The following is a 57,671-nucleotide window of genomic DNA, read 5'->3' on the forward strand; positions in this document are numbered from 1 at the left end:
TGAGGGGGATAGCTTAATGAAAATTAATGGTATCCCTGTTGCGTTAGAAGGTCATAAAGTCGCTTGTGGATGTTCAGGTGGCTGTGTACTTGTTGCTGTGGGTTAAATGTAGATTTATTTTTAATGTGTCACTCTAGCCTCTCTTTTTAGGCCATTGCTGCCGTGATACTGAATTTTTGATACAATGAATAACCCTGCCGCAAGCTACAGGGTATCAGCGCCAAAAATGCAACTGCGGGATATATCGCCACAAGGGACTGTGAATACAACCCTCAGAGATTTAATTCTGGCTATAGTCGTTCCAATTTCGTGAATTTGGTAAGTATATTCTATTTGCCTATTATCACAGATTTCTGAATATGTAATATATTCTCCAATGCGGATTTGTTTATTAAAAATATTAACATTTATCGTTGAGATCTCAAGTATGCTTGAATCTGTATCTGTGCCCCAATATATGTAGCCTTTGTTTTCTTCATATTTCATATAAAAAGGCCATTTACCATTGTCGTTAGCCATATACCCAAAAATTTCCATTTTAGCTATGAAGTTATCTTGTTTTAAGAGTGCATCAAAAACAAGCATGTCATTGGTTTGAGCTGAGCTATCGATATAGACAGCTTTGATCCTAGAGAAACTCATATCATTTTCCTCATTAAATATAAAAAGTGGGGGATTTACACCTTATACAAGGTGGTGAATGATTGGTGCCTACGACATTATGTGGGTAATGGATGTTCAAATTGGCTTTTCCAATAAATCAAATACCGCAAATAATTCCCACCATCCTCTTGCAGCCCATGCACCAACGGTTTCATGCTTTTATGGGGTAAATCAGGCCACTCACCAATTCCTCTCGGTTGATGAATATTTTCCTCACTCAAGCTTTCCCATCCTGCTTCATTTGGTACCCATAAACCGTGCCATTCTTCCTGTGCTATACGGGGAAGCTTCCAGCAAGGTTGATAACTAATCCGTCCATGCTGCCGTAATATATCTAGTGGGGTTTCAGGGCGGAGTGTGGCAAGAAAACGGTAAGAGCTGGCGTTGTTGCGTTATGTATCTTGATAAATCTCGTTATTATGTAGTTCAACAAGGTACTCAAAGGGGGAGGCGGATTTCAATATATTAGCTGTTCCACCTTCAATTTCGATTTCTTCTACCCAAATGATGGTGATTGGCAGCACCCGTATTTGGACATAGTATTGAAGCATAGCTGTTAGTAAATAGCAGCTATGAAAATAATTTATTGGCATTAGCTTATATATTACTAGAGCATGGAACTATACTTAATTTTGAGGGCGGTTCGGTGCCAATAGCGGATGTTGTTTAAACATGGGCTAGTTATGTGCTACAAGGATACTTTTGTATCACTAAATCGATATGTTCTGACCTTCTGCTTTAATCAAACAGGACACTTTAATAATGGAATATAATCCAATTATGTGCAGATATTATTAGTTGGACGATTTACATTTTGTGTTAGTTGTTCCATGTTTGGCGTTAATGTATTCAATTTGGTCAAATCAGCTTATTGAATCTTACATCTAGGCAGTTTATTGCTTAAAACGGACGGTATATATCCTTATTCATTCAAGCACTCAGCCAGCCGGGTCACATACTGATGTATGTTCCCTGTCTATCTTCCCTTGCCGCCTTCCTGCATCTTGAATGACGTTGGGTATAAAGAGCAGGTAAACTCTGAATGCAGGCTTAATACAGTTTCATCCCGAGCTGTTAGCTGCAACTTGAAAGCTATAGGGTATATGGTATCGTACGCGTCAGAAATACCTTTAAGAGAGCCCTTCACGGTGGAAAAAAAGAAAACCTTCCTGCAGCAGAAAAGCGGCTTGCACCCGCGTAACCGTCATCGCTCACGCTATGATTTCCCGGCGCTGATCGCCAGTTGCCCTGCACTGGAGCCGTTCGTCAAGCCGAACGCTTGGGGCGACATCTCGGTAGATTTTGCCGATCCTGCGGCGGTTAAAATGCTCAACCGTGCGTTGCTGCAACATTTTTATGGCATCGAACACTGGGACATTCCCGCCGATTATCTGTGCCCGCCGATCCCCGGGCGTGCCGACTATTTACACCATCTGGCCGACCTGCTGGCGACCAGTAACGGCGGTGAGTTCCCTCGCGGTAAAGGCGTGGCGATCCTTGATGTGGGTGTTGGCGCCAACTGTATTTATCCGATTATTGGCCTGTGTGAATACGGCTGGCGTTTTACTGGTTCGGAGATTGATCCGGTATCGCTCAATACGGCCAAAATGATCGTGGAGATGAATCCGACACTGAGAAACGGCGTGCGCCTGCGTTTACAAAAACAACCCGAATTTATTTTGAACGGCATCATCGGCGTGGCGGAGAAATTTGATGCCACACTGTGTAATCCACCGTTTCACAGCTCTGAACAGGAAGCGCAAGCCAGCACCCGCCGCAAACTGCACAAGCTGGGTAAAGGCGAGGTAGCCGACAAGCCGGTACAGAACTTTGGCGGCAAAAATAAAGAGCTATGGTGTGAAGGCGGTGAAGAAGCCTTTGTGCGTAAAATGGTAGAGGAGAGCGTTAGCCTGGCGCAAAACTGCCTGTGGTTCACCTCGTTGATTTCTAAAAACACTACCTTGCCTTCGATTTATCACGCGTTGAAGCAGGTGGGTGCGGCCGAAGTCCGTACCATTGAAATGGCGCAGGGGCAAAAAATCAGTCGCTTCGTGGCCTGGACTTTCCACGACGCACAACAGCAGGTCGCCTGGGCGACAGAACGCTGGCGTTAATTCTCCCGGTGCCGGTTATTTAACTGGCACCAATAAAACTTCGCATCAACCTACCAACAGCAGGATAATGCTACCAACAGCAGGATAATGATGAAAAAAATAATTCTTGTCCCGTCTAATCTTGGCCTTAATCCTCTTTATAAAGGGCACACCCCAGGGACTTTCCGCGCGCCATCGGTTCTCATGCAGTATGGGCTCGATAAAATTTTCTCCCATTGTGAGTTCGTTACTGTTCCATGCCCAGAATACAGCCCTGAAGATGAGCCTGGGACAGATATTCTGAACGGTCACAAGCTCAGAAAGCTTAACCTGCAGCTGGCTGACGAAGTAGAGGCGGCCCATCGTCGTAATTTAAAGCCTGTTGTGATCGGAGGCGATTGCGCCATACTGCCCGGAGCCTTGCTCGGCAGTAGGCGTAATTTAGGGAAACTTGCACTTGTACATATTGACGGCCACAGCGATTTTCGTCATCCCGGAAACTGGACGCGGGAGCCTGGAGCCCAACCCGGCGCGGCAGCCGGAATGGATCTGGCGCTTGTCACCGGACGGGGAGAATCATTGCTGACTGTGTGGCCTGGAATAGAAGGACCTCTAGTTCAGGATAATGCGGTCATTCAACTGGGAGAGCGAGAGTCGCGCCTTGAAGATTATGAATGGCCGGATATAGCGGACACTGATATCCTGAGTATAACTGTTTTTGATGCGCTTGAACTATCGGATAACCAACTCATGGATACGATATATGGGCGGCTTAATCTCTTTCCTGAAATACCATACTGGATTCATCTCGATGTGGATGTACTGGATAGCGCTGAAATGTCGGCAGTTGATTGTCCCGGCACCCCCGGCTTTTCTTCCAAAAAACTTGTTAATCTCTGTCGTGAACTTTTTATGAATATGCGCTGCTGTGGGATCACTGTGACCATCTATGATCCTGATTTAGATCATGAAGGGGCCGCAGCAAAGCTCGTTTTGGGCATGCTCAGAAACATAACTCACGATATCTGATCCCCTTACAGTTATTACGGCAATGACTTCTGCTCCTCGCTCAAAGCAGACTAAAGTTATATTTTTTTGAAAAAGTTCCGAATTAGGTGCGCAATCTCTATTTGGTTGAGTGACAGAATCTTGTTTATTGGTATTCAGCTCGGTTAATTCAAATACTTAATTTCCTTAGAGCTTGGAGATATAAATATATTTAGCTTGTACGATGTGAGCTGTATTGCCATATAAATTAACGATAAAAAATGCACTATCGTCACTTTGAAGCGAGGTTACTATGAACAAGAGTGAATTAACTCAAGCAACAAAACCCACTCGTACTCAACTCATTCGTGCGGTGATAACCTCTACGGCGATTGAAACAGGGCAGGAATCTCGTCGTCTTGAAGAAGAGATGAAATCTAAGCGTGAGAAATTCGGGTACTTGAAACTGGCTATCTAGTTCGCTTTCGAGGCTTCATTAACCCAATATTTCATTGGTTCATAGTTAAGATTTAACCCTGTGTGGATTGCTGCAATATACTGCTCGGGGTGATGAGTTCAATTTTCGTAGTCTAACGGCTAGAAATCAGCTTGTACCGCTATCATATCAGCTAGTAAGCGTAGTAAACCAGATTGGAACCTTCTGACTCGAGTGCTTCGAGAGGTTGGGGATAAGAATGACATCTTTGTGTTTTATTCGTTATATTAGTCATCGCTAACCTTACTAATGGATAAATAAATGAAAATTGCGCTTATTGGTTCAGGAAAAATAATCATGTCAGCTCTTGATGCATTAATGCATGTACAAGGGATTGATGTTGTTGCGTTATGTGTGCGTGCATCGAGTATTGAAAAGGGCGAATCAATTTGCCAGCAGTTTGGAATTAATAAGCTCTATACCGATTACGACAAATTACTGCAAGATACACAAATAGATGTAGTGTATATCGGTTTGCCAAATCACTTGCATTATAGTTATACGCATAAAGCGTTAATGGCTGATAAACATGTTATTTGTGAAAAGCCTTTCACACCTGAATGGGAACAATTGCAAGAATTAGTTTTACTGTCTCATGAAAGAGGCTTGTATTTATTTGAAGCGATCACCGCTATTCATACTCCTGGATTTAATTTCATTAAGCAAAATATCAGTAAAATAGGGGATATAAAGATAATTCAGGGTAATTACTCGCAGTATTCAAGCCGGTATGATGATTATTTACTTGGTAACGTTCATGCGGCTTTTGACCCACAACAAGCGGGTGGAGCTTTGTATGATATTAATCTTTATAATATTTATGTGTTGCTTGCTCTTATGGGAGTGCCTGATGAAAGTCGTTATATTTGTAATAAAGGACATAACGGCATAGATACCTCGGGAATTTTAACATTACATTTTGATAAGACAATTGCAGTTTGTACAGGCGCAAAAGATTCAGGAAGTCCTGGTTATTTTATTATTCAGGGCACTAACGGTTATATTCGCATTGAGGGTGCTCCAAGTATTTGCCAATCAGTTGAAGCGAATATCGAAGGCAAAGTAACTTCGATGTCTCAAGATGCATCAACAAACCATATGATATTTGAGTTTGCATTCTTTCGTGATCAAATTGCATCTAAAGAATTTGCAATATGCCATGAACATCTTGATCTGGCGATAGCGGTATCAAAAGTACTCAATAAATCGAGAAACGATGTCGGTATATCTTTTGAATAATGATGTTAGTTTGAAATAATATAGTAATTTGAAAGACTTTGATGATTGCGACTTTTTAACCGTCGCAATCTATTTAAGGACTTTAGCTTATTAAGCCGCGTTACTTTTTTGAAGTGCTCTTGAGATAGAGTTTAGTAATTCAGGTATATCCATCTTTGGCAATATGACTTCGATAAAGGCAAGTTGATTGCAATTTTCGGCTTCTTTCAACACTTGTTGTAACTGTTCTGACTCAGTCACCTTTCTTATCAGTGCCGGATTTTCATTCGCTAAAGCTTGTAATAATAATGTCCAATTCCACAAGGTAATATCATTGTAACGTTGCTCAGGGCCATGAATTGCACGTTCAACGGTATACCCCTCATTATTTAATAAAAATATGATTGGTTTTAGTCCGTCACGTAGCATTGTTCCCAATTCTTGAACTGAAAATTGTGCCGCACCATCACCGACTAAAAGGATAACTCGGCGATCAGGCTCTGCTGTTTGAGCGCCAAATGTAGCGGCTAAGGAAAAACCAATTGAAGCCCACAAGGATTGAACGATAAATTTACAACCTTGCGGCAAAGTGAGTGTCGCGGCACCAAAACAAGACGTTCCTTGCTCGACAATCACAATATCATCTGGACGTAAGAAATCCTGAATTTGATGCCAGAAAAGGCGTTGAGTGAGCTTACTTCCATTAATATTTGCTTGTTTTGGGCGATTAATAGTGGGTAATTGCCACTGTTTTATTAGAGATAAGCTCAGCTGGTGGAGTGCTTTAATGGCTTCTTGCATTGGGATCTGAGTAAAGACCTGTTGCCCAATTCTTGCTTCATGGGGGTGGATATTGATGCATCCATTTTCGGGTAATTGATGGCTAAATCCCGCTGTAGCGGTATCAATGAACAGCACACCGACATTGATTATAACGTCGGTATCTTCTATCCATCGTTTCACTTGTGGTTCGCTAGCCGCACCGATGTATGTTCCGGTAAAACTGGCTCGAGTTTCATCGACTGCACCTTTACCAAATAGCAAAGTAGAATGGGGAATTGGAACTTCTTTCATCCACTGATCTAGTACTTCGTTAGCGTTAAAGCGTTCGACGAGAAAACCCGCAAGTAGTGAGACTTTATGTGCTGATTGTAATTTTTCACGCGCTGCATTGATAAAGTTTTCCAGTGATTTTTTTGATAAATTGATTTGAGGTAACTTCATTGGTGCAGGTTTGGAGATCAAAGGCATTTCGGCAACATCACAAGGAAGAACTAGGTGTACAGGGCGATGCTCCGTTAATGCAATCGTGAGGAGACGATCAATTTCTGTCGCGGCATTATCAAAAGTAAGACAAGCTTGGGCTACAGTGACCTCTTGTGCCATACGGGTAAAATGGCCGAAATCCCCATCTCCTAACGAATGATGTAATAAACAGCCTACCCGCTGAGCGCGTAGTGCAGGTGCGCCAACAATATGAATGATAGGGAGATATTCAGCATAGGAGCCGGCTATGCCATTTATAGCGCTTAATTCCCCGACACCAAAGGTGGTAAGTAGCGCTGCTGCTGGTTTGCAGCGTGCATAACCATCCGCAGCATAGGCTGCATTGAGTTCGTTAGCACAGCCAACCCAAGTTATTTTGGGGTGGTCAATAACATGATCGAGAAACTGTAGATTGTAATCTCCCGGTACGCCAAAGAAATGATGAATGCCAATTTCAGCCAAACGATCGAGAAGGTAATCTGCTACTGCATAATTTTTGCTCATGATCATAACCTGTCAATAAACGTGAATTGCTTAACATTGAACAAGAACGTGATTGATGTGATCTTTGCGGCGGCCAATATTTTTAAATACTCACAATTACTCGGATATTAAATTTAGAGAGATAGGCATGGCTAAAGATCCGAAAAGCATGGTGAGAATAAGAATGTGAGAAGAAATTTTGGCGCATCACAGAAAACGCTGGTCAAAAATCTTGTTGCGTAGGGCGTAAGACGATTTCATTGATATCGACATTGGGTGGTTGTTCAAGCGCATAAGCAATAGCGCGTGCAACTGAATCTGCAGGGATAGCTTGTTTATAAAATTCTTGTAAAAATGATGCGCTTTCGGGGTCTGAGCTGCCGAATTTTAATTCTGAGTCGACGACACCTGGGCAAATTGTTGTCGTTCTAATTTTTCCACCAACCTCATGGCGTAACCCTTCTGATATTGCCCGTACAGCATATTTTGTTCCGCTATAAACTGTACCGCCGGGACTGAAAACTTTGACGCCAGCTACCGAAGAAATATTAATAAAATGGCCTTCATTTTGCTTTTCAAATACCGGTAGTACTTCAGCGATACCGTATAGCAGTCCTTTTACATTGACATCAATCATTCGTTCCCACTCATCAACTTTTGCTTTGTGCATGGGAGCTATCGCCATCAATCCTGCATTGTTAATTAACACATCGATTCGACCAAACTGAGTGAGAGTTTGATTGACCATATTTTTCACATCAGTATGTTGAGTAACATCAGTTTGTACGACGAGGGCTTTGCCGCCAGCGGCGATACAGTCTTTCGCGAGTATATCAAGATGTTCTTTACGACGAGCCGCAAGTACTAGGGTTGCTCCGAGAGTGGCAAGATAGCGTGCTGTTGCAGCACCTAGCCCACTACTAGCGCCGGTAATAATGATGATTTTACCTGAAATCTGTCCCATTGTTTTTTCCTGTTAATTTAGCGAAATTGAATTATTTTTCAATTTAATCAACATGATAAATTTAGAGTGAATTTTTTCGCTTATTTTAAGTAAGAGGCTGGCGATGCCATTGATTGTCAACGCCAGAATTCACACTAGCCAGTTGATATATAGGCTGGTTAATATTTACTTAATCAATAACGGCTTCAACAATGGAGACGTAGCAGCCTGTATTAATGATGCGATTCAATTTCAATCCCGCACTCTTTAACAAAACTTTGAGCTCATCTTCACTGCGTGTTTGTCCGCCGTCAAAACTAGCTAATAGCAACAGATCGATTTCGTTACCGCCATGCCAAGTATTTCCTTTTGGTATAACGGGCTCCATGATGAGTAATTTGGAGTTTTCATGCATAGCGTTTCGGCAGCAGCGTAATATGGCTCTGGCTTGCTCTTCGGGCCAATCCATCGTGATGTATTTCAATAGATAAATATCTGCGGTAGGGCAAGACTCAAAGAAGCTACCGGGTTGTGTTTTCCAGCGCGAGTCATCACCTAATTCTTTAAGACGGTTTCGGGTTAATATCTCGGGTTGATCAAATAAAATACCCTGTAAAGTTGGGTTATTACGAAGTACATTTAATAGCAATCCTCCCATACCACCTGCAATATCGACTACTGTTGCATTTTTTGGGAAATCGTAGGCTTGGACTAAAAAATAATTTTCTACCGCAGACATGGAGGACATGCCAGTATGAAAGTCATATCCATCTCTTTGATTTTCTTTTTTCGACCAATATTCATAGAACGACATGCCGTATAAATTTTTAAAAGAAGATTCGCTACGTAGACTATCGACAAGATCCCCTAATGGGGACCAAAAGGTCTCATCGGTGAGCATTAATATTGCGGAGCGTAAAGATTGAGGTGCATCTGAACGAAGAAACTCAGCCTCTGGTGTTAATGCAAATTTGTTATCACTAGTTTCTTTAAAGATCCTTTTAGAGGCTAACATTCTCATGATACGAAATAATTTTTTACTATCCACATTCACTTCTTTTGCGAGGTAATCTACTGTTTTTTCTCCATCTTTAAGGTAATCGGCTATACCTAATACTGCTGCCGCGCGTAGCGAAGCTTGAAAAGTAAACCCCATCGCTTGCTCTAATACATAGACTGCCGCTGCATCATTTTTAGATATATCAATACTATTATTTACCATGATATTAGTTCCTCGTTGAATTATTTATGGAAAACACATTTAGTAGTAAAATAATTAGATTAATTTTTCGCTGTATTAATGGCCGTAATTTGGTTATCAATAATACGTAACTTATTGTTAAGTATATATTGTGTAGATGTACTCACTTATAGTTATATATTTTAAATATAAAATTATTTATGTGTGAATATGGTTAAATTTGAGGGTTTAATATCTCCATGAAATTAATGCATCAAAAATAATTGCAGTATTAATAAATGCTGATAAGTATAATATGATATAAAATTAAATAAGTATTATTATATTTCATATGAATTCAATTCTGGTGTTTTTTATTATAAAGTCAAGGTGGAGTTATCATGGAGTAAGTGTTTTTACTTGCTAACTATTTAAATAAAAAGGAAAAATGATATTAAATTATTTTTAATTATTTTTTAGTTAATAATTTTAAAATAAATAAAATCAATCGTAAATAATTGATTTTAATGTAATGATTGGGTTGGCTGATCGAGGTGGTTTAGGGGGGGGTGTCTACAATGATATTGTTTCCATAGAAATAATATTATTTAGTTATAAGTTTACAATGAAATTAGATTTAAACTTACTGGAATATAAAATATTAACACTGAATTTTTTGATCATTTTAAAATTAATTTATTGGGTGATGATAATCTTGGTTTATATTTACATGAATTATAATTTATTGAGGTTTTTATTAAGTGGGGTAAATTTAAAGATTAGAAAATAGAATTTAGAATTTAGAATAGTAGTGTTGATGGTTTAATTTGTATGGAATTGATATTTAGGAATGCTTCAATAAGTACGTTATTAGAGGAGGGAGCGTTGGCTAAATTAATTCTTATTGTGAGGTAATAGCTGTATAAGAATAGGCTGTTTTGTTATCAAAACGAATATGTAGAAGAATATTAGATTAAAAAACGATTTAATTTAGTATTCTTCTACAGCTTTCAAATTCAATGATATCAAAAATCTATATAGATAATGAGACCTCAGTATTATTTTTTTATTATTGGTAATAGCTATACAATAAATATTTAGTACTGAGATATATTGAGAATAACTGTTACTAATTTTGGCGCATTAAGGCATAGCGATTAAGAAGTTGCTTAAAGTGATTGTCAATACGTTGATATTCAGACTCTGCAACGGTCCCTTGTGCTTTTTGTGTTTCTAAACGTCGTAATTCCTCTTCTAATGGTAAACCTTGATTAAAATGTTGTCGTGCATTGAAAATGATTGTTTTTAATTCAGAGCCAGTAATGTAGCTGCGGGGTTTACCATCAAGGCTGTCTAATCGCACACTTAGTTTATTCAACTGCTCCATACCTTCTGACCATTGATTAAGCCGATTTTCAGCAAATGCATTAGTTTGTATATTTTGTTGCCATTTTTCAGTAAAAGTACTGACGTCAGCATGATCGCCATATTGTTGCTCTAGATAATTGACCATATTGTTTGCCAATGTTGATTAAGTAAAGCATGCAGTAATGATAGTCCTTCATTTAGCCCATCAATTCCCGCTTGGTGTTGGCGGATCAATATAAACCAAGCGGTTGTTTGAAGATCTGCACCGTTTTGATTAAATATCGAAAGTCATAATCCATGTGCTCTAGCCCAATCAATATCTGGGCGAGCGGGGTGAAAACGTTTATTCAGTTCTTCTTTTTTTAAGTATGAGTCGTTTTTGTGAAGAAAAAATAAGTTATTGTAAAATAAACGGCTCTGCGGCTGAGTTTGAATTAATTATGGGATTTTGTCAGCTATTACCATCGGGGCAAGCTTTTGTACGTGTGGCTGAAAATGGTATTAACTAAATATGGTGGCTATTAAAAATAAGCTCTCCCTAAGAGTCATTATCAAATTCTTTTAGGGAGAGAGAAAATAGTACTATTTTCATTTTTTGATGTATCAATTGGGTTGTGGTATTAAATATTTTTGGTGAAAAATTAAGCTATATACACATTGTTAAACACATTAACTTTAATCGTATTAATCGCTAATTCATCATCAATAAAATCATAAATAAGAACACCTTTTCCTGAACTTCTTTCCATTTTTTTGAGTTTATTGGCAATAATTGGATTGATAATTTCAGCATAAGCAATTGGATCTGCTAAGTTACCATTTGTCGCACTAATATGATTGAGTATTAACTTATTATCGTAATTTAGTAATGGGTTTAGTAATGTTTTAATATCTTTAAGTTTTTCATCTATATCAGGGCCGTTCCAATTATCTTGCAGCACAATATTTTCATTTTCATGCCAATTATATGCCCAGTTTTGGTTATTTAGTGAGGAAACTTTTAAAGAGGTAGGAGCACATTCGATCACGATAATTTTACCTCTTACTTCGCCAATAGTTGGCCAATCATAGCTAGGCATATTTTTATCAGGATTTAATTTTGGGGTATAAATATCGTCGAGATAGCCAGTAATAAATGTTTGGATGGCGAGTTTATATTGTTCAAAATCATCTTTTTTTTCATTCGCATTTTGTAGGCGAACAATAATAAATTCCGAGGGAAATTGAATTAAAAATTGACGTAATTGGTCAAAAATCGTCTTTGCTTCAATATCACTAATCCATTTTCGATGTGCTGCAACTAAGTTACGCGTTATTCGTAAATCAAAGAAACGAACGCCAATATTGAGTTGCTCATCAAGTGATAAATATTGTGTTTTGTAGTGAGGGTTGTCACACAACGCTGTCATTGCATCGTGACTACCAGGAATACTAAGCTCAGTGATTGAGGTGCTATTGCTAATATATTTTAGCCAACAAGATAATTTATTATTCACCATAAGATACGCTCTAAATCTAATTTTTATAATGAATTCCCCAAAAGTAATACTTTTAGGGAATTGATGATGTATCAAGTTGATTATATTTCTTTTTTCATTTTAATTAACTTCCAAGATAATAGTGCGGCAATCATAGTTAGTATTGATAATCCTATGAATACACTACCAATAATATCAGTTGGTGTTAATACTTCTCGAATAATTTTACCTTGTTCATTTAGTTGTGGGCTATAAATGATTTTACCTAGAATTAGCGGTGCTAAAAGCGCGGGAAGGTAGCCAATAGTGATAGCGAGTGACATTGCCGCAGAGGCATTTTTTTTGTCGATATTTGACTCGCCAATAGGTGCGTAATAAACACCGCGGATCATAAAGCAACATGCAGATGCACATAGCATGAGGATCATAATGGTATTACGAACTGTTGGTGTGACGACATCTTCAGGAACTTGTCCTGGCAGGAAGTCAGAAACAGCAGTTGGGTTCATATAGAACAGAATACTTATTGTTAATAATAAGATGGCGAGCAAAAAGGACATAAAACGCATGAAATGAGCAGTTGATTTAAATGCTAATGTCACGAGTAGTGTTGATAGCAATGGAAGCATGCGTAATGCGATAACTACAGAGGCGAACATGGCGGCAACGGTTGCTGAAGTACCGTAACCGGCTTGAAGGAATCGAGCAAAGTAGGTGCCAGCCGCCACGAATGTGCCATAGATACAAAAAACGTTTAAGCCAGTGATCCAGACAACGGGAAGTTTAATCACTTTAAAAATACCAGATACCGCTTCTTTTACAGAAGCCGCGCTTTCTGAGTCATCACCTACTTTGGCATCTTTAGAAACAGCAAGAAAAATTAAGATTGCTGTAGCCAATACAATAATGGAAGCTGTTACCATCATCGTTCGGCTATCCGCTTCGTAATAAACCATCGCGGCCCATACTAAACTCAATAAAAATGCAAGTAAGCCTCGACCAAACTCAAACATACCAAATGCAACACCTTGGTGTTCTTTAGTTGTCGAAAGACTGACGGCTTTAAAGTTTGCAGGTTTAAATAATACTTCACTTAACAGTAACATGAAGAAGAAGCACAGCAATAAGGTACCCATACTTAGACCTGGCGAGTTTAGTGCAATAAATAAAGAAATAAATCCGACGCCTAAGGTAGTAAAAAACATAATGTTACGTACTTTAAAACGGTCTCCAATCCACCCTAATCCGACAGTACCAAGTAGAATCACTAGGCCTTGCATTGAATATAATTGTCCCGCTTGTGCATCGGAGATCCCCATTGCAACAGGAAACCCGAGGGGAAGTGAATTTCTGAGATCCCAAAATGCATATAATAATTGCGCATTGGCAGTAATAAATAAGAGTTGAATTACAGTATGGGTTGAGAACCCAAATTTACGCATTAAATTAGTCATATTCTATCTTCCGTTATAATTATATAGATAATACGTGGTTATAAGTCAGAGCTTTTTGGTGATTAAAATTAAAGTATTTTAAAAATTATTTATGGTTAGGTTATTCAATTATGCTGTTAGTTTTTAAATGTCATAAGCTCATCTTGAAAGCAAAAAGAGTTACTATTAATTTATTTTAGAGGTCAAAATTTTTCACTCTCATCATGAACTATACATTCTAAAAATACACATTGTAAAAAATATATTCCGTGAGCGTTTTCACATATTGTTAACATTGAAGGTTACAAGGAAAAATTACAACGTGAATTTTTAATAATTCATTATATATCATTGCATTATGATTTTTTTATCGATTTTATTGTTGGGTTTTCTATCGTAGTAATACTACTTACACGGGTTTTATTGATGGTGTATATCAATTAGATATAGAAAATAAATTCTTATTAATAAGAGTGAGCTCTAGCTCTCAAAATTAGAAATGAGTGCTAAGAAAACTTAGTTTGTGATGCTTAAAAGAGGAGTTAATCTACCGCCTAATAGCGGTAGATTAGGTTGGGGTTATTTCATAAGAAAAGAGGCTAATGTATCGTAAATCTCGCTGCTTGAAGTAAGTACATAGTTTCCATTTAGCAGAAAATTAGGATCACTTTTAAAATTGTTGGTGACACCACCTGCTTCTTGGATCAGTAGTAGCCCGGCAAGGCAATCCCACGAATTTAAATGTGGCTCGTAATAACCGATTAATTTTCCCGCAGCCACGTAGGCTAGCATTAAGGCGGCAGAGCCATTGCGAACAAACATTCCACCCGCATGTAATAAATTATCTAAAAATGGGATAATTTTATCTGGAGAAAGTCGGGTTGAAATGCCAACACCGAGCAATCCTTCATTGAGTGAATTCACTTGATTCACAAAAATTTTGTCTTCATTGAGATAAGCACCATGGCCTCGAAGGGCATGAAACAATTCATCATGAATGGGATCGTAGATAACGGCAATTTGAGTATTTTGTTGCTCATCTATCAATGCGATAGATATGCACCAAGAAGGTAGCCCAAAAATAAATGCGCTTGTACCATCTATTGGGTCAATAACCCATGTTGATTTAGACTGACCTACGGTGAGTCCTGATTCTTCACCAAAAATTGTATCTTGAGGGTAATAGTGATTAATTTGTTTACGAATAAACTCTTCTGTTGTTTTATCTGCAATAGTAACAAGGTCTTGTCCATCTCCTTTTTTCTTTTCGATGTTAAGCTTTTTTCTATTATGATAGAAATCAACAGCTAACTTTCCTGCTTCTTTCGCAATAGCTTTACTTAAACGGTATCGTTCTGCCAATTGATCCATGTTTAAAACCTCAATTTATGAAATTAATATTTCAAAAAATACACTAATTGATTAGTTTATTCTGTGATCAGTTCTATGGCATAGTGTTTTAATGTTAATTTTTTATTACGTAATTGGGGTGCCGTTTTAAATTTTTTTGGAACGTTTGGTTTTATTTATCAATTATTCCACCGCATACAAACTGCTAAATTATTTATCCAAAAAATGAACAATTAAGCTATTAAAATATTAATCCTCTTTGAATTGACCTGGTGTCTTTCCAAAGCGTTGCCGAAATACTTCAATATAAGCGCTGACGTTACTATAACCGCTGAGTGATGCAACTTCACTGATTGGTAATCCTGCAAGTACCCACTGAAGAGATGCGACTACTTTGGCTTGTTGTCGCCACTGACTAAAACTAAGGCCTGTTTGTTGGCTAAACAAGCGACTAAGATTACGGACGCTAATTCCCCATTGGTTGGCTAATTGGCTTTGATCGAGTATACATGCGGGATTTCTCAGTAATTCATTGGCTACATTGCGTGCTCGGCGATCTAAGGGAAGCGTTAATTGAAGTGGTAATTCAGCACATTGAGAAATTTCATAACCTAACAGTTTTAAAAGACTGTTTTGGTAATCTTTTGAAGATACATGATTATTTCGCAACACTCGCTCTAACATAGCTAAAATAAAGGAATTTCCGCCATAAATACCGGCTTGAGAAGGATATTGAATACAGTCGGATGGCTTAAGGTAAAGGCTATTACCTTTGACTTTCCGAGGAACCCATGCCCTGTGATCCAAGCCAGCAGGAAACCAACCTATCGATCCTGGTGTCACTGTCCATTGTGCACATTCGGTTTCAATGACAAAAATGCCCTGACTGAGCCAATATAGTTGGCCTAGCTCATGTTTATGCCAAGGGGTTGAATGCTGACTTTCATACTCAAATGCTTTTGTTTGCATCATAATGGCTGATTGGCCGTATATATTGTCTTGATACGGATAATATACCATCTAGGCTTTCATTTATAATTTATGTTTTAAGAACGGAGAAATAAATGAAAAGTTTAAATCAGATAGTTATTGATGCATTAAACATTATTGTCAGTAGTCCTGAGCATGACGAAAATAAAATCTCTCAATATTTTTCGCCTGATTACCAACAAGTAGTTGATGGTAACTCATTGAACTATGATGATTTTTTAATGCATATGGCTGTACTTAAATCACAAACAAAGCGTATGAATGTGGAAATTAAGTCAATTGTTGCTGAAAATAATACTGTTTTTACGCATCACTATGTATCAGTTGAGAAATGTGGAAGCGAACAGAGTGAGTTTGAAGTATTTGCTTGTTTCACTTTATCATTAGGGCGAATTATTCGCTGTGAGGAATTAACTCGGATGATTAGTGGAGAGGTTGGAGATAGAGATTTTGGGAGTAGACGATAATTTATTCCAATCTATGATTATTTAAAAGTTCCCTAATGCTTATCCGCTTATTCACTCAATTATTGGGCGATTTGTTCAACGTTGAGCTAGCTAAAACGACGCCTCTTTAATTATCTTAAAGAGGCGCTATATTTTTTATTGTGATGCTTTTTTTAGTTTATCAACTTGATCTGCGGTGACAGGAGTCGCTTGTCCTCCCCATTGAGCACGTGCCCATGTGATTAAATCTGCTATTTCTTGTGAGTTTAAATCATCGGCAAAACTTGGCATAGCATACATACGTTGGCCATTTGGAAACGTTGTTGTCGGGATACCCGTTAACACTACGTTAATAAAGGTTTCAGGGTTATCCATTGCTAATATTGCATTGCCTTTTAGCGCAGGGATGCCGTTAGGTACACCTTCACCTGTAATGCCATGACAACCTGCACAAGTTGACATATACATCATCCGACCCGTTTCCATAGTATTTTCAATTGTGCTAGTCAGTTCGATTGTACTCGTTGATTGTTGAGTTTGCGCTTCTGGCAGCGGCTGCGGTGCAGGTTTTGCACCAAGTAATTGGCCATCTTCTCCAGTTAACAAATAGATAGCCACAGCATTGACATCTTCAGTGGCCATTTGGCTGGTGGAAAAGTGGGTTACTGTATTCATGTCCGCAAATGAAGAGCCTTGCGGCGAAATGCCTGTTTGTAAAAACTGACTGAGCGAGGCGGTATCATAGCCATGGTTTGAAAGTGCTTGTGCGGTAATATTTGGAATAGCTAAGCCCGCTTCTTCTCCCCCTTGTAGTGAGCGTGAAAAATCTACACCCATCATAAAGTTACGTGGGGAATGGCATGCACCACAATGGGCAAGGCCTTCAACAATATAAGCACCACGGTTCCACTGTGCAGAACGTTGTGGGTTATCCGGCGCTTTATGGTCAGGGAAATTAAGTAAGGTCCAAAAATTCATAAATGGGCGAACAGGAAGCACAAAAACACCGGTGTTTTCTTTATTCGCAATAGGCATGGCAGGTAAGGTCATGACGTAGGCGTACAGAGCATCTAAGTCTTCTGATGTTGTCATTTGAGTGAAAACAAAAGGCATTGCAGGGTAGAGGTTGCCTCTCTCTTTACCTATCCCATCCTTAAGCGCGCGATGAAAATCTGCACGAGTATAATTACCGATCCCAAATTGTTTATCGGGTGTAATATTAGTTGAGTAAATAACGCCGAATGGGGTACCAATGGCGCGCCCCCCTGCTGCTAGTGGTCCCTCGGGTAAGGAATGGCAACCAAAACAGTCCCCTGCAATAGCAAGCTCTTTACCGCGAGGGATCAGTTTTGCAATTTCTTCTGACGTTAACGGTTTATCTAAGTTCGGTCCAATGCTAGACGTACGAAAAACACCAAACAAAACCGAGAACATAAATAAAATGCCGAGTATTATGACGGCGTAAATGATTTTACGTGTTAAACGATTTCTCACCATTTTCTGTTCCCCTTAGTCAATCACGCAGCCGGGCGTAGCGAGTGCGACTTTTCGTACCGCTTCATAGTAGCGAACGTAACCAGTACAACGACAAATATGCTCATTTAGGGCTTCTTCTATCGCATGTTCTAGATTTTCGCGTTTTACAGGGGTGTGTTTGAGTTGGTTAAGAAAGACCGTTGCACCAGTAACAAAACCGGGGGCACAGTAACCACATTGGAAAGAAAAATTCTCAATGAAAGCCTGCTGAATAGGTGTAAGTTCTGCCACTTTCCCCTGATCATCAAGTTTGGCTTGCCCTTCGATAGTGACAATATTTTTATTATTGAAATAGTGAGCACCAAAAATGCAGGTACGACTTTCAACAGTGGTGCCGTCCGCTTGTACTTCCATCACTGTGCAGGCGTGACAAATACCTTGCCCACAACCAAAGTGAGTTCCCGTCAAGTCAAGATATTCATGTAAAAATTCAATCATCGGCATGCCAACAGGAACATCAATAGGGCCGATTTTTTTGCCATTGATTGTTAAGCTTAATGGCATTTTTTCAATAATAGGAACGGCATTTTTAATCTTCATGATAGTGCCTTTTGGATTTTTTCTACTGTAATTGGGAATTCATAAAAACGCTTACCGGTTGCATGGGTTAATGCATTACTGGTGGCGGGCAATATTGGGATCATCCCAAGTTCAGCCATACCTTTTGGTGGTGAGGTTTCTGAAAGTGGTGGTAAGTAATCAATGGTTTGCTGCCAGACAGCGACATCTTTTGCGCGTGGAACAACATAACGATTAAAATTCCATGTGCCATCACCGGGGCCGTTTTCATATAACGGTAGCTCTTCAAGTAGCGCGTGGCCAATACCCATCGCAGTTCCCCCTTGAATTTGTCCAGAAACTAATTCAGGCACAATCATAGTACCGGGGTCCATAATCATATGATGTCGCATAACGTCGACTTCACCGGTAAGTGTATTCACGTTGAGCTCGACCAAACAAGACGCAGGGGTCACAGTTGTTGGGTCTGCTTTAGCGCGCTGTGTTGGCGGGTAATAAGCAATTTCACGCTTAATGAAATGATATCCACCCGTTGTCATGAGTTTTTTCAACTCTTGAGGCGCGCCATCACCATATCGAACAGATAACGCATCCAGCGGAAGATTACGTAAACCGAGTGTTGGAATGTCAAAGTCTGCTCGTGCCCATTGCCAGCTTGAATAGCCATGCACGGCAACACCCGTGATGAGACCTAATTGATGCGCTCTTTTGGCTAATATATTGAAGGGAATTGGCTTCATACCACCACCTCCGATACCATCAGGTCCTACGCGGATATCCGAAAACTCAACATTTAAACCATTAAATGACCCGCCACCTAAGCCTTCACTCCAGATACTTTTTGCGGCTGGCCATAGCGAGTTTTCAAGTAAAAAGCGACCAGCTTGGCGCGTACCGAAACCGATATAATAAACGCCACTTGATGAGCTCATGTCAGGGATGAGTGCTGGTGTCCAATAAGGATCATTTTTTGCTAATTCATCTTGTTTTTTCTGATTGGCCCAACTGGTTTTTAATGGCAGTTGGTCAAATTCAGTAACCCCAAATTCAACAACATCTGGCGCCTTACTCAGTGCTTGCCAAACCATTACTTGCTGCGCAGTTGTGCCACCGGTACCGATTTCTTGCATACAGTGGCGCATAGTGAGTTGCCCTTGCGCATCGAATTCAAGGGAAAGGATGGTTGGTACACCACTGGAACCGTAAACTTGTTGGACTTGAGCAAAACCAACACCATAGAGTTTGCCAGGATTTGCAGCATCATATTCAGCTTTCTTTTTATCTCGATTAAGCCAAAGAGGATGTTTTTCTACTAAATTTAGCATTTCTACATTGCGAGGGTCACCTGCAATAACACCGCCTTGTGTATTCGGGTAACCTTCTAAAATTGCATTTCGACGGCGTAGCTCAATAGGGTCGATATTGAGGTTATGCGCGATTTCATCCACCATCAATTCTGTAATTGCCATTGATTGCAATGAACCAAATCCGCGCATCGAGCCTGCTTCTACGGCGGGTGTCGCCATGGCTAATGCGGTTAAATCAGATTTAGGGAAGTAATATATGGATTGTGCGCCACGTACTGCAACGTGAGAAACTGCAACGGAAAGGTTTTCACGACCACCACCATTACAATTGTAAGTTCCTCTTAATATATCAAACTTACCGGTCTTTCGATCGCCGATGATGGTTACATCCATTTCAATTGAGTGACGTTTCATACCCATTTGAAATTGTTCATAACGATCGTTTGCCATACGAACGGGCAGACCATCAGCGTAGAAACTTGCCACCATTGCATAGAATGGAAACACCGAATAGTCTTTAGAGCCATAACCGACGGTTGAACCGGTTAATAAGATAATATTTTCAACTGGAAAGTGCTTATTGCGTTTTGAAAGTTCGGCCGCTGCATTAACAACGCCAGCAGGTGACTGCGTTGCTGTCAAAATATGCAATGTTTTGGTTTTGGCATCATACCAAGTATTACTGTTATCAGGTTCCATCGCACAGGGGTCGATAGATTGTGAAAAACCATGACGCTCTAATACAAATTTATCTGGATTTTGGCGTGCCGCTTCAATTTCTTGATTAATTTGTCGTGCGTAATCCATTCCCTTCTCTTGGGCATCTGGCTTATCTTCGGCTTGGTGTAGTGCTTGAATAAAGCCACCGCCACGGTCTTTGCGGATGACGGGGGGAACGGTAATGGCATGTTTAGGGTCATAAGGTGGCCAAACGGGGGTGTTGCCATCGAATCCGCCTTTGATACCAGAGTCTTGATAGGGTGAAAATATAGAAGGCGAGAGTGGTGTTTCTCCTCCGATACGCACATAACGTGCCGCGCCATAATTGGCGAGTGGCTTGATGCCCGTGACCGCGCCGTATTTCACCACATCGGTATTAAAACGTAACATGCGTTGAGCTGCACTATAACGATCAAAGTCATGATAAATAAGGATGGCGACAGGATGGCCAATGATCGGTGATGTATCACCTTTGGGGACTAAAATATTATAGCCATAAAAGCCTTTTCCCATACTGGTATCTTGGGGAATATTTAGTCCATCGCGAATGAGATCTTCTTGTAGAACAATACGATCGGGCTGTAAGTTTGGCCCTAACATTGAAATATCAATTCCTTCAAAGCTTCTATCCGCTTGTGTGGCTTTTAACATAAAAGCGTAGCTTTGTTTTTGAGGCCAGCCTGGAATATCTTTTGCTCGGTAATCTCGAGCAAAGTTTTTTTGTCCTGTAACTTTTTCGATACCATCCCAGCGGAAACGTGCTTTACCATCTTGACCTATCCATCCCGTCGATGGTGCATCTGAATCTACTTCCAAGGCGATTGCGAAGGGGAGTCGGCCAACCATGACCGCAATACCTGCGATTGTGCCTAGTTTGATGAGATTTCGTCTAGAAATTTGTCCCGACATTTTGTACTCCTAGAATTTATTATTTTTGGACTTATATTTGTAATAGATAGCGATAGAAAATGAAGCTTTTATGGTTTTAATTGAAAGTATATTTCAACTAAATTGAATGCTCTTATTCGAATTGCTCAGATGACCGTGTTTATCTATTTTTATAGATGAAAATATACCACAGATAATATGTGTATATTGTTAATGATAAAGTCATTTATGCAAGATAGTGAATAATTTTAAATAAACCTTCTTTAATTGAATAAAGGTAATCGAAAAAACTAATTGAGTTGAAATATTATTATGCTAATAAGTGAAAGAATAGACGGAATGATTGTTATTTATCATGTATAAATAAATTTATGGGTGAATTTAACTGACATTTAGTCGAAAAATGATGATTAAAATAATGGCTAAAAATAAATTTGATAGGAAATATGACTGAATGACTGATGAGCTAACACGTTGGATAACAGATTATGGTTATTGGGCCGTCTTCTTCGGCACAATGATTGAGGGTGAGACGGCGGCATTTTTATCTGGGATAGCGGCGCATAATCAATTGTTATCGTATTCATGGACGATGCTTTTTGCCGCGCTCGGCGGTATTGTGAGCGACAATGTGCTTTTTCTCGTTGGCCGATTTTCAGGAAGTCGTATTTTACCCCGCTTTAAGCGTCATCAAAATAAAATTGCCCGAGTGCAGCAACTTATTCGCCAACGGGAAAATGTGATTATTATCGGTATTCGTTTTGCTTATGGTATGAGAACTGTCGGCCCAATTATTATTGGCGCAAGCAAAGTGAATCCGTTGAAATTTTTAGTGCTAAATATTTTTGGTGGTGCGATATGGGGCTGCGGTATTGTCTCAATTGGCTATTTTGTTAGCTCTATAGTGCTCAGACTGCCTATTCATTCATATTTTCTATGGGCGATGATAGCGATTATTTTTATTTTGTTATTGCTCTTTTGGTTTAAGAAAAAATATCGTTCATCAAAAAAATAAGGCTTATGAGTAAACCAATAAGCCTTATTCGCTTTTAACAATACTTACTGCCGATGTGTTTTAATTTTTTCAGGAGTCACATCCGCAGGCTGTCCTCCCCATTCAACACGTAAGAAATTAACTAACTCTGCAATTTGTTTATCATCAAGTTTTCCTGCAAAGCCCGGCATGCTTTGCATACTTTCATTATTAGGGAATTGCTGTTCAGGTAAACCATCTAAAATAACATTGATCAGGTTAGTACTGTCAGTATCTCGTAACGTTGAATTTCCTTTCATTGCGACAGCCACATGCGGCTTACCACTGCCATCATATGCGTGGCAACCGGAACAGGATTCAAGGTAAACTTGGCGACCTTGTTCACTGCCAGACCCTAATTTAGCAGGTAGTGTTGCAGGTGGCGTATCACCCATCAAATAAGTGGCGATGGCTTTATTGTCATCACTGGTTAAATGTTGCGAACTGAGATAAATCACAGGGTGCATATCGCTATAGGCAGAGCCTTGAGCCGTGATACCCGTCATGAAGAACTGATGTAAATCGTCGGTTGTCCATCCTCTTGCAGCAAGAGCTTCTGGTGTAATATCAGGCGCAGTAAAACGGCCTAATGAGCCACCTTTCATGAACTTATCTAGCTCCATTTCCCCCATGATGCCACGAGGTGTATGGCATTCAGCACAATGCTCTAAGACATTGACTAAATATTTCCCTCTAATCCACTCAGCTGAGCTACCCTGAGAACTATCAGGTAGCGGCTTATCACTGAAAAACAGTAAGTTCCAACCAATCATTGCCATTCGTTGATTAAACGGGAAAGGTAGTGAGTTTTCAGGAGGCGCAACATCAATCGCTTTTCGGCTCATCAGATAGCTATACATGGCATCTGAATCTTCACGCGTGACGCCTTTATAAGAGGTATAAGGCATTGCAGGGTATAAGTGACGACTTGGTGGCGAAATACCTTCCGTTAAAGCACGATGGAAATCTTCTTTTGTCCAACGACCAATACCAAAGTCAGCGGATGGGGTAATATTGCTACTGTAGATTACACCAAATGGCGTATCGACGGGATAGCCTCCAGCCATTGGCGCCCCATTGGCAGCGGTATGACAGGCTGCGCAGTCTCCTGCTAATGTTAAGTAGCGACCACGTTCGATTTCCTGGGCGGAGGCGGTGACTTTTTGCACAGGGCCATCGGGAGTGCGACTTTCAAACCAATAGAGCACCGCCCAAACCACAATAGCTATCGCGATTAGCCATAATAAAATACGTTTGATCATTTTATGGCCTCCTTAATCAAACCCGGCATACTAAGAACAACATCACGAACGGCCTCATAATAGCGGACGTAGCCCGTACAGCGGCAAATGTGGTTGTTCAGCGCTTTTTTAATGGCATCTTCCAGATCTTCTTGAGCAATAGGATTACGTTGTAATTCCTCAACAAATACGGTGGCGGCGTTCACAAAACCGGGGGTGCAATAGCCACATTGAAAACTAAAATGTTCGATAAACGCTTGCTGAACAGGGGATAACTTAACTTCCCCATCCTTTTCTTTGGTTGCAGCACCTTCGATGGTACGAATTTTTTTATTGTTAAAGAAATGTGCGCCTGTGATACAGGTGCGGATCTCTTCACTAGTACCTGATGGGTTATCTAAGATAACGACACAAGCGTGGCAAATACCTTGCCCACAGCCCAATCGTGAACCCGTTAAGTCGACATACTCATGTAAAAAGTCGATCATCATCAAGCCTTCAGGAACATCCATTGGCCCATATTGTTGACCGTTAATATTTAAAGTGAGTGGTAGAAAATTTAAGCTCATTGGATTACCTCTAAGATGTCTTCAGGACGCACGGGTAGGTGCAAGAAATGATGTCCAGTTGCGTCAGCAATGGCATTTACGATAGATGAAACCACGGGGATCATCACAACTTCCGCAACGCCTTTTGGCGGGTCGGTTTCGGATAAGCCGGGTAACACTTCGCTGGTCTGTTTCCAAACCGCCACATCACTGGCTAATGGCAGATGGTAACGGTTAAAGTTCCATGTTCCATTGCCGGGGCCATCTTCATAGAGAGGTAAATATTCATGGAGTGCATGGCCAATTCCCATTGCTAGTCCTCCTTGAATTTGTCCTGAAACGAGTTGAGGTACAATTAAGTTGCCGCATTCGACGACACTATGGTGGTCGATGAGCTCAACTTTTCCTGTTGCAGTATCGATAGCTAATTCTGATACGGTTGCCACCGCACTGTAGTAAGTCACCCCTGCATTATTGCGTTGGGTGTCGGGGTAATAGGCTTTCTCTCGCTTCCAGACTTGATATTCTTTGCCTGCAAAACGTAATGAGAGACCATCAATAGGTAAACGGCGTAGCTCATCGTTAATTTGATAATCAGACTCCGCCCATTGCCAGCGGTTAAATACGTGACAAACTGCGCCGGTTAATCCACCCATTTGAAAGGTGCGCTCAATGAGGCGAGAAAGTGGGAGAACTTCAAGTCCATCAGCTGTCAATCCGTTATCGACCCAGCGAGCATCTTCACGACGAACAACTAACGGTGCTGCTTGTCCTCCACCAATACCTTCTTGCCAAATCGACATAGCCGCAGGCCATAGGCCATACTCAAAGACTAAACGTGCCGCTTCTTCTGTACTTTGAGTGAAATAATAAGCGGAGTTACTGGCACTTGCCGGAGAACAATAATTTGGTGTCCAAAGTGGATCTTGCGCTAAACGGTCTTGTTCGTCTTGGGACATGGCAAACGGGTTACCGCTAGAAACCATAGGTAAAACTGACCAGTCAACCACGGAAAAATGCGCTTCTTCTGCTGGTTTTCCTAGCCATTTAGCACATACAACCGACTGAGATGTTGACATCCCAGTGCCGATTTCTGCACCACTATGATAAATGGCAATTTTACCTTCTGGCGTTAATTCTACACGAGCAAATGAAGATTCCGCACCTGTACCAAAATCTTTTTGAACACAGGAAATGCCTGTGCCAAATAGTTTACCCGGGTGTTTCGCTTCATAGTCTGATTTTCGTGTGGTTTTATCTTTCCATATTGGATGATCTGCGCAGCGAATGAGTACCTCATCAGCACGAATTGCACCGCCAGGGATAGCCCCTTGCGTATTTTTCATCCCTGACTTGATAATGTTTTTTAGGCGAAATTCAATCGGATCGGCTTTAAGGAGTTTAGCCGCTTCTTCCATCAACATATCCGTGGCAGCCATGGCTTGTAATGTGCCATAACCACGAGCAGATCCTGCATCAACGGCTCTGGAAGCAATACCGACCGCAGATAAGTCACTTCTCGGAATGTAATAAATGGCTTGTGCGCCCGTTGCGCCCACCATGACAACCGAGGGGGTAAAGTTACAGCGCCCGCCGCCATCTCCAACAAATGAGGCGCAAAGAGCTTCAATTTTATGGGTTTTCTTATTGACTGCGAGGGTGTAGTCCATATCAAACGCATGACGTTTGATGGTGGACTGAAATTGTTCATAGCGGTCGTTAGCCAATCGGATAGGGACGCCATCACCATATAGGGTCGCCATAGCGCCATAGTAAGGAAATGGCGTATGGTCTTTTGAGCCATAACCGACAGTAAAGCAAGGGTGTAAAAAAATGCGTTTAATTGGAAAATGCGATTTTGCTAACATTTCAGGTAAAGACGCTGAAATTTCTTGTGGTGATTGAGTGGGGACAACAAGATGGAATGATTGAGTTTGTGCATCATACCAGCCATTTGCATTGTCGGGCTCAAGCGCTGCTGTATCAATAGATTGTGAGAAGTAATTACGTTTTATGATCAACCAATCTTCAGGCGGGTTTTCAAGCTGTTTAGCGAGTTGATCTGCATGATACATGCCTTCTTCATCGAGTTTTCCTCCTTCTCGACCTTCAGGCCATACGGGTAGATGCTTTTTCATACCAATGGGGGAAATTGGCATATCTTTTAGGCTGGAATATATATCAGGTGAATATGGGTCTTCATCTCCAATACGTACACCGCGATAGCTTCCCCATGGGTCGCGCTGTAATGGGCCAGTTTGTGCTCCATATTGAATGACATCATCACGAAATTTAAGTGTTTCTTTAGCGAAACGAAATTTAGCAAAATCATGATAAATAAGTAATGCTACCGCTTGACCAAGGTAAGCGGGTGTTTTTCCCGCAGGAAGCAGTAAATCATCACCATAAAATTCAGGGAAGGCGACACCGTCTTTTTCGAGGTCTGTGGCTGTGACTACTCTGTCAGGCATCAAACCATCATTTAGTAAACTGAGATCAAAACCAGTATAAATTTTGTCGGCTTGGGTTACGCGAAGTAAGAATGCATGGCCTTGTTGTTTTGGCCAGTGTGGAATATCGCGAGCTCGAATATCGCGTGCAAATACTTTTTCGCCTTGGACTTTGGCATAACCGTCGATACGAAATTTGATGCGTTTATCGACAGGGTCCCAGTCTGGGGATTGAAGAATTTTCTCTTCAAATAACACATCAAAAGCACGGCTATACAAAGGGGCTAAATAAACAGAGATCCCCGCAATAACAGCACACTTAAGAAAATGCCTGCGAGTAAATTCGACATTGCTTTTGCTCATAATATACCCTTACACTTATTTTATTATTTTTAATTTATTACCAACCTAACGAGTATCGATTTAAATAATTTAACGTAGCAGAAAAAATAATGTCTAAATACGAATCATTCGAATGGGTTAACAATAAATAAAAACTATTATAATATTTAATATATACTCAAAAAAATCGAGGTGCATGTAGATGACTAATGATGATAGTCGGGGGCATAGATAAACTATGTGACTCGGCTAGGTGAGTGCAGTCAACAACCATGCAGCTTAAATAATGATGAGTATGCACCCTTATAATATAAACAAAATATCTATTAATGCATAATAGTAAACTATGATAATTGGAATATTAATTACTGCAGCAGGAAAAAGTCAGCGTTTTCAAAATGCTGGCGGTCATGGAAATAAATTGAATAGCTTTTTGGGAGAGCGTACTGTGTTTGAACAAACACTGGTAAATTCAATCGAGAGCGGATTGCCTGTACATGTAATAACCAGACCAGATAATCTGGAAGTTATAAACAATTGCTTGCAATTTAATGTGCCATATTCATTATTAAATAGTGACGGGCTAGGCGATTCAATTGCGCTAGGCGTCAAAAAGACTCAAGATTGGGATGGATGGCTAATTCATTTAGCAGACATGCCTTACATTAGTTGTGATTTATTTGTTCAAGTCGCTCAAGAATTAAAAACATGGTCACTAGTGAGGCCTATATACCAAGGTTTACCGGGACACCCTGTGGGAATATCTGCAATATATAGGCAAGAATTAATTAAATTATCAGGAGATGAGGGGGCAAAATCAATATTACAACATCATTATACCCATCAATTAAATATAAATGATAAAAGTGTCGTCAAAGATATTGATTATCCTCTGCTTGATAATAAATAAGGTTTAAATATGTTACGTGAAGATGTCTCTGTGATAGCGCAAGCCATTACATGGGTTAAAGAACAACCCGTTTGGCTATGTACCGTGTTAAGCACTTATGGTTCATCACCGAGAAGTCCGGGTTCTCTTCTTGTCGCAAAAGGTGACGGCCTGTATTCGGGATCGCTTTCTGGGGGATGTATTGAAGAGGATTTCATTCAACGAATACAAACAGGTGAATACCTCAAAGAAAGCCAAGTGGTTCGCTACGGCCAAGGAGGAGTAGACGCTAAAGTGAATTTACCTTGTGATGGTAGTTTAGATGTTTTGATTGAATACCTGCCAAATAATGCAGTTTCTCTCAATTATCTTCTTGAGTTACAAAAAGCACTTGAGGGCTATACGGCGATTATTAAAAAAATTACCTTGCCGCGGTGTGGGGAAATAAGTCAAGTGATTGATGCTCAACATCCCACAAAAATTGAGCGACAAAATGACTCAATTCAACTTTATATTGCAGCTCCTCCTCGACTTATCATTGCGGGTATCTCTAATGTTGGCTTGTACTGTGCTGATTTCGCACTGACACTGGGATTTGAGGTGATTATTTGTGAGCACCGAAACGATGAGCTTTCTCGTTTTGCAGGGCAAATTTCCCCTTTGGTTGAAATGAGTTCACTATTTCCTGCACGTTTCTTAGAAGAAAATAGCTGTTCAGTGAATACCGCCATTGTGTCATTAACCCATGATCCACGTATCGATGATCTGACATTAATGGAAGCGGTGAATACCCCAGCATTTTATATCGGTGCGATGGGGTCACAGCGTACTAGTGATCGCCGTCGTGAACGACTAATAGCGGTTGGTGGAATGTCGATAAGTGAACTTGACCGGATACATGCGCCTATTGGCATTCCAATAGGTAGTAAAACACCATCTGAAATTGCGCTGGCTATTATGGCGGATATTGTTGCTTGCAAAAATGGCATTAAATTTGCAGAACGATTATCGAAAATAACAAAATAATCAATAAATTAAAAAAGAGCATTGGGTTGATGCTATGCTCTTTTATTAACGCTGGGATGAATACAAATAAGTACTAAATTCACGAATTCTGTCCATTAACTTTGCCGAATCGTATTTATCGGTAATCATCTCAATATAAGCCGCGGTATCAAGGGTGTTTATTATGTTGAGTACTTTATTTGTAATTCAATTTTATAAACCAAATGTTAATTAGGGGAAATTGAAGTTAATGTGATATAAAAAATGTAATTCTTTGTACTGAAAGTGTTTTTAGGTTTATTACGAGTGGTTTGGTAGTTTTAATATTTGCAAGAATTTATCGATAATTTTCACATATTAATCGTTTTTTGATAGTGGCTAGTTTATTTGATGATTTAATATTCATACAGGCTATGAATTATCAAGATGAAGCATAATGAGTATATTTAATAAGATTGGTTTGTATAACATTAAGAGCACTAATGTTAATTTGGTTACGTATAAGAAAAATGGTAATTCGTTGTTTTTAAAAAACATAAATGAGATAAAAAACAATTCGTTATCAACTAAAAATAATACTAATTATTGTGTTCGAAAAAAAAATAGCAGTAATCAAAGTAATTTTAGTCTTGGAATTAGTAAATTGAGTCGTTCAACTTCAGGCATAAGTAAAAAAAATTATCGGAGCTCTGTTAATGCTAACCTTAATAAGGTGGCTCGTAGTAACCTAAGAGAGCTTGTTAATAAATCTGTTGTGATATCGGATTCAGGAGCGAATGCTAGAATTAACTTCGCTAATACAACAAGATTTAATGGTGTTGAAACCGAGACTACTCTCAGTGAAAAGAGTGAATTGTTAAAAGATAAAGCTCAAGTAATGAAAGGCGATGTTAGCCCATTGATTGGAAAAGGTATTATATCGACTAAGGTGGTGGATAGTAAATTACCAATTGAATGCGATTATGTTAGGTTTGATAAAGAAAGTGAACAGCTTACTAACAATATCTTAGATATTGCTTATGGACTTGAAGTCTATAGTGGGAAAAATATTCAATCGGCCGAGATTATATTAGGGACTCCAATAGGTAATTATTATAATAAACAAGAATTTAGTGATAATCTTAAGTGCATACAATTGGATAATGGTAACTGTGGAACCGTAGGTTTCAGATTTAATTTATCACAACTTAAACCAGAACAGCCTCTACTCATTCATAGCGGAGAGCTTTCAGGTTGTACTATGGTATTTGGTATAAAAGATGAACATTTTTATGCACTACATAGCGGGCAACCAGGAAATAATAAATCAGAATGGGAAACTGAAATAGATGGTTCAAAGTCGATAATTGATAGTCATAAAAAAATGACAGGATCATCGACTAAAACTGATGGTCAAATTAATAATCAAGTTCTTACTGATTATCTTCATGAAAACTTTGAGTATTCAATAATGACCTTTTGTGGGCATGGTGAAAATGTTAATAGTCAAAAAAATGTCATTTCTTTTGACTATAATAAATCATCAACACTGATTAGTAAAAATGAGGTTAGAGTCGCGAATGCGATTGTGGTATTAACTAATGACAATGGCGTAATTAAAATGAGCTCTCTTAGTGATGATATAGCGATTGATAAAAATTCGTTAAAAACCAAATCATTATCACATGCTATGTCTGGTTCTAAAGAAATATTGGTATTGAAAAGTAATACCAAATTATAGAGAGTGCTTGTAGATGGAATTCAGAAAATTTTTTATGATTAAATATATAAAATAAAAGTAGTGTTAAATGTGAATGAGCACTGAATTATATTGAAAATATAGCACTATCGTTTCATCTAGCTAGCGATATCACTTATTTTTATATAGAGCTCTTTTCAATGAATAGGTATACTAGTTCAGTTGATTTTAAAAGTAAGTTATTACATTTTTTGATGTAATATAAAATTAAAAACAAATATATTCTAATATTGATTGTTTTATTTGAGTGATATTTATTTTTAAGTCTAATATAGACAATCATTATTGGTCATTTCGTTATTCTTTTATGGAATGTTTTAAATGAAAAAAACAATTCGCCAAGTGACTTTTGATTTATTACGTAAACTCGATATTACAACTGTTTTTGGTAACCCTGGTTCAACAGAAGAAACATTTTTAAAAGATTTTCCGAGTGATTTCCAATATATACAAACGCTACACGAGTCTTCGGCGGTTGCGGCGGCAGATGGTTATGCTCAAGGTATGCGTAAAGTGGCGATGGTCAACGTTCACACCTCTGCTGGTTTAAGTAATGCAATGAGTAATATTTTAACCGCATACATGAATCGTACTCCATTAATTATTACTGCCGGTAATCAAACTCGTGAAATGCTACTTATGGAACCTTGGCTAACGAATATTGAGCCAGAAGTGCTACCAAAGCCTTGGGTTAAATGGAGTTATCAACCCGTTCGTGCGGAAGATGTTCCCGCTGCTTTTATGCGTGCTTATGCTATGGCATTACAGCCGCCGGCCGGGCCAGTATTTTTATCCATTCCACTTGATGATTGGGACAAACCTGCTGTAGACAATAATGCCGTTGTGCGTTCAGTTTCTGAACGCATTGGTTACGATCCTCTGCGATTGCATGAATTTGCTGACGCGCTCTCGGCTGCAAAAAATCCGGTACTGATTTATGGTTCGGCAATTGCGAGAGGGCAAGGCTGGGATGCAGGAATTAAACTGGCTGAAAAATTAAATATTCCAGTTTGGTCAGCCCCTGCGTCAGAGCGTCCACCTTTTCCGGAAACTCATCCTCTTTATGCAGGCGGTCTTCCATTTGCGATTGCACCTTTATCTGAAAAATTACAAGGGCATGATTTAGCAATAATTATTGGTGCACCTGTTTTTAGGTATTACCCTTATGTAGGGGGGGAATATATTCCTGATGGCCTGCGTTTATTACATATTACTGACGACCCGATTGAAGCAGGGCGATCGCCTGTTGGTGATAGTTTATTAAGTGATGCAGTTCTCGCAATCGAAGGATTAACTCATCTCGTGACAGCAAGAGCTACAGCAGCGAAAGCAGTTGTTAAACAATCACATGGGATGGCGCCTCATCCGGCAGCTCCAGAGACGCTGGCAAATGATACTCCACTGAGCGCCTCACAATTATTTCGTGCACTTAGAGCTGTTTCACCGAAAGAAACCATCTTGGTTGAAGAGTCACCTTCTAATCTTGGTGAATTACATCGCGAATGGCCCATTGAATCACCGGATTCATTTTATACTTTTGCAAGTGGTTCATTAGGTTGGAACTTACCCGCGAGTGTTGGGCTTGCATTAGCAGAAAGAGATAGCGGTCGCAATCGTCCTGTGATGGCAATTATTGGTGATGGCTCGATGCAATATTCAATTCAAGGTTTATGGAGTGCCGCTCAACATAATTTGCCGATTGTGTTTGTGATACCGCGAAATAGTGAATATGCGATTTTAAAATCATTTGCGGTATTAGAAGAAACACCGGGAGTGCCGGGGTTAGATATCCCAAACTTAGATATTGTGGCATTAGGCAAGGGTTATGGTTGTGCTGCGATAAAAGCAGAAACGATTGAACAGGTAAAACAAGCTTGTAAAGATGCTTTTAGTCGTAAAGGACCAACTGTTATTGAAGTCCCGATTTTACCAGCAATTCCGCCACTTATTTAATTACAATACAGAATTAATGGTTTAAATAGCCTCACATCAGTCAATGTGGAGGCTATTTTTTTAGCCTCTTTTCGCAAAATGTGTAAGTTTTTTGTAATCAATCTATTTTAGATGATTTACTGTATCGTTTCGGCTTTATATAGTTCTTTAATCTATAATAGAAAGTCGTTCACAGCTTTTGGTAGATGAGAGAAAATGCATAAAAAATCAATTAATCCTTCTTCTGTTTTTGATTCTTTACAATATGGTTTTAGTCAGGCAATTGAGACAACAGGTACTCGCCAGTTATTTCTTTCGGGGCAGGTGGGCGTTAATGCAAATCAAGAAACTGTGGCTGGTGGTATGTATGAGCAAACAGTACAATCGTTAGTCAATATTGAACATGTTATCAAAGAAGCCGGCGGTGATTTATCTCATGTCTCGATGCTGAGGATCTATATTAAACAAGGGTTTGATACTCATGATGAACAGCTCGATATTGCGAAAGCCTTAAAAGAAAAATTTAATGCAACGCCACCTGCGTCATCATGGATTATTGTTACGGGGCTATCTTTACCTGAGTGGTTAATTGAAATCGAAGCTCACGCAGTGTTAAGCTAAGCGATTAAATAACTAAACAGATCAATAGCGCTATTTGGCGCTATTTTTGATTTTTTCATTAAAAAGAGGTTGTTATGTCAGGTGCTAAACTCGGTGGTGAAAGAGTTCGCAGTGAAACAGGTAAGAATAAACGATTATCACGACTTGAAATTAATGAAATAAAACGTGCTGTTGAAATTGAAAACTCGATTTGTAAAAGGCGCGGAAAAAAAGCTAAGCTTCCTATAGTTGTTCGTTTTCATTGTGGCTGTAATTGTTTTTCAGTTAATGTTAAATAAAGTTAAATTTTTATGATATTCAACCAAAACTTAAATTAAATTTTATTTGCTATCGTGCGTAATGTCCATTCTTCAGTTAGTGAAGTTAATAATTTTTTGATTACATTAGTTTGTATGATATCTATTTTTATACTTATTTTTCAAAAGATTATAATATTAGGATATCTAACTAAAAAAACTAAAGCACATATAGTAAAGTTTTTTCTATCAATATAGATTAAAAATAGCGTGGCTATAGTTATTAGTGTTCGGTTCTTATTTTTAGAATTAAGCCCTAATATTTAAATTATATTGGAAAAATACAATGAAAGCTATATTGAATTTTTTATTGTTGGTGATGAGTATATTTTTTATTTCTGCATGTGATAATTTTGATCTCATGGAAAGCAAGGGAAAGTTTTATTATAGTAATCCAACGAAAAATAATATTATATTTAAAATAGATGGGAAAAAATATGATGTATTACCCAACCATCATGGGGTGATTCAGCTTTCTTCTGGTTTACATACTATGGCGGACAATAAAAACAATATAACGACATTTATGGTATTCGAACATAATTCTGGTGGGATTATTAATCCGTATCATTTTGTATATTATACATTATCAGAGGTTTATAGCGTAGAAGGAAATAGTGATATATTCAAGCCCTCCATTCAGCCGGTTATTTTTCATGGTCATGAGCTAGCGATGCCGATTAGAAGTACCAGCGCTCAGATTATCGATGCAAATTTATTTAGATGTCACTCTCCTATCGGAGAGAAGTTGCCTACGTTGATAGCTTCGAAAAATAATAATTTTGAAGGTAATATTCAATCTAAGTGTTTTGATGAAAGTGAAATAACTGAATATATCGATCTCAAAGAGAATTCAAGTTTAATTTCTGAAATAGAAAAAGATAACGCAATGAATTCAGTGAATATGAAATTCAATTATGAAATACCTAGTGTTGATTTTTCAGATCCTCAAGTGCAGTCAACAGCTCAACAGCTAATTAAATTAGTTATGCAATTACAAGAATCAAATAACACTGATATTCATGATAGATTAAATACACAGTTTCATCAGTTAAGCATTGATTTTGTTAATGCGTATACGGCATCCTCTATAAATTATAGCTCTGAAGAAAATGAGCGGTATAATGCGTTTTTTAAGCAAATTAATCAGCTTAGAAATGGTGGTATTTGGATTCGATAACGCTTTGTATTTTTGGTATTATCAGTAATGATTAAATAATTTAAGGCGAATTGGTATAGCCTATTCTCCGGTAATAATTACCGGTAACAATAAGTGTGAAACATGAATTAAGAATATGCTTATCAATTAAGCAGAGTAATCTTATTTGAAATAATTATTAAAATTGGATGATAGCTATAGGCCATATTAACTGTAACTTCATCAAGGAATTCGGCGATGACTAAATTAAAAAAGTCGTTTTTAACCATGATATCAACCGCTTTAATATTATTGTTTTCGAGTGTTTCACTGGGTAAAAGTGTTATTGAAACAACCAAAGATACGGAAGTCTTAGACTTAGTCTTTATCTTAGATAAAAGTGGCTCTATGTCTGGTTTCGAATCAGATACTGTTGGTGGATATAATAGTGTTCTAGCTGAAAATAGAGATAAAAAAGGCCAAACATTTATTACAACTGTTTTGTTTAATGACAAAACAAAAATGTTACATAATAGAGAGCCTATTAGTAAAGTTTCTAATTTAACTTTGGATGATTATTCTGTTAATGGAAATACAGCATTGTTAGATGCGATTGGTGAAAGCATTGAAAAGATGCGTGAAAACAGAAAAGTCACTAAAAATAATAACGTTTTATTTGTCATCATTACTGATGGTGAAGAAAATAGTAGTGAGAAATATAATGCTGCAAAAATTAAATCAATGATTAAATCTGCGGAAACTGAAGATAAATGGGATTTTATCTTTTTAGGTGCCAATATAGATGCGGTATCAGAGGCTGAAAATATTGGTATAAAAAGCTCTAATGCGACAGGCTATGTTCAAGATGGAACTGGATATGACAAAGCTTATCGAGCTGTAAATAAAGCAGTTGAATCGAAGCAAATGGCTGCGCCAATATCAGAGGATTGGAAACAGGAAGTTGAGGCTGATGCAAAGGAACGCAAAAAATAATAAAATAAATTTTGAATTTATTGATTTAAAAATAATTTTTTAAATGATGTAAGAAGCCTCGGAAGTCTAACTAACGTTAAATGTTGGCTATCGGGGTTTTTTATTGAGCATTATTAGGAATAATTGCCAGCAAATGAAACTGTTTTGTCTATAATTGCTTTTTATTTTCATTAATAAAATCGGTCATTAATTTCATTACATCTTATAAAACTATAGTCGTGCTAGTTAAGCTATTTGGCTAAATCTCAAACTCAATTGTCAAATTTGCATAAGCCAACCTTCTTTTTCATCGATATGATAAAAAACTAAATGATTTATGAGGACACTTATGTGGAGCTTCTTCTTTGCTTATTTGGTTTTATATCAGGGATCACTACTGCATTATTTGGCTTTGGCGGTGGTTTCATCACAGTCCCCCTATTATACACATTAATTATATTAGTTTGGGGGCCTCGCAGTAACGCTGGAGAGGTTGCCATGCAAATTGCAGTGGCAACTTCAACCTGTGTGATGATTTTCTCTTCTCTACTTTCGAGTCGTGCTCATTATTTGAAAGGCAATCTCAACGGGTCAATGATACGTCCATTTATTATCCCTATTTCTTTAGGTGGAATTATGGGGGCATTTATCGCGTTATCGGTAGACAGTGAATGGATCCGTTGGATATTTATTGGCTACTTAGTTATCACAATATTTGATTGTTTTATTCGCCCCGGTTTTATGAAAATAAGTTCAAATAGTATTGGAGCGGTTAAAAAGAAATTTTATGCAGATACACCGATTGGTGTACTCATTGGCGCAGTCGCTGCATTTTTAGGTGTTGGCGGCAGTGTAATGACCGTCCCACTAATGAGACGACGTGGTGCTAGTATGATCCAAGCGGCGGCGTTCGCTAATCCGTTAACTTTACCGATGGCAATTACTGGCACATTAACCTATTTATATTTTGCGATGACAAAAAATCTTGAGTTAGGTGATGGCTTTATGGGAATGATCTATATTAAAGGTGCTTTGATTTTAATAACATCCTCATGGCTAGGCATCCGATTTGCAGCGTTATTAATGCCTTATCTGAGTGATAAACGTCATGCACAAAGTTATCCATTATTATTGTTAATTGTGTTAGTTGCTATGCTATTAACCTAATCTACCCATGGCATTTTGAGTGGTATTATATAGAGATTAAATGCAGTTTAATGTTGAGATTTTCTGCTAAATAGCCCTTTTGGTACACCTTTTGTAGGCGAACCACGATCAAACGGTTGTTTCCTGAGTGATTATGGTAGAATATGTTCGGTTACTACAGGCTTTTAGCGCGCATTTGGCATTGAGGAATGATGACAATGAATGAGGCAGAAACTCGCCCAACAAATTTTATCCGTCAGATCATAGATGAAGATCTGGCGACTGGAAAACACACTTCGGTGCACACTCGTTTTCCGCCAGAACCGAATGGCTATTTACACATTGGTCATGCGAAATCAATTTGCTTGAATTTTGGTATTGCGCAGGATTATCAGGGACAGTGTAATTTACGTTTTGATGATACCAATCCTGTAAAAGAAGATGTTGAATACGTTAACTCAATTCAAAATGATGTGCAGTGGCTTGGCTTCAAATGGAGCGGCGATGTTCGCTACTCATCAGATTATTTTGATGCATTGTATCAGTATGCGGTAGAGCTTATTAATAAAGGTCTTGCCTATGTTGATGAACTCAGTGCGGATCAAATTCGCGAATACCGTGGTACGTTAAAAGAGCCAGGTAAAAACAGCCCTTATCGTGACCGTCTTATTGCCGACAACTTAGCGTTATTTGAAAAAATGCGTGACGGTGGTTTTGAAGAAGGCAAAGCATGTTTACGTGCAAAAATCGATATGGCTTCACCATTTATGGTTATGCGTGACCCGGTTCTATATCGCATTAAATTTGCAGAACACCATCAAACCGGTAAAAAATGGTGTATCTACCCGATGTATGACTTTACGCATTGTATTTCTGATGCCCTAGAAGGGATCACGCACTCACTGTGTACATTGGAATTCCAAGATAACCGCCGTTTATACGATTGGGTTTTGGATAATATCACTATAGATTGCCACCCTCGCCAGTACGAATTTTCGCGCTTGAATCTTGAATACGCGATTATGTCTAAGCGTAAACTCAATCAATTAGTGACTGAAAAACACGTTAATGGTTGGGATGACCCTCGTATGTTGACCATTTCAGGTTTACGCCGTCGTGGTTATACAGCAGCTTCTATTCGTGAATTTTGCCTTCGCATTGGTGTCACTAAGCAAGATAATAATGTCGAAATGGCATCTCTAGAATCTTGTATTCGTGATGATTTAAATGCATCCGCACCACGAGCCATGGCAGTTATCGACCCAGTTCGTTTAGTGATTGAAAATAAAACAAATGGTGAAGAGATTTTAATTGCACCAAATCATCCAAACGACCCAGAGATGGGCACTCGTGAAGTACCATTTAGCAACGAATTATATATTGACCGTGCTGATTTTCGTGAAGAAGCTAACCGTCAATATAAACGCTTAGTTTTAGGTAAAGAAGTTCGCCTGCGTAATGCTTATATTATTAAAGCAGAACGTGTTGAAAAAGATGCAGAAGGCAATATCACTACTATTTACTGTACCTACGATGAAGATACATTAAATAAAGACCCTGCTGATGGCCGTAAAGTAAGAGGCGTAATTCACTGGGTGAGCATTCCTCATGCATTACCTGCTGAAATTCGTTTGTACGACCGTTTATTTACGGTGGCAAACCCAGCGGCAGAAGATGACTTTTTATCGACGATTAATCCAGAGTCTTTAGTTATTCGCCAAGGTTTTGTTGAACGTAGCTTACAAAATGCAGCACCTGAAAAAGCGTATCAGTTTGAACGCGAAGGTTATTTCTGTGCAGATAGTAAGTTGAGTAATGCAGAGCATCTGGTATTTAATCGGACGGTTGGGTTGCGCGATACTTGGTCTAAGGTTGAAGGGGCTTAAAATCCTCGTCATACTTCGTGTTGTAGCTGCGTTGACTTCATAAAGCTACCCGAATCACATACTAGTGTATGCTCATCGGGATAGCTTTATTTGCCGCCTTACTACAACACGAATTATTTAGAGGATTACTTTAAGCGTTAATTTTCCAGTCATACTTCGCGCTGTAGCTGCGTTGACTTCAATATTTAATGTCCCCGTCATTCTTTGCGCCACAGGGGTGTTGGCATCATTAAGCTACCCTAATCACATACTAGTGTATGCTCATCGGGATAGCTTTATTTGCCGCCTACCTGTGACACAAATTATTTAGGGGACAAATCTGAGTTAAACTTCGCTCGTTTTACTTTTTAAAAAGCCGCAATTTTCTGATAAAGATTGCGGCTTTTTTACAGATGGATAAAGCTATTATTTAGTTGTTTTATCTACATTGTTTTTCAATAAATCATGGAGATATTTATTGGCTGACATTATATTGCCTTGCCCATCTTTGACTTGATATTGTTCACCCGTAATGGATGATTTTGAGGCAACATTATCAATAAATTGCTCTGCGGTTTGTAATCTCTTATGTGTTTTACCTAGCTTTAATCTTAGGTGAGATTCAGCATCTATAGCACTATGTTCTGTGCCATTTCGAGTGAAAGTGAGATTTTGTTGCTTACCCAGTTCTGTTAATAGCGCTTCTGTACGGATCTTTTCTTCAGGGCTTAGGGCGAAAGCTTGGGTTGTGACAAAAAGGCTTAGAAACAAAATTAAAATTGATGAAAAACGACGAAATGATTGAGTTGATAACAGTTGCAAGGTATTCACTCCAATACGTTAAGATGCGGGAATTATAGAGCGTTACCGGATTTAAACTATTGGCGTTATTCTGAGAAGTTTATTTTTAAGGATTATCTCTATTTGGCCTTTTAAGGCATAAAACGATAGCCAATCCCGGTTTCGGTGAGAAGATGAATTGGCCGCGCTGGGTCATTTTCTAGCTTTTGGCGTAAATGCCCCATATAGATGCGAAGATAATGGTTATGTTCAACATAATTTGGTCCCCATACTTGTAATAGCAAATGGCGCTGAGTCAGTACTTTGCCGCTATTAGCAACCATTTCGCTGAGCAAACGAAACTCAATAGGGGTGAGATGTAACTGTTCATCTTTTTTGGTGACAACACGATTAATAAAATCGACGCTAATGTCACCGAATTGAAAAAGAGAACTTTCTTGACCTGTTTTACCAAATCGACGTAATGCGACTCGTACCCTTGCCAGCAATTCACTGATACCAAAAGGTTTTGTGAGATAATCATCAGCGCCAGCGTCAAGAGCGGCGACTTTTTGGGATTCCTCTTCACGAGCCGATAATACAATAACAGGAATACTACTCCACTTACGTAAATCACGAATTAAATCAATGCCATCGCCATCAGGTAAGCCAAGATCCAATATCAGCAAGTCAGGCTGTCTGGTGCCAGCCTCAATTAAGCCGCGATGATAGTTTTCAGCTTCAAAAACCTTCCAATTTTCACCCTCCAACGCAAGGCGAACAAAGCGGCGGATCTCTTTTTCATCTTCAATAATTAGGATTTGATGGGTGCCCACGATGGTTAGACGTCTCCTAGATTTCGGCCTCAATTTCAGGCAATTGTTTTAAAGGTAAAACAAAGTGGAAACTGGCACCACCTTTTTCATTATTTTTAGCCCAGATCTCACCACCATGTAACTGAATGATAGCACGACAAATTGCAAGACCTAAACCCACGCCAGGAATAGCGGATTCTTTTTGTGCACGCGAAAATTTATCAAAAATAGTTTGCTCTTGCCCATCAGGGATAGCATTACTGGCATCCCAAATTTCAATATGTACTTTTTGTGGCTCTGTATAGGCACGAATTCCTATCGGTGTTTCTTCATCACTATATTTGGTCGCATTTTCCAATAAATTGATGAGTACACGTTCAATCAAGTTTGCATCACAATACAGCAGTAAATCCACTGGAATATCAATATCTAGAGGATGACTATGTAAAGTATAATCTAAAGTTCTCACTGCGCTACTGGTAATTTCTTGTAGTGACTGCCATTCAAGATTTGGTTGAATACTGCCAGATTGTAAGCGTGCCATATCAAGTAAGTTATTTACCAAGCGGGAAGTACTGAGCACTTGTTGACGCATTTTATCGACTTGGCTTGTATAGGGTGAATTTTCGGCAGACAAATTGAGCATGAGAATCTCTGTTTGACCAAATAAGACAGTCAATGGAGTTTTTAAATCATGAGAAAGCGCCGCGAGAAGTGAGTTTCTCAATTGTTCTCGTTCAATATCTAATTTTGCGGCTTCCGCTTGCTTGGTCAGTTGTAAGCGCGATAGGGCACTTGCAATTAATCCGGTAAAAGTTTGTAGCATGCGTTGTTGTTCGGGAATGAGTAATTGACGTATATTTGTCGGCTCAATAGCAAGAACAGCAAGTGTTTGATCTGCGGAGGTAATGGGTTGTAATTGATAAGGTACGCTCGGCAATGTATCTGTACCTGCACCTGCGGGCTGACGTTTATCGAAGCTCCATTTAGCAATGGCTTTATCAATTTGCATTGGGCTATGCCCTTTGCATTGCAAAGGAAATAACTGGTTATTTTCATCGGGTAATAATAAGCAGGTTTTTGCTTGAAATGCATTATTGATGAAATGATAACCTGTTTCGCCAATATCTTCTGTGCTGAGTGCTTGACCCAATTCCTTAGTCATTTCATACAGATGGCGAGTTCGCTGTTCTCGATAGCGTGCAATCCGCGCTTGATACCGCATACCCGCAGTGAGATTTCCGACGACGACGCCGACAATTAGCATCACGGAGAAGGTCACTAAATATTGCATATCCATGATAGCTAATGAAAAATGTGGCTGAACAAAGAATAAATCAAAGCTTATCACATTAATTAAAGCGGCAAAAATAGAGGGGCGACGTCCATAAAATAAGGCAATTAATACTACGCCAAGTAAATAAAGAGTGACTAAATTGGCTTTATCGAGGGCAAGTAAAAATGTGCGAGAAAAGAGGGTGATAGCGGCGCACATCAGTATCGCCATTAAAAATCCATTGACGTCAGAGCGCCACTTTTCAGAAAATGGTTTTTTTTCTGGCTCTTTATCCCACTCACTTTTTTCTTCAAGTGCGACGATAACAAGGTCAAGATCGGGTCCTAATTTGCCTAAGCGATCGGCAAAACCTTCACGAAGATTGAATCTTACCCATTTGCGATGTTTGATCCGACGTCCGATTAAAATTTTGCCTAAATTATGCTCTCGCGCATAACGTAAGACTGCTTTTTCTTCTGAAGGATCAGATAACGTGGCTGTTTCGGCTCCTAAGTCCTGCGCCAAACGTAATGCTTTTAAAATAGCGCGGCGCTGATTTTCAGGAAGGCGGTACAACGTTGGCGTTTCAACATAAACCGCATGCCAAATACTGCCTAATTTTGCCGCAAGGCGTGCTGCGGCTCGCACCAATTTTTCATTGCCCATATTATGACCAATGCATAAAAGTAATCCATCACGGGTATGCCAAACGGGTGCTTGTCCTTTTCCGTCACGAAATTCACGCATTTGGTCGTCAACACGGTCAGCGGTGCGACGTAAGGCTAATTCACGTAATGCAATAAGATTACCTTTACGGAAAAAGTGCTCGATAGCGCGCTCAGCTTGTCCTGAAATGTAAACTTTGCCTTCTTTTAAACGTTGGCGTAAATCATCAGGAGGAAGATCGACTAAGACCACTTCATCGGCGGCATCAAAAATATGATCGGGGATCGTTTCTCTGACGCGAATACCTGTAATACTGCCAACAATATCATTCAAACTTTCAATGTGTTGGACATTAATCGTTGTGAGTACATCAATACCTGCATCAAGTAACTCTTCAACATCTTGCCAACGTTTTGGATGGCGACTGCCTGTCGGATTACTAAAGGCGAGTTCATCCATTAGAATGATGGCTGGATTTCTTGCAAGAGCTGCATCAATGTCAAAAGCCTGTAAACGACGTCCGCGATGATGAAGTCGGCGAGGCGACAATTGAGCAAGACCATCAAGAAGTGCCGCAGTCTCTTCCCTTTCATGGGTTTCCACTACGCCAATAAGGACATCTAAGCCTTGTGCTCTTAGACGTTGCGCTTCTTGTAACATGGCATAAGTTTTCCCGACACCTGCGCAGGCACCGAAAAATATTTTAAGTTTGCCACGTCCGTGCTCGTTTGCCTTAGCCAAAAGCTCATCTGGATTTGGGCGAACAGGCTCTTGATTATTCATATTAACCTCAGTGAGTTAGGCTATTTTCTTGTTGTTTATATTCATCAAGGGCGATATTGAGTTCTAACACATTCACCACAGGTTCGCCTAAAAATTTAAATAAAGCACTTTGTGTATGTGTGTTTATTAGCGATTTTACCTCTTCTAATGGGATCTGTCTGTTTTTGGCAATTCTTGGCGCTTGATAAAGTGCCGCCGCAATGGAAATACTTGGATCGAGACCACTTGCCGATGAGGTTAATAAATCAACTGGGATAGCTTGTCCCCCCTCAGGGTTCTGTTGTCGTAGTAATTCACTACGTTGTGACATGATGTTACTCAGTAATGGGTTACTGACCGCCAAGTTACTACCGCCAGAGGCTAAGGTGTTATAAGGCATTTCCGATGTGGCAGAAGGGCGACCATGGAAATAGTCAATCCGTTGGTAATTTTGACCAATTAATGCAGAGCCAATAATGTGTTCATCTTGCTTAATGAGCGAGCCGTTGGCTTGCCATGGAAAGAAGACATTTGCTAGCCCTGTTACCATCAGCGGATAAGCAATTCCCGTTATGAGGGTTAATAATAAAAGCATAATAATTGATGATCTAATCATGTTCATAATGGGTTCCTTATATTCCAAATAGGCTAATAAACATATCAATGAGCTTGATACCAATGAATGGAACGATAAGTCCGCCAATACCATAGAGACTTAAGTTGCGTTGCAACAGTGATTGAGAACTCATCGGGCGGTAATTAACGCCTTTCAATGCCAAGGGAATTAAAAATATAATGATCAAAGCATTAAAAATAACGGCCGATAGCAGGGCGGAAGCCGGTGAATGTAAGTGCATAATATTTAAAGCATTGAGCTGCGGCCAAGTCACAGCAAATGCCGCAGGGATGATGGCAAAATATTTAGCAATATCATTGGCAATACTGAAGGTGGTGAGTGAGCCACGCGTCATTAACATTTGTTTACCGATATGCACGACTTCAATTAATTTTGTTGGGTTTGAATCCAAATCCACCATGTTTCCGGCTTCTTTTGCTGCTTGAGTGCCCGAGTTCATCGCGACCGCAACATCCGCTTGTGCAAGTGCTGGCGCATCATTCGTACCATCCCCTGTCATTGCAACTAAACGTCCTTCGGATTGATATTGGCGAATTAACGCCAGTTTGGCTTCTGGAGTGGCCTCCGCGAGGAAATCATCAACACCGGCTTCGGCAGCAATAGCTGCTGCGGTTAGATGGTTATCACCGGTGATCATGACGGTTTTAATGCCCATACTGCGCATTTGAGCAAAACGTTCTTTCATGCCACCTTTAACGATATCTTTAAGTGCTACCACGCCAAGTACCGTTTGATTATCGACAACGACTAGCGGTGTGCCACCTAAGCGTGCCACTTGTTCGACGAGTTTATCGGCTTCAGGGGGAAACTTACTATGGTTAGCTTCTACGTAGCGACGAATGGCATCGGCCGAGCCTTTACGGATCATTCTTTCACCAACATTGACACCGCTCATACGAGTCATTGCAGAGAAAGGTACAAAGGTTGCATTCATGGCGTGAATGTCTCTTTCACGTAGATTAAACTTTTGTTTGGCAAGGATAACGATACTACGGCCTTCTGGAGTTTCATCGGCAAGTGATGATAATTGAGCGGCATCAGCCAGTTGCTGTTCAGTTACACCTGCTAACGGTAAAAATTCAGATGCTTGGCGATTACCGAGGGTAATGGTGCCTGTTTTATCAAGTAGCAACACATCCACGTCGCCCGCCGCCTCGACAGCTCGACCGCTGGTGGCGATGACGTTCGCCGCTAACATGCGACTCATACCTGCAACGCCGATAGATGAAAGCAACCCGCCAATGGTGGTTGGGATCAAGCACACTAATAATCCAATAAGCACTAATATCGAGACTGCGCTGCCCGCTCCTGCATTTTCAGCAGCATATAAGGTGAACGGGTAAAGCGTTGCACAAACTAATAAGAAAATGATGGTGAGGGCCGTTAACAAAATCGTTAACGCGATTTCATTCGGGGTTTTACGACGTTGTGCGCCTTCAACCATTGAGATCATTCGGTCTAAGAAGGTTTCACCCGGATTGACTGTACATTCAACAATTAACCAATCTGATAATACACGAGTACCGCCAGTGACAGATGAAAAGTCGCCACCTGACTCACGGATCACTGGGGCTGATTCTCCTGTAATGGCACTTTCATCGACGGAAGCGCCGCCTTCGATAACTTCACCATCACAAGGAACTGTTTCCCCTGCACGAATAAGTACAATATCGCCTTTACGTAGCAAATCAGAACTAACGATTTCTTGTGCCGCATCTAATGATGGTGTTGCCAGTTTAGTGGCGCTACTTTGTTGTTTCACCCCTTTAAGGCTTTGAGCTTGCGCTTTACTACGACCTTCAGCTAAGGCTTCGGCAAAGTTTGCAAAAATGACGGTAAACCATAGCCACAAGGTGACCATACCACTAAACCATGCACTGCCTTCAGCATAGTTAGCTAACATTGCTAGCCATAAAATAGTTGTAATGATACTACCAATATAAACCACAAACATGACAGGGTTACGCCATTGCGCTTGAGGGGTACATTTTTTACAGGCATCAATAATAGATTGACGGATCAGTGCGTTATCAAACAATTGTGTTTTTTGATTTTTCATTTTTTTACCCTCATTACGCCACTAGCCAAATTTGCAAATGCTCTGCTATTGGGCCAAGCGCAAGTGCTGGAACAAATGTCAGCGCACCAATGAGAAGAACGGTTAGGATTAATAACCCAATAAATAAAGGGCCGTGGGTAGGAAGACTGGCAATACTGGCTGCTTGTGGTTTTTTCATCGCCATTGAACCGGCAATAGCAAGGACGGGTAAAATGACACCAAAGCGCCCAAGGAACATAGCAATGGCAAGTGACACGTTGTAGAACGGGGTATTAGCACTTAAACCCGCAAAAGCACTACCGTTATTATTTGCTGCGGAAGAAAATGCATATAAAACCTCACTAAAGCCATGAGCGCCAGGATTTAAAATACCTGCACGGCCGGCTTCGGTCATCAATGCGATTGTTGTACCAAGTAACACAAGTGTAGGTGTCACAAGTATGGCGATTGCGACCATTTTCATTTCACGCACTTCGATTTTTTTACCGAGGTATTCAGGTGTGCGACCAATCATCAAACCAGCAAGAAATACGGCCAGTAAAACAAATAGCAACATGCCATACAGACCTGAACCAACACCACCAAAGACTACTTCACCGATTTGCATCAACCACATTGGTACCATGCCGCCAAGTGCAGTAAATGAATCATGCATGGCATTGACCGCGCCACATGAAGCGGCTGTGGTGACAACGGCATATAATGCCGAACTGAGTACACCAAAACGGCTCTCTTTTCCTTCCATATTGGCACTGCTGTTAGCATGTAGCTCACTGAGGAATGGATTTCCTACATATTCAGCTTGGATAACTACAATCGCGGCAATTACAAAGATAATGGTCATTGCCCATAGCAAAGCATGACCTTGTTTGCTATCACCAACCATACGACCAAAAGCGAAACATAATGCAGTTGGTATTAGGAAAATCGCTAACATTTGGACAAAATTACTGAGTGCTGTCGGGTTTTCAAAAGGGTGAGCGGAATTGGCACCAAAGAAGCCACCACCATTGGTCCCTAGTAATTTTATGGCTTCTTGAGAAGCGACAGGACCCATAGGGAGAAGTTGCGCATTGCTGTCTAAATTACTGCTTAATAAATAGGCAGAGAAATTTTGGATAACCCCTTGGCTAACAAAGAATAGCGCAAAAACAATGGCAAGTGGCAGAAGAAGATATAAAGTGATCCGTGAAATATCTACCCACGCATTCCCGACTGTTTTACTAGCATGTCTTGAAAAAGCACGAATGAGCGCAAATACGACGGCGATCCCTGTTGCCGCAGATAGGAAGTTTTGAACCGTTAAACCAGCCATTTGACTGAGGTAACTTAGTGTGTTTTCACCGCTATAAGATTGCCAATTAGTATTTGCGACAAAGCTAATGGCGGTATTAAATGCCAGATCCCAGCTCATCCCCGGTAGCTTTTGAGGATTTAAGGGCAGGCTACCTTGGAACATCAAAATAGCAAATAACAAGCAAAAACCGAGAACATTAAATAGCAAAATTGCGATGGCATAACGTTGCCAACTCATTTCTGCCATTTCACGTCCACGCTGTTTAACTCCGCTAAAACGCCACAGTAATGATTCACTTTTATTTACAAAATGTGGCATATCACCATCAATAATACAGGCAATAAAATTACCTAATGGTTTAGCGAGCACTAAGAGTATCAGCAAGAAACTAGCGATAAGTAAAAATCCATTAGCCGCCATATTAAAAATCCTCCGCGTTAAGCAGGGCATAAATTAGATAAGCGAGTAGTCCAACAACAAGAACAGCCCCAATAGTGGAAAGTAATGACACAATGTTATCTCCTGAGTATTTCCATGAGGTTAGGGTAGAGATTTCGTTGTAAAGAAGCTGATAAAAAGAAGGCTAGGGGTGTAAAAAAAGTATAAAAATGGATATATAGAGAATAAGTGGTGCCTGAATTAAATTGTTTATTTTTTGTTAATTTATTGTTTGTTTTATACATCTATCGGTTAATTTTTGTAATAAAACTACAGAATTTAGTATGAGCATTCATTTTTTTTCTATTTAAGTGGTCAGATGAGTAGTTTTATTACACAAATTGCGCTATCATAATTTCAGTTAATTTGTTTTTATGTTATTTGTGCGATTTTAGTGGCTCTTTTCAAGACTATCGAGTTTTGTAGAAGTTGAAGAGCAATATTGGGATCGGCAAATAGAGTCGCTACTGAAGGAGGATACCGATGTCTACATATCGTGAATATTCCCGTAATCAGGTTTTAGCACGCCGTACTGCGGCTGTAACAGCTGGCATTCTAGCGTTCCCGGTTATGGTTTTTCACCCAAAACGAGCAAAATATTATAGTTACTTACATAAGGTCTGGGCGAAAACCAGTGATAAACCTGTGTGGCTGGAACGTTCAGAGATGGCGATGGAAAATCATCGTTAATTAAGCGTATAGCGAGTAAGTATATAAGTAACTCATCAGATATCCCTGCAATTAAATAATTGTGGGGATTTTTTTATTGGTTATTGTTTTTTAATAAACAATAAATTACTCATGTCAAAATTTCATTTATACTGTTACATTATTTTTTAGTAATTTGATTTTTTAAATTAGTTAGATTTATCTCTAATTAAATGGCTATTTATTATAAGGAATTTATATGCAAATGAAATTACTTAAATTTATAAGTTTTTTTTTCAGTATTTTATTAATTAGTTGCGTTAGTGATGAACGAAAAGATAATCTTGTTTATGTTTTTGAAAATGAATTTTTTATTTTGAAAAAGGAATGTGTATCCAAAATAAACCTAACAAAATCAGAAGTTGAAGAAAAATTGACCATGTGGATAACATTGAAAAAAAATAATTTTTGCTCTGATAGATTTAATTTATTGATTAATTCAAATGTTGGTGGGTATATGCAATTATTTTTTAATGAAAAAATATTATTAGATTCAACATATATAGCGACGGAATTTGATACTAGTAAATCATACGCATTTTCGATTAAGAGCAAATTAATAGGATTTGAAATATTAAAAGCTTACAATAAGTAAATATGAAATAAATCAAGGGCAATAATTTAACCCTTGGTGGAATAATTAATTATTAGTTTCAGCGGGGTAATCAATTCTTATCGTTATAGGTATAGAGTGAGATTTTACTCTAATACTTGAGTAACCTGCTGAACTAGCTTCGATGAAGTATGAACCAGGGCCTATTGTATTAATAGTCTTTATGCCATTAGATACAGGGTACCTGATTTGAACATCAAAAGATGACTCCAAATTAGATGAAATATTAAAATTTACGGTATAAGCATGCGTATTTTGTTGATTGGCTTGGCTAGCTATAAGGTTATCCCATTTACCTGGTATTGCAATAAGAGCTCTAGATTGAAATGGGCCTGAACTTCCGCAAGGTCCTTGTCTTTCTCTTGCAGCTCGTGCTTTTTTTAATGAAGTTTCAATAAGTCCTTTTTGCATCTTTTCATAGTGTTGGAATCGTTGTACATAAGCTTTATGGGCAGCATGTTTATCACCGCTATTAATGGCTTTCATAAGCTCTTGATAGCTTTTGTTTTTTAAATATGGACAATTTTTTTCACCGTAGACGATACAAATATTATTTTTTAGTGCTTCTTTGAGATGGGAAGGAATGCTATCAGGGATAAAGTCGGAGTTGATGCTGAAATCATTAAGCTCCCATGCTTTATTTCTAGGATCCCAGTGAGTGCTCGGTTCGAATGGAATTCCATTGTTACAATTAAATGGATCATAATTAATCTTTAAACGGTTATTATGCATAGAGAAACACCTTTTATTTAGTGATAGTAACGAGTACAGATTAAAATTAGTTTCTCTACGTTATCTTACCTTGTTACTTAGACAATCAATCATTAAATGAAAAAGATTGTCAATTTTAGATGTTTTGAATTGATAAACTAAGAAATGAAATAGTTATTATCACAATAATAAATCACACAAAAAAGTTGTGTTCCTATTTATGCTTAGTACTATCAGTAAATTATATTCAAAATGGTGAGCTCAAGTTATTGAGCCCGTGCACTAAAAGGACAACAAAATGCATAACTTAAGATTAGAAGAAATCATTAATGATGAGTTGAAAGTCAGTGAAATCCAAGACTATGCGCCTAATGGACTACAAGTTGAAGGGCGTCCACATGTGCAAAAAATAATCACAGGGGTAACTGCTTGCCAAGCATTACTCGATGTTGCTGTCGAAAAAAAAGCCGATGCGGTGATTGTTCACCATGGCTATTTTTGGAAAAATGAACCCGCCATTATTAAAGGGATGAAAAGACAGCGCTTAAAAACATTATTAACTAATGATATCAATCTCTATGGTTATCACCTGCCATTAGATGCTCATCATAAATTAGGTAATAATGCCCAATTGGCTCATCTGATGGGAGTTCAAATTAATGGTCAAATTGATCCATTAATGCCATTTGGCTTTTTTGATAGCCCAATAAAGCCTGAAGAGCTAACTAACCGTTTAGAAACTCGACTTGGTCGTAAAGTGTTGCATTGCGGTGATAATGCAAAAGAGGAAATTCGTCAAATCGCATGGTGTACGGGAGGCGGGCAAGGGTTCATTTTGCAAGCGGCAGAATTCGGTGTTGATGCTTTCGTTACTGGAGAAGTTTCTGAGCAAACTATTCACATTGCAAGGGAAATGGGGATCCATTTCTACAGTGCCGGTCATCATGCAACAGAGCGTTATGGTATTAAAGCGCTGACAAAATGGCTCGTTGATCAGCATGGGTTAGACGCCGAGTTTGTCGATATCGACAATCCTGCCTAATTCTCGTCATATTTCACGCTGTGGCGGTGTTGGTTTCATTTGGCCTCTTGGGTCACATACTTGTGTATGTTCCCTAATTCTCGTCATATTTTACGCTGTGGCGGTGTTGGTTTCATTCAGCCACTTGGGTCACATACTTGTGTATGTTCCCCAAGCTGTCTTCATTCACCGCCTAGCCACAACATGAACTATTTAGAGAATCAATTTCCTTTATTTTTCAATTCATAGAAGATTTTTAGTAGTTTGTCTGAATTTGGTATTTTCTGGATGTTAAAATCAGAATTAAGCCCGATATTGCTAATACTAAACCTAAATGTTGGCTCCAGCCTGCAATCATTAAACCTAGCGCTAATCCGGTGTAATAAAAAAGTCCAAGTATTGCCCCAGCGGTTCCTTTTGCATGGCTATAACTATTTAATGCGTTTGCCAATATATTCGGGATCGCAATGCCATAGCTAATAACTACGCCTATTACGGGTGCTAAAAACCAAATTGAATCAATTAATGCGAAAACTAGGCATCCGCAAAGTAATGAAATAAGACTCGAAAGCTTAACTAATTGCTCTGAAGTATGTTTTTTAGCCAATAACTGTCGATTTATTAAAGAGCCTAATCCCACTCCGATAGCTAATAAAATGCCAGTTAGTCCGAATTGTTGCTGTGTGAAGCCTAATCGTTCAAAAATAAATGGCGCAAGTTGGTAGTAACTGAATAAATTAATGTTCAGAAATGAGATTAAAATCACATTTCTAATAATTTGTTTATCCCTAATCATCCTTAATAGAAACGCCATAAATGCGATCTTAGTCACACTCACTAGGCGGGTTTCAGGCAATTTATAACAGGACCATAACAATAAAACAGCTGCTATTGCCGCTAAACCACCAAAAACCGCTTGATAATCACCCAGATTAACCAGCACAGTGCCAGTTAACATGCCTAATGCAGGGCTTATGGCCAGTGCAATTCCCATAATCGAGAATACCTTTGCTAATTCATGACCTTGGTAGCTATCACGCATGATAGTTTGAGTTCCAATGGAGCCTACAGCAGCACCAAATGCAGATAACATACGTAAAATTAACAGTAAATAAAATTGTGAGATAAATAATGTTATGACAGATGCTACGCCATATAGACATAAACCCGCCAGAATTGTTGGGCGACGACCTAGTACGTCACACATTCTTCCCCAAAAAACGACACCTAATGCAAATGCAAAGAAATAGAGTGATAGCGTTTGGGAAGCTTGTTCTGGATTGACTTTAAATGCACTTGCTATGTGCGTCAAAGCTGGACTGTAAATGGTTTCTACTATTTGAGGAAACATCATTAAAGCAACTGCTAGCCATAATGAAAGAGGCGATTTCATCTGTTTTTCCTATATCGATATTCAATTGCAGGCAGTTTAGTGATATTTTTATTGTCTTATTACAAATATAAAGACAATAAATAATAATAAAGAGACATTATGGCTTGGTTAGCACAAACTGATGAATTTCAAACCCATTGGTATCAGGCACCAATATTGGGGATCGCCGCTCAAATGGGGCTGCATGACTCGGGTTTACATACTCATGAAATGGGACAATTATTGTTCACTCAGCAAGGTTGCATGCGTATTTCACTGGATAATAAAATTTCATTACTACCGCCGGGAAGAGTGGCGTGGATACCCCCATTTGTTCGTCATCGTGCGCAAATGAGAGCATCTGTAGGATATCGGTCTGTCTATTTGAGCCCTCAATATGCACAGAAAATTGGGCAGGATGTCGTGATTATGAATGTATCCCCTTTACTTAGAGAATTGCTTGAATGTGTTGCTATCGCGCCATTTGATAGCAATTGGCAGCAGGGGCGTTTGGCGAATTTAGTGCCTGTGTTTATTGATGAACTACAAAATGCAGCGGTAGAACCGACATTGTTAGCAATTCCTCAAGATCGCCGCTTTAAACATTTAGATATAGAAAAACTTCCACCTGCACTAAATCAATTAGCACTCACTGTTGGGGCTAGTGAGAAAACGATTAGTCGAATTTTTTTGAAAGAAACAGGTATGAATTATCAGGTATGGCGACAGCAATGGCGTTTTATTAAAGGAATTGAATTACTTGCGCAAGGAAGGCCTTATCACTTTATTACTCAAGAGCTTGGCCTCTCTAGTGATAGCGCGTTTATCAGTTTTTTTCGTAAGATGAGTGGTGTAACCCCAAGAGAATACCAACAGTAGTCAATAATAAAAAGATGAAAGTTGAATAGTAAAAGGTCTTGAAAAATCAAGACCTTAATTGATGTAGGGCGTTCGGATTTAATTAAATATTATTTTTTTGATAATTCAGTGTTGAATTCACGTTTAGCATAACCAGTATAGAGCTGGCGAGGACGGGCAATTTTCAGACCGTCATCATGCATTTCGTTCCAATGTGCAATCCAGCCAATTGTTCGTGCAATAGCAAAAATAACGGTGAACATAGATGATGGAATACCCATTGCTTTCAGTATGATACCTGAATAGAAATCGACGTTTGGATACAGTTTTTTCTCAATGAAATACGGGTCGTTTAGTGCGATACGTTCTAATTCCATCGCAACTTCTAATAAGCCATCATTGAGATTCAGCTCTTTCAGAACTTCGTGGCAAGTTTCACGCATTACAGTTGCGCGAGGGTCATGGTTTTTATAAACGCGGTGACCAAAGCCCATCAAGCGGAAAGAGTCATTTTTGTCTTTAGCGCGTTCGATAAAAGCAGGAATGTGCTCAACTGTTTGAATTTCTTCCAACATGCGTAAGCAAGCTTCGTTAGCTCCACCATGCGCAGGTCCCCAAAGAGATGCAATGCCCGCTGCAATACAAGCAAATGGATTTGCACCTGATGAGCCAGCAGTACGTACGGTTGAGGTAGAGGCATTTTGTTCGTGATCAGCATGTAGAATCAGAATTCTATCCATTGCACGTTCAAGAACTGGGTTAACCTTATAATCTTCACAAGGTGTAGAGAACATCATGTGCAAGAAATTACCCGCGTAAGAGAGATCATTACGTGGATAAACAAAAGGTTGGCCAATTGAGTATTTATAACACATCGCTGCAACTGTTGGCATTTTTGACAACAAACGATAAGCAGTAATTTCGCGGTGACGTGGGTTATTAACATCAAGGGCATCGTGATAGAACGCAGCTAATGCACCGGTTACGCCACATAAAACGGCCATCGGATGGGAGTCACGACGGAAGCCATTAAGCATACGTGTAATTTGCTCATGGATCATGGTGTGGCGAGTTACGGTGTGTTTGAAGGTTTCGTATTCTTTTTGCGTCGGCGCTTCGCCGTACAACAGGATGTAACAAACTTCAAGGTAAGAGGCTTGGGTGGCTAATTGATCAATGGGATAACCACGATGCAGCAGGATGCCTTTGTCGCCATCAATGAAGGTAATTTTCGATTCACATGAGGCAGTTGAAGTAAAACCAGGGTCGTAAGTAAAGTACCCTTTTGAACCTAAAGTACGGACATCAATAACGTCTTGGCCTAGAGTCGGGCTTAGTACGTCTAGCTCAATTTCACCTGTACCTACAGTCGTTAGCTTAGCTTTGTTATCAGCCATTTATGGTCTCCTTAGCGCTTGATAATCGACACCCAACAACCTAGAACCCAGCTTTATACTGTGTCTTTGCGCATTGTTCTACCAGTGTTGTGAGGAAATCAGTTAGCTATCACATAAAACCCTGAAATCTGACGACCGACGACAATGTAATTAGGTTGTTCATGAGTGCTTAGATGTTATGTTATTTTTTGTTGTTTTCCCTACAATATCATTATTTGTGGTAAGGGGAACAACTTTCATAACTTTTGTTGTTTATGAATTTTGCCTTTTACGATGAAAATTCATTCACACCATTAAGGTAATTCTGCCAGACCTATATGTAAGGTAAATGTTGAATCATTGTCAAATAAGATAAGCACTTTTATACAAAATGTTTAAATCGTGATCCTTCTCACTGTTCGAGCTAAATGTCCCCAAACATTTTGTGTGGGAATTGTAATAGCTATGTGAAGACTTTATACTGGCGGCAGGTCTCCGGATTACCCTGTATTAGGAGTTCCCAGCGTGATCAGTATGCAACTTTGTTTAAACATGATGGATTACAGTTTGTGTTAAGTTGCATTTAGTACCCCTGTCACTGTCTGATTTCCACCCCAGGTCCGGAGGATGGAAAATAATAAAAGCTGTGTGGGCAAAATTGTGAAAAAACAAAGACCTGTCAACTTAGATTTGCAGACGATTCATTTCCCGATCACTGCAATTTCTTCGATCTTGCACCGTGTCTCTGGCGTCATTACTCTCATCGCAGTTGGTATTCTGCTTTGGTTGCTAGGGATATCTATCTCCTCTCCAGAAGGTTTTCAATACGCGTCTGAAATAATGACTGGCTTTTTTGCTAAGTTTATTCTTTGGGGCATTCTAACAGCATTGGCATATCACCTATGTGGTGGTATTCGTCATATGTTAATGGATTTTGGTTGCGTTGATGAAACCCTTGCTGCAGGAAACTCATCTGCAAAAATTACATTTGTTATTACTGTAATTCTGGCAATTCTGGCGGGGATATTAGTATGGTAAGTAATGCATCTGCTTTAGGCCGTACTGGTATCCAGGACTGGCTATTCATTCGCGGTTCTGCAATTGTTATCGTACTTTATGTACTCTACATTGTTGGCTTCGTTGCTATTAATGATATTACCTATGAAGTATGGCGTGGCTTCTTCGCTTCTTCTGTGACAAAAGTATTCACTATCCTCACGTTGTTTTCAATTTTGGTACATGCCTGGATTGGTATGTGGCAAGTATTGACCGACTATATTAAGCCAATCGCGTTGCGCTTAGTGCTACAACTGGTAATCGTTGTTGCTTTATTGGCTTACTTAATTTACGGAACAATTGTTGTGTGGGGTGCATAGATGAATCTGCCAATCAGAGAGTTTGACGCTATTGTCATTGGTGCTGGCGGTGCAGGTATGCGCGCAGCACTTCAGATTTCACAGCAAGGCCTAACTTGTGCTTTGTTGTCTAAAGTTTTTCCAACACGTTCTCATACAGTATCAGCACAAGGCGGTATTACTGTTGCACTTGGTAATACGCACCCTGATAACTGGGAATGGCATATGTATGACACCGTTAAAGGTTCTGATTATATCGGTGACCAAGACGCTATCGAGTACATGTGTAAAACTGGGCCGGAAGCTATCCTTGAATTAGAGCATATGGGATTGCCTTTCTCGCGCCTTGATGATGGCACTATTTATCAGCGTCCATTTGGTGGTCAATCCAAAAATTTTGGTGGCGAGCAAGCAGCACGTACCGCAGCAGCTGCTGACCGTACTGGTCACGCTCTGTTACATACTCTGTATCAGCAAAACTTGAAAAATCACACGACCATTTTTTCCGAGTGGTACGCCCTTGATTTAGTTAAAAATCAAGATGGTGATATTGTCGGTTGTACCGCAATCTGCATGGAAACCGGTGAGGTAGTTTACTTCAAAGCTAAAGCGACAATTTTAGCGACTGGCGGAGCAGGACGTATTTATCAGTCAACGACGAATGCACACATCAATACTGGTGATGGTGTTGGTATGGCAACTCGTGCTGGTGTGCCTTTGCAAGATATGGAAATGTGGCAGTTTCACCCGACAGGTATTGCCGGCGCTGGCGTTCTGGTGACAGAAGGTTGTCGTGGTGAAGGTGGTTATCTACTGAATAAAGATGGCGAGCGTTTTATGGAACGCTATGCACCAAACGCGAAAGATCTCGCAGGTCGTGATGTAGTTGCTCGTTCAATCATGATTGAAATCCGTGAAGGCCGTGGTTGCGATGGTCCTTGGGGTCCACACGCTAAACTGAAACTGGATCACTTAGGTAAAGATGTGCTGGAATCCCGTTTGCCGGGTATTCTTGAACTGTCTCGCACCTTTGCGCACGTTGATCCAATTAAAGAGCCAATTCCTGTTATTCCAACCTGTCACTATATGATGGGTGGGATTCCAACGAAAGTTACAGGGCAAGCGATTCGCTATAACGAAAAAGGCGAAGATGAAGTTATCCCTGGCTTGTTTGCAGTGGGTGAAATTGCTTGTGTATCCGTACATGGTGCAAACCGTTTAGGTGGTAACTCATTGCTTGACCTTGTGGTATTCGGTCGTGCAGCTGGCGTGCACTTGAAAGAATCAATCATGGAACAAGGTTCGATGCGTGATGCTTCTGAATCTGATATCGATGCGGCAATGACCCGCTTCAATCGTTGGGAAAATGCACGTACTGGTGAAGATCCTGTTGAGATTCGTAAAGCACTACAAACTTGCATGCAGCATAACTTCTCGGTATTCCGTGAAGGTGATGCAATGGCAAAAGGTTTAGAAGAGCTGAAAGTGATTCGTGAGCGTCTGCAAAATGCACGTCTTGATGATACGTCGACTGAATTTAATACTCAGCGTATCGAATGTTTAGAACTGGATAACCTGATGGAAACGGCTTATGCAACAGCACAAGCTGCAAATTTCCGTACAGAAAGTCGTGGTGCTCATAGCCGTTTTGACTATCCAGAGCGTGATGATGCGAATTGGTTATGTCACTCATTGTATTTACCGCAATCTGAAACGATGACGCGTCGTGAAGTTAACATGCAGCCTAAGTTGCGTGAACCCTTCCCACCGAAAATTCGTACCTACTAATGTGTGGTGTTAATCCAGTTGCGGAGAAATAAATTATGAAACAACAATTTTCGATTTATCGCTATAACCCGGATGTGGATAGCGCACCACGTATGCAAGATTACACCCTTGAATTACCGGAAGGGCGTGACATGATGCTATTGGATGCGTTGATTCAGCTGAAAGAACAAGATCCTACACTCTCTTTTCGCCGTTCTTGTCGTGAAGGGGTGTGTGGTTCTGATGGTCTGAACATGAACGGTAAAAATGGACTGGCTTGCATCACGCCAGTATCTGCTTTAACGCGTAATGGGAAGAAAATTGTGATCCGTCCATTACCCGGTCTGCCTGTTGTGCGTGACTTGATTATCGACATGACTCAATTTTACACCCAATACGAAAAAATTCGGCCTTATCTTCTTAATGATAATAAGAATCCACCGGCGCGTGAAAATATACAATCACCTGCACAACGTGAAAAGCTCGATGGTTTATATGAGTGTATTTTGTGTGCGTGTTGTTCAACTTCTTGCCCATCTTTTTGGTGGAATCCGGATAAATTTATTGGTCCCGCAGGTCT

Annotated in this window: 52 protein-coding genes (1 of these 52 running past the window's edge); 25 read left to right on the top strand and 27 right to left on the bottom strand. The window is 39.6% G+C overall.

Annotated features, from left to right (window positions below):
* Positions 1-106: PAAR domain-containing protein (locus DD649_RS17255; RefSeq protein WP_294110001.1), on the top strand; the 106-nt coding region annotated here is incomplete at its 5' end.
* Between the two features lie 98 nt (positions 107-204).
* Here DD649_RS17255 and DD649_RS17260 read toward each other — a convergent pair.
* Together DD649_RS17260 and DD649_RS17265 are read right to left on the bottom strand one after the other, a co-directional pair.
* Positions 205-642: a hypothetical protein gene (locus DD649_RS17260; protein ID WP_294109855.1), complete on the bottom strand. Its 438-nt coding sequence runs from the start codon at positions 640-642 to the stop codon at positions 205-207.
* 77 nt (positions 643-719) lie between these two features.
* Complete coding sequence (locus DD649_RS17265; protein ID WP_294109856.1) at positions 720-884, bottom strand: hypothetical protein; 165 nt, start codon at positions 882-884, stop codon at positions 720-722.
* A gap of 927 nt (positions 885-1,811) precedes the next feature.
* On the opposite strand from DD649_RS17265, the gene rlmF reads away from it, so the two are divergent.
* The 4 genes from rlmF to DD649_RS17285 all read left to right on the top strand — a co-directional run bounded on the left by rlmF (position 1,812) and on the right by DD649_RS17285 (position 5,478).
* A complete protein-coding gene (gene rlmF, locus DD649_RS17270) occupies positions 1,812-2,777 on the top strand; it encodes a 23S rRNA (adenine(1618)-N(6))-methyltransferase RlmF (RefSeq protein WP_294109857.1) in 966 nt (321 codons plus the stop codon).
* A gap of 90 nt (positions 2,778-2,867) precedes the next feature.
* A complete protein-coding gene (locus tag DD649_RS17275) occupies positions 2,868-3,785 on the top strand; it encodes an arginase family protein (protein WP_336430999.1) in 918 nt (305 codons plus the stop codon).
* Between the two features lie 271 nt (positions 3,786-4,056).
* Positions 4,057-4,221: a hypothetical protein gene (locus DD649_RS17280; protein WP_294109861.1), complete on the top strand. Its 165-nt coding sequence runs from the start codon at positions 4,057-4,059 to the stop codon at positions 4,219-4,221.
* 279 nt (positions 4,222-4,500) lie between these two features.
* Complete coding sequence (locus DD649_RS17285) at positions 4,501-5,478, top strand: Gfo/Idh/MocA family oxidoreductase (RefSeq protein WP_294109863.1); 978 nt, start codon at positions 4,501-4,503, stop codon at positions 5,476-5,478.
* 90 nt (positions 5,479-5,568) lie between these two features.
* On the opposite strand, the gene DD649_RS17290 is transcribed toward DD649_RS17285, so the two are convergent.
* The 9 genes from DD649_RS17290 to DD649_RS17330 form a co-directional block, all read right to left on the bottom strand.
* The gene (locus tag DD649_RS17290) at positions 5,569-7,227 is read right to left on the bottom strand and encodes a thiamine pyrophosphate-binding protein (RefSeq protein ID WP_294109866.1); all 1,659 of its coding nucleotides are present in this window, start codon (positions 7,225-7,227) and stop codon (positions 5,569-5,571) included.
* A 202-nt stretch (positions 7,228-7,429) separates the two neighbouring features.
* The gene (locus tag DD649_RS17295) at positions 7,430-8,170 is read right to left on the bottom strand and encodes an SDR family oxidoreductase (RefSeq protein WP_336431000.1); all 741 of its coding nucleotides are present in this window, start codon (positions 8,168-8,170) and stop codon (positions 7,430-7,432) included.
* Between the two features lie 169 nt (positions 8,171-8,339).
* The gene (locus tag DD649_RS17300) at positions 8,340-9,371 is read right to left on the bottom strand and encodes a methyltransferase (RefSeq protein WP_294109868.1); all 1,032 of its coding nucleotides are present in this window, start codon (positions 9,369-9,371) and stop codon (positions 8,340-8,342) included.
* A gap of 1,087 nt (positions 9,372-10,458) precedes the next feature.
* Complete coding sequence (locus tag DD649_RS17305) at positions 10,459-10,842, bottom strand: VasL domain-containing protein (RefSeq protein WP_294109870.1); 384 nt, start codon at positions 10,840-10,842, stop codon at positions 10,459-10,461.
* Positions 10,827-10,931, bottom strand: coding sequence for a hypothetical protein (locus DD649_RS17310; RefSeq protein ID WP_294109873.1), 105 nt, complete (start codon positions 10,929-10,931; stop codon positions 10,827-10,829). The genes DD649_RS17305 and DD649_RS17310 overlap by 16 nt, the downstream gene beginning before the upstream one ends.
* Before the next feature lie 407 nt (positions 10,932-11,338).
* The gene (locus tag DD649_RS17315) at positions 11,339-12,196 is read right to left on the bottom strand and encodes a phosphatidylinositol-specific phospholipase C domain-containing protein (protein ID WP_294109875.1); all 858 of its coding nucleotides are present in this window, start codon (positions 12,194-12,196) and stop codon (positions 11,339-11,341) included.
* Between the two features lie 80 nt (positions 12,197-12,276).
* Entirely contained in the window at positions 12,277-13,629 is a 1,353-nt protein-coding gene (locus tag DD649_RS17320) for an MFS transporter (RefSeq protein WP_294109877.1), read from the bottom strand.
* A gap of 558 nt (positions 13,630-14,187) precedes the next feature.
* On the bottom strand, positions 14,188-14,979 hold the full coding sequence (locus tag DD649_RS17325) for an inositol monophosphatase (protein WP_294109879.1): 792 nt from the start codon (positions 14,977-14,979) through the stop codon (positions 14,188-14,190).
* A gap of 228 nt (positions 14,980-15,207) precedes the next feature.
* A complete protein-coding gene (locus DD649_RS17330) occupies positions 15,208-15,978 on the bottom strand; it encodes an AraC family transcriptional regulator (RefSeq protein ID WP_294109881.1) in 771 nt (256 codons plus the stop codon).
* Positions 15,979-16,022: 44 nt separating this feature from the next.
* On the opposite strand from DD649_RS17330, the gene DD649_RS17335 reads away from it, so the two are divergent.
* Complete coding sequence (locus DD649_RS17335) at positions 16,023-16,415, top strand: nuclear transport factor 2 family protein (protein ID WP_294109883.1); 393 nt, start codon at positions 16,023-16,025, stop codon at positions 16,413-16,415.
* 135 nt (positions 16,416-16,550) lie between these two features.
* Here DD649_RS17335 and DD649_RS17340 read toward each other — a convergent pair whose 3' ends face one another.
* The 3 genes from DD649_RS17340 to DD649_RS17350 are packed head-to-tail and all read right to left on the bottom strand — an operon-like array spanning position 16,551 to position 21,385.
* Positions 16,551-17,891, bottom strand: coding sequence for a cytochrome c (locus tag DD649_RS17340; protein ID WP_294109885.1), 1,341 nt, complete (start codon positions 17,889-17,891; stop codon positions 16,551-16,553).
* 12 nt (positions 17,892-17,903) lie between these two features.
* Positions 17,904-18,470 carry a (2Fe-2S)-binding protein gene (locus tag DD649_RS17345; RefSeq protein ID WP_294109887.1) on the bottom strand — a complete coding sequence of 189 codons (567 nt, stop codon included), beginning with the start codon at positions 18,468-18,470 and terminating at the stop codon, positions 17,904-17,906.
* Positions 18,467-21,385 (bottom strand): molybdopterin cofactor-binding domain-containing protein, encoded by a 2,919-nt coding sequence (locus DD649_RS17350; RefSeq protein WP_336431001.1) that lies wholly within the window; start codon positions 21,383-21,385, stop codon positions 18,467-18,469. The genes DD649_RS17345 and DD649_RS17350 overlap by 4 nt, the downstream gene beginning before the upstream one ends.
* Positions 21,386-21,818: 433 nt before the next feature.
* Here DD649_RS17350 and DD649_RS17355 point away from each other — a divergent pair, with 433 nt between their 5' ends.
* Positions 21,819-22,379 (top strand): DedA family protein, encoded by a 561-nt coding sequence (locus DD649_RS17355; protein ID WP_294109890.1) that lies wholly within the window; start codon positions 21,819-21,821, stop codon positions 22,377-22,379.
* A 44-nt stretch (positions 22,380-22,423) separates the two neighbouring features.
* Here DD649_RS17355 and DD649_RS17360 read toward each other — a convergent pair whose 3' ends face one another.
* Genes DD649_RS17360 through DD649_RS17370 form a run of 3 tightly spaced genes read right to left on the bottom strand, consistent with a single transcriptional unit; the run spans position 22,424 to position 26,999 of the window.
* Positions 22,424-23,659, bottom strand: a complete 1,236-nt coding sequence (locus DD649_RS17360) for a cytochrome c (RefSeq protein WP_294109892.1) — start codon at positions 23,657-23,659, stop codon at positions 22,424-22,426.
* Positions 23,656-24,207 (bottom strand): (2Fe-2S)-binding protein, encoded by a 552-nt coding sequence (locus DD649_RS17365; RefSeq protein ID WP_336431002.1) that lies wholly within the window; start codon positions 24,205-24,207, stop codon positions 23,656-23,658. The genes DD649_RS17360 and DD649_RS17365 overlap by 4 nt, the downstream gene beginning before the upstream one ends.
* Positions 24,204-26,999 carry a molybdopterin cofactor-binding domain-containing protein gene (locus tag DD649_RS17370; protein WP_336431003.1) on the bottom strand — a complete coding sequence of 932 codons (2,796 nt, stop codon included), beginning with the start codon at positions 26,997-26,999 and terminating at the stop codon, positions 24,204-24,206. Before DD649_RS17370 ends, DD649_RS17365 begins: the two co-directional genes overlap by 4 nt.
* A 325-nt stretch (positions 27,000-27,324) precedes the next feature.
* Here DD649_RS17370 and DD649_RS17375 point away from each other — a divergent pair, with 325 nt between their 5' ends.
* The 10 genes from DD649_RS17375 to glnS all read left to right on the top strand — a co-directional run bounded on the left by DD649_RS17375 (position 27,325) and on the right by glnS (position 38,601).
* Positions 27,325-27,888: a nucleotidyltransferase family protein gene (locus DD649_RS17375; protein ID WP_294109899.1), complete on the top strand. Its 564-nt coding sequence runs from the start codon at positions 27,325-27,327 to the stop codon at positions 27,886-27,888.
* A 9-nt stretch (positions 27,889-27,897) separates the two neighbouring features.
* A complete protein-coding gene (locus DD649_RS17380) occupies positions 27,898-28,893 on the top strand; it encodes an XdhC family protein (protein WP_294109901.1) in 996 nt (331 codons plus the stop codon).
* A 415-nt stretch (positions 28,894-29,308) separates the two neighbouring features.
* Positions 29,309-30,592 (top strand): cytotoxic necrotizing factor Rho-activating domain-containing protein, encoded by a 1,284-nt coding sequence (locus tag DD649_RS17385; RefSeq protein ID WP_294109904.1) that lies wholly within the window; start codon positions 29,309-29,311, stop codon positions 30,590-30,592.
* Positions 30,593-30,931: 339 nt separating this feature from the next.
* Entirely contained in the window at positions 30,932-32,563 is a 1,632-nt protein-coding gene (mdlC, locus tag DD649_RS17390) for a benzoylformate decarboxylase (RefSeq protein ID WP_294109906.1), read from the top strand.
* Between the two features lie 195 nt (positions 32,564-32,758).
* Positions 32,759-33,163 carry a RidA family protein gene (locus tag DD649_RS17395; RefSeq protein WP_294109908.1) on the top strand — a complete coding sequence of 135 codons (405 nt, stop codon included), beginning with the start codon at positions 32,759-32,761 and terminating at the stop codon, positions 33,161-33,163.
* Between the two features lie 74 nt (positions 33,164-33,237).
* Positions 33,238-33,441: a hypothetical protein gene (locus DD649_RS17400; RefSeq protein ID WP_294109910.1), complete on the top strand. Its 204-nt coding sequence runs from the start codon at positions 33,238-33,240 to the stop codon at positions 33,439-33,441.
* A gap of 304 nt (positions 33,442-33,745) precedes the next feature.
* The gene (locus tag DD649_RS17405) at positions 33,746-34,639 is read left to right on the top strand and encodes a hypothetical protein (protein WP_294109912.1); all 894 of its coding nucleotides are present in this window, start codon (positions 33,746-33,748) and stop codon (positions 34,637-34,639) included.
* 216 nt (positions 34,640-34,855) lie between these two features.
* Entirely contained in the window at positions 34,856-35,590 is a 735-nt protein-coding gene (locus DD649_RS17410) for a vWA domain-containing protein (RefSeq protein WP_294109914.1), read from the top strand.
* A 330-nt stretch (positions 35,591-35,920) separates the two neighbouring features.
* Entirely contained in the window at positions 35,921-36,736 is an 816-nt protein-coding gene (locus DD649_RS17415) for a sulfite exporter TauE/SafE family protein (RefSeq protein ID WP_294109917.1), read from the top strand.
* A gap of 197 nt (positions 36,737-36,933) precedes the next feature.
* The gene (gene glnS, locus DD649_RS17420; RefSeq protein ID WP_294109919.1) at positions 36,934-38,601 is read left to right on the top strand and encodes a glutamine--tRNA ligase; all 1,668 of its coding nucleotides are present in this window, start codon (positions 36,934-36,936) and stop codon (positions 38,599-38,601) included.
* Between the two features lie 405 nt (positions 38,602-39,006).
* Here the strand turns inward: glnS and DD649_RS17425 are convergent, their stop codons facing one another.
* The 7 genes from DD649_RS17425 to kdpF form a co-directional block, all read right to left on the bottom strand.
* Complete coding sequence (locus tag DD649_RS17425) at positions 39,007-39,402, bottom strand: DUF5329 family protein (protein WP_294109921.1); 396 nt, start codon at positions 39,400-39,402, stop codon at positions 39,007-39,009.
* A gap of 110 nt (positions 39,403-39,512) precedes the next feature.
* The gene (kdpE, locus tag DD649_RS17430) at positions 39,513-40,196 is read right to left on the bottom strand and encodes a two-component system response regulator KdpE (protein WP_294109922.1); all 684 of its coding nucleotides are present in this window, start codon (positions 40,194-40,196) and stop codon (positions 39,513-39,515) included.
* Positions 40,197-40,212: 16 nt separating this feature from the next.
* Positions 40,213-42,900 (bottom strand): two-component system sensor histidine kinase KdpD, encoded by a 2,688-nt coding sequence (gene kdpD / locus DD649_RS17435; protein ID WP_294109924.1) that lies wholly within the window; start codon positions 42,898-42,900, stop codon positions 40,213-40,215.
* Positions 42,901-42,907: 7 nt separating this feature from the next.
* The gene (gene kdpC / locus DD649_RS17440; RefSeq protein ID WP_336431004.1) at positions 42,908-43,501 is read right to left on the bottom strand and encodes a potassium-transporting ATPase subunit KdpC; all 594 of its coding nucleotides are present in this window, start codon (positions 43,499-43,501) and stop codon (positions 42,908-42,910) included.
* A gap of 10 nt (positions 43,502-43,511) precedes the next feature.
* Entirely contained in the window at positions 43,512-45,575 is a 2,064-nt protein-coding gene (gene kdpB, locus DD649_RS17445; RefSeq protein ID WP_294109928.1) for a potassium-transporting ATPase subunit KdpB, read from the bottom strand.
* A 13-nt stretch (positions 45,576-45,588) separates the two neighbouring features.
* A complete protein-coding gene (gene kdpA, locus DD649_RS17450) occupies positions 45,589-47,292 on the bottom strand; it encodes a potassium-transporting ATPase subunit KdpA (RefSeq protein ID WP_294109930.1) in 1,704 nt (567 codons plus the stop codon).
* 1 nt (position 47,293) lies between these two features.
* Complete coding sequence (gene kdpF, locus DD649_RS17455; RefSeq protein WP_294109932.1) at positions 47,294-47,383, bottom strand: K(+)-transporting ATPase subunit F; 90 nt, start codon at positions 47,381-47,383, stop codon at positions 47,294-47,296.
* A gap of 410 nt (positions 47,384-47,793) precedes the next feature.
* Here kdpF and DD649_RS17460 point away from each other — a divergent pair, with 410 nt between their 5' ends.
* Positions 47,794-48,000 (top strand): YbfA family protein, encoded by a 207-nt coding sequence (locus DD649_RS17460; RefSeq protein ID WP_294109934.1) that lies wholly within the window; start codon positions 47,794-47,796, stop codon positions 47,998-48,000.
* A 217-nt stretch (positions 48,001-48,217) separates the two neighbouring features.
* Complete coding sequence (locus tag DD649_RS17465) at positions 48,218-48,613, top strand: hypothetical protein (protein WP_294109936.1); 396 nt, start codon at positions 48,218-48,220, stop codon at positions 48,611-48,613.
* Positions 48,614-48,658: 45 nt separating this feature from the next.
* Here the strand turns inward: DD649_RS17465 and DD649_RS17470 are convergent, their stop codons facing one another.
* Positions 48,659-49,363, bottom strand: coding sequence for a colicin Z family toxin (locus DD649_RS17470; RefSeq protein ID WP_294109939.1), 705 nt, complete (start codon positions 49,361-49,363; stop codon positions 48,659-48,661).
* Positions 49,364-49,640: 277 nt separating this feature from the next.
* On the opposite strand from DD649_RS17470, the gene DD649_RS17475 reads away from it, so the two are divergent.
* On the top strand, positions 49,641-50,384 hold the full coding sequence (locus DD649_RS17475) for a type 2 GTP cyclohydrolase I (protein ID WP_294109941.1): 744 nt from the start codon (positions 49,641-49,643) through the stop codon (positions 50,382-50,384).
* Positions 50,385-50,619: 235 nt separating this feature from the next.
* Here DD649_RS17475 and DD649_RS17480 read toward each other — a convergent pair whose 3' ends face one another.
* Positions 50,620-51,756 (bottom strand): multidrug effflux MFS transporter, encoded by a 1,137-nt coding sequence (locus DD649_RS17480; RefSeq protein WP_294109944.1) that lies wholly within the window; start codon positions 51,754-51,756, stop codon positions 50,620-50,622.
* A gap of 99 nt (positions 51,757-51,855) precedes the next feature.
* Between DD649_RS17480 and DD649_RS17485 the strand changes: the two genes are divergently transcribed.
* Positions 51,856-52,614: a helix-turn-helix transcriptional regulator gene (locus DD649_RS17485; RefSeq protein WP_294109947.1), complete on the top strand. Its 759-nt coding sequence runs from the start codon at positions 51,856-51,858 to the stop codon at positions 52,612-52,614.
* Positions 52,615-52,703: 89 nt separating this feature from the next.
* Here DD649_RS17485 and DD649_RS17490 read toward each other — a convergent pair whose 3' ends face one another.
* On the bottom strand, positions 52,704-53,990 hold the full coding sequence (locus tag DD649_RS17490) for a citrate synthase (RefSeq protein WP_294109949.1): 1,287 nt from the start codon (positions 53,988-53,990) through the stop codon (positions 52,704-52,706).
* 606 nt (positions 53,991-54,596) lie between these two features.
* Between DD649_RS17490 and sdhC the strand changes: the two genes are divergently transcribed.
* The 4 genes in view from sdhC to DD649_RS17510 are tightly spaced (at most 35 nt apart) and all read left to right on the top strand, a layout consistent with a single transcriptional unit that may run on beyond the window.
* Positions 54,597-55,007 carry a succinate dehydrogenase cytochrome b556 subunit gene (gene sdhC, locus DD649_RS17495; RefSeq protein WP_294109951.1) on the top strand — a complete coding sequence of 137 codons (411 nt, stop codon included), beginning with the start codon at positions 54,597-54,599 and terminating at the stop codon, positions 55,005-55,007.
* Positions 55,001-55,345 (top strand): succinate dehydrogenase membrane anchor subunit, encoded by a 345-nt coding sequence (sdhD, locus tag DD649_RS17500; protein WP_294109953.1) that lies wholly within the window; start codon positions 55,001-55,003, stop codon positions 55,343-55,345. Before sdhC ends, sdhD begins: the two co-directional genes overlap by 7 nt.
* Positions 55,346-57,112, top strand: coding sequence for a succinate dehydrogenase flavoprotein subunit (sdhA, locus tag DD649_RS17505; RefSeq protein ID WP_294109954.1), 1,767 nt, complete (start codon positions 55,346-55,348; stop codon positions 57,110-57,112).
* Between the two features lie 35 nt (positions 57,113-57,147).
* On the top strand, positions 57,148-57,671 hold the 5' portion of the coding sequence (locus DD649_RS17510; RefSeq protein ID WP_294109956.1) for a succinate dehydrogenase iron-sulfur subunit. Its footprint extends 193 nt past the window's final position; 524 of the gene's 717 nt are visible here — the first part of the coding sequence; its start codon is at positions 57,148-57,150; its stop codon lies beyond the right edge, outside the window.

The sequence above is a fragment of the Providencia sp. genome (genome assembly GCF_003533305.1).
Classification (GTDB): Bacteria; Pseudomonadota; Gammaproteobacteria; order Enterobacterales; family Enterobacteriaceae; genus Providencia.

What these genes read in the sequence shown, in the direction of transcription:
- DD649_RS17260 (WP_294109855.1), bottom strand. Translation starts at nt 642, where the DNA reads ATGAGTTTCTCTAGGATCAAAGCTGTCTATATCGATAGCTCAGCTCAA.
- DD649_RS17275 (WP_336430999.1), top strand. Translation starts at nt 2,868, where the DNA reads ATGAAAAAAATAATTCTTGTCCCGTCTAATCTTGGCCTTAATCCTCTT.
- DD649_RS17280 (WP_294109861.1), top strand. Translation starts at nt 4,057, where the DNA reads ATGAACAAGAGTGAATTAACTCAAGCAACAAAACCCACTCGTACTCAA.
- DD649_RS17285 (WP_294109863.1), top strand. Translation starts at nt 4,501, where the DNA reads ATGAAAATTGCGCTTATTGGTTCAGGAAAAATAATCATGTCAGCTCTT.
- DD649_RS17290 (WP_294109866.1), bottom strand. Translation starts at nt 7,227, where the DNA reads ATGAGCAAAAATTATGCAGTAGCAGATTACCTTCTCGATCGTTTGGCT.
- DD649_RS17295 (WP_336431000.1), bottom strand. Translation starts at nt 8,170, where the DNA reads ATGGGACAGATTTCAGGTAAAATCATCATTATTACCGGCGCTAGTAGT.
- DD649_RS17300 (WP_294109868.1), bottom strand. Translation starts at nt 9,371, where the DNA reads ATGGTAAATAATAGTATTGATATATCTAAAAATGATGCAGCGGCAGTC.
- DD649_RS17305 (WP_294109870.1), bottom strand. Translation starts at nt 10,842, where the DNA reads ATGGTCAATTATCTAGAGCAACAATATGGCGATCATGCTGACGTCAGT.
- DD649_RS17315 (WP_294109875.1), bottom strand. Translation starts at nt 12,196, where the DNA reads ATGGTGAATAATAAATTATCTTGTTGGCTAAAATATATTAGCAATAGC.
- DD649_RS17320 (WP_294109877.1), bottom strand. Translation starts at nt 13,629, where the DNA reads ATGACTAATTTAATGCGTAAATTTGGGTTCTCAACCCATACTGTAATT.
- DD649_RS17325 (WP_294109879.1), bottom strand. Translation starts at nt 14,979, where the DNA reads ATGGATCAATTGGCAGAACGATACCGTTTAAGTAAAGCTATTGCGAAA.
- DD649_RS17330 (WP_294109881.1), bottom strand. Translation starts at nt 15,978, where the DNA reads ATGGTATATTATCCGTATCAAGACAATATATACGGCCAATCAGCCATT.
- DD649_RS17335 (WP_294109883.1), top strand. Translation starts at nt 16,023, where the DNA reads ATGAAAAGTTTAAATCAGATAGTTATTGATGCATTAAACATTATTGTC.
- DD649_RS17340 (WP_294109885.1), bottom strand. Translation starts at nt 17,891, where the DNA reads ATGGTGAGAAATCGTTTAACACGTAAAATCATTTACGCCGTCATAATA.
- DD649_RS17345 (WP_294109887.1), bottom strand. Translation starts at nt 18,470, where the DNA reads ATGAAGATTAAAAATGCCGTTCCTATTATTGAAAAAATGCCATTAAGC.
- DD649_RS17350 (WP_336431001.1), bottom strand. Translation starts at nt 21,385, where the DNA reads ATGTCGGGACAAATTTCTAGACGAAATCTCATCAAACTAGGCACAATC.
- DD649_RS17355 (WP_294109890.1), top strand. Translation starts at nt 21,819, where the DNA reads ATGACTGATGAGCTAACACGTTGGATAACAGATTATGGTTATTGGGCC.
- DD649_RS17360 (WP_294109892.1), bottom strand. Translation starts at nt 23,659, where the DNA reads ATGATCAAACGTATTTTATTATGGCTAATCGCGATAGCTATTGTGGTT.
- DD649_RS17365 (WP_336431002.1), bottom strand. Translation starts at nt 24,207, where the DNA reads ATGAGCTTAAATTTTCTACCACTCACTTTAAATATTAACGGTCAACAA.
- DD649_RS17370 (WP_336431003.1), bottom strand. Translation starts at nt 26,999, where the DNA reads ATGAGCAAAAGCAATGTCGAATTTACTCGCAGGCATTTTCTTAAGTGT.
- DD649_RS17375 (WP_294109899.1), top strand. Translation starts at nt 27,325, where the DNA reads ATGATAATTGGAATATTAATTACTGCAGCAGGAAAAAGTCAGCGTTTT.
- DD649_RS17380 (WP_294109901.1), top strand. Translation starts at nt 27,898, where the DNA reads ATGTTACGTGAAGATGTCTCTGTGATAGCGCAAGCCATTACATGGGTT.
- DD649_RS17385 (WP_294109904.1), top strand. Translation starts at nt 29,309, where the DNA reads ATGAGTATATTTAATAAGATTGGTTTGTATAACATTAAGAGCACTAAT.
- mdlC (WP_294109906.1), top strand. Translation starts at nt 30,932, where the DNA reads ATGAAAAAAACAATTCGCCAAGTGACTTTTGATTTATTACGTAAACTC.
- DD649_RS17395 (WP_294109908.1), top strand. Translation starts at nt 32,759, where the DNA reads ATGCATAAAAAATCAATTAATCCTTCTTCTGTTTTTGATTCTTTACAA.
- DD649_RS17400 (WP_294109910.1), top strand. Translation starts at nt 33,238, where the DNA reads ATGTCAGGTGCTAAACTCGGTGGTGAAAGAGTTCGCAGTGAAACAGGT.
- DD649_RS17405 (WP_294109912.1), top strand. Translation starts at nt 33,746, where the DNA reads ATGAAAGCTATATTGAATTTTTTATTGTTGGTGATGAGTATATTTTTT.
- DD649_RS17410 (WP_294109914.1), top strand. Translation starts at nt 34,856, where the DNA reads ATGACTAAATTAAAAAAGTCGTTTTTAACCATGATATCAACCGCTTTA.
- glnS (WP_294109919.1), top strand. Translation starts at nt 36,934, where the DNA reads ATGAATGAGGCAGAAACTCGCCCAACAAATTTTATCCGTCAGATCATA.
- kdpD (WP_294109924.1), bottom strand. Translation starts at nt 42,900, where the DNA reads ATGAATAATCAAGAGCCTGTTCGCCCAAATCCAGATGAGCTTTTGGCT.
- kdpC (WP_336431004.1), bottom strand. Translation starts at nt 43,501, where the DNA reads ATGAACATGATTAGATCATCAATTATTATGCTTTTATTATTAACCCTC.
- kdpB (WP_294109928.1), bottom strand. Translation starts at nt 45,575, where the DNA reads ATGAAAAATCAAAAAACACAATTGTTTGATAACGCACTGATCCGTCAA.
- kdpA (WP_294109930.1), bottom strand. Translation starts at nt 47,292, where the DNA reads ATGGCGGCTAATGGATTTTTACTTATCGCTAGTTTCTTGCTGATACTC.
- DD649_RS17460 (WP_294109934.1), top strand. Translation starts at nt 47,794, where the DNA reads ATGTCTACATATCGTGAATATTCCCGTAATCAGGTTTTAGCACGCCGT.
- DD649_RS17465 (WP_294109936.1), top strand. Translation starts at nt 48,218, where the DNA reads ATGCAAATGAAATTACTTAAATTTATAAGTTTTTTTTTCAGTATTTTA.
- DD649_RS17470 (WP_294109939.1), bottom strand. Translation starts at nt 49,363, where the DNA reads ATGCATAATAACCGTTTAAAGATTAATTATGATCCATTTAATTGTAAC.
- DD649_RS17475 (WP_294109941.1), top strand. Translation starts at nt 49,641, where the DNA reads ATGCATAACTTAAGATTAGAAGAAATCATTAATGATGAGTTGAAAGTC.
- DD649_RS17480 (WP_294109944.1), bottom strand. Translation starts at nt 51,756, where the DNA reads ATGAAATCGCCTCTTTCATTATGGCTAGCAGTTGCTTTAATGATGTTT.
- DD649_RS17485 (WP_294109947.1), top strand. Translation starts at nt 51,856, where the DNA reads ATGGCTTGGTTAGCACAAACTGATGAATTTCAAACCCATTGGTATCAG.
- DD649_RS17490 (WP_294109949.1), bottom strand. Translation starts at nt 53,990, where the DNA reads ATGGCTGATAACAAAGCTAAGCTAACGACTGTAGGTACAGGTGAAATT.
- sdhC (WP_294109951.1), top strand. Translation starts at nt 54,597, where the DNA reads ATGGAAAATAATAAAAGCTGTGTGGGCAAAATTGTGAAAAAACAAAGA.
- sdhD (WP_294109953.1), top strand. Translation starts at nt 55,001, where the DNA reads ATGGTAAGTAATGCATCTGCTTTAGGCCGTACTGGTATCCAGGACTGG.
- sdhA (WP_294109954.1), top strand. Translation starts at nt 55,346, where the DNA reads ATGAATCTGCCAATCAGAGAGTTTGACGCTATTGTCATTGGTGCTGGC.